The sequence below is a fragment of the Campylobacter sp. P0103 genome, assembly GCF_002139545.1.
GTDB classification, from domain to species: Bacteria; Campylobacterota; Campylobacteria; order Campylobacterales; family Campylobacteraceae; genus Campylobacter; species Campylobacter devanensis.
On record NZ_MJKG01000004.1, the window covers coordinates 1 to 57671 of the forward strand.

Below are 57671 nucleotides of genomic sequence, written 5' to 3' on the forward strand. Positions count from 1 at the left end.
AGTAATTAGTTTATTTGATTGTTTGAGTGAATCGGTATAAACTTTAAGATTACTAAGTAGCGAGCTAATATCATGAAGATTTTTATAAATTTCAAGATATCGCTTTAACTCTTTGTTTCTATCGCTTTGGGTAATTGTGTTGTGATAATTGGTAAGGCTATTTGATATCGCATTTTGTTCTATTGAAAATCTGCCTTGGATAACGCTATTACTAAGATTTTTAAATTTAGGTAAAAGATTGATATAGCTATTACTAAGCTTGATCTCATTAGTATGGCGAAATAGTATAAATGCTGCGACAAATGATAGGATAAATCCAATTAAAATATCGATAATTCTAATATATACTACGCTTATTGCATTACCTAAAATAAGAGAATATACCATAGTAAATGCACACATAAAAGCTGCCATAGCATAGGCTGGTGGAAAATTTTTAAAATAAAAGGCTAGAAAAATACAAACTACACAAAATAGAGCAAATAGATTCTCATTTACTACTATATGAATTAAAACAAATGCTAATGTAATGCCAATTAATGCACCTTTTATATTGGCAATTCCAGTAATTTTAGTCATATATGAGCTATCTTTGCTCATGCTTATTACACCAATTGCGATCCAAACTCCATTATGTACATCACCAAAACTAGCGATGATAATAGCAATGCTTACACCAATAGCTAGGCGTAAGGAATTTTGTACTATTGGATTATGTAAAGTTATATCTTTTATTGCCTTTTTTAGACTCTTTTTTTCTTTAAATTCAAGAGCAATTTTATCTTCACCGCCATCTTTTATTAGTTCAAATTTGGAGTATAAAACCTCTAAAGATGCCTTAAAAATCTCATAATCACTTTGCCTGGCTAATTTAAGAGCATCTATTTTTAATATGCTGTTTTTATCTATAAATATATTTTTTAATTGAATTAAATTGTTTGTAATTTCGCTATTTAGAGCATTTAATAAATTTGGATTTTTTATAGATTTAAAATACCTTTGCATAGCAACAAGTAGATGATAAATATCTTCTAATTTATATAGGTAAAAAATTGCCCGTGAGTGGTGAATGATTAGGCGAGCATCTTTTATAGTGGAGCTTTTATGGGTAAATACTTTTTTAATTTCGTTGATATGCTCATCGCATTGTTTAGCTAAATTTAAAAATTCCTTATCACTAATATTTTGGCTCATATTAATTAAATCATCAAGCACCATTGTGCAAGATTTTTTAGTAAATTTACCATATGTGCCAAAGCGTGTAAGCCTAAAAGCAATAGCAATTATACTCCCAGCTATAAAGCTTTCTAAAGAGTCTGCAAGATTCCAGCTAGATTGGTTTGAAGCAATGATAGTAAGAAGCCCAGTAGCATTTACAATTGTAAGTATTTTATTTAAATTTTGATTAAAAAGAGTGCTAAACCCTACAAACATCATCCAAATTAGCGTAAAAAAGCAAAATAGCCAGCTAAATTTAAAAATAGTACTTACAAATAAAATTGCAAAAATTCCAAGTATAATATATAATAAGAAGTAGTAAATTTTAATTTTTGTGCTACCATCAAGAGAAGCTAAAAAAAATATTATCATAGATGAATTTGCAGCATATACCATTCCTAAAAATCCACCAAAAAAATTCCCCGCAAAGCCGCAGATTAAGATTGATATAGTTGCCTTAATTGAGTAATTTAGCGCAAACCACGATGGGTCGTAGTGGTTTAGAAATTTAACCACTTTTTGCATTAGTCGCTCATATTATCTATAATTTGATTTTTATATCTTATAAATTCCAAATCTCTTTTTAGTAGTTTATGTTCTTCTTTTAGTACATTTAGCTTACTTTTTAGTTCGGCAATATCTTTGCTAGTATAGTAAATTTCATTACTAAAATATACTTTTGGTATAGTAATTATAAGAATAATAAATAAAATTATATATCCAATAATTAATCTCTTAAAGCTTAAATTCTCTTCATTTTTAACTCTACGAGTGTTGCTTTGGAGTAGGTTTTCTTTATCAGTCATCTTTGCCTCTTGATATCAAAGATTCTCATTTTTGAACATGCTGACCTTGAGTTTGCTTTTATCTCTTGAGCACTTGGCGTGATTGGCTTTTTGGTGATAATTTTGCCAATAGAATGGTTATTGCCACACTCGCAGCGCATAGCCTCAGATGGACATATACAACTTGATTGCCAAGATTTAAATTTATCTTTTATTATTCTATCTTCAAGTGAGTGAAAGCTTATTATTGCTACTCTTGCGTGATTTATGGCTGAGTTTTGGATCGAATTTAATAACTCTTTTAGCACATCTAGTTCTTTATTTACCTCTATTCTAATTGCTTGAAATGCTAAAGTAGATATACTTACAGATCGATTTTGTAAATTTGAATTGCCAATGATTTGGACTAGTTCTTTAGCTGAGCTTATTTCTTTATTTTGCCTAGCAATAATAATTTTATTAGCTATACTCTTAGCATTTGGTAGCTCGCCATATTCATAAAATATCTTTTCAAGTTGAGATTGACTATAATTATTTACTATAGTTTTTGCATCAAGCTGATTTGAGCTATCCATTCTCATATCAAGAATATCGCTTTTAAGGGCAAATCCACGTTCATTTAAATCTAATTGAAGTGAGCTAACGCCGATATCAGCTAGAATAGCTCTTATATTTTCTTGTGGAATTTTTTGTAAAATTTGGCTAAAGTTGCTTTTGTAGATTTGAATTCTATCTGTGTAATTTTTAAATTTATTCGTGCAATAAGAGATCGCCATATCATCTTGGTCACAGGCTATTATTTTGATATTTGGCAAGGTATCAAGCAAAGCTTTTGAGTGACCACCATAGCCTAGCGTGCAATCTAATATAACACCATCATTAATATCTCTAAAAGCTTCAACAACTTCGTTAAGTAAAACAGGAATATGGATAGAATTCAAAAGTTTGCCTTTAATAAATTTAGCAAAAATTTTATCATAAATTTAATGAATAGAGCCTTATAATTTGGTATAATGTTGTAATTTTTGTGCAAATTTTAGGAAGAGTTATGAATATAGAGTATTCAATCAGCGAGATTAAAAAAATCTCAGCATCGATGTTTAAAAAGAATTTTCTAGGTATTTTTCACGGCTCAATATCGGCAAGAATTGAGCATAATCAATTTGTTATTAATAAAAAAGATGCGATTTTTGATGGACTAAATGATAATGATTTGACACTTTTATATTCTAAAAAAGATTATAGATGGAATGATGCAAGCATAGATGCTGATATCCATCTAAATATCTACAAAAATATAGCTGAGGCAAAATACGTCTGCTATTCAATGCCACCATTTATTACTGCTTATAGCATAAATCATTCATTTTTGGAGCCAAAAGATTATTTTGGCTATATGAAATTTGGTAATATTTTTATTTATGATCCAAAAAGATTTGATGATTGGTATGAAAGAGCGCCATCAGAAATTTATCGCTATATGATAGAAAAGCGTACAAATATCGTAGTTATCAAAGGTTATGGAGTTTATCTTTATGAAAGAACTGCACATGATTTGGCTAAATCAATAGCGCTTTTAGAAAATAGCTGCAAACTATTAAATTTTTCAAATGGATTTGCAAGTTGATTTTTGGGTAAATTAACTTTAAGAAAAATTTGATTTTAATGTTGATTTTAAGGTAATTTAAAAGCAATTTTTGCTAAAATAAAGCCTTTAGAAAAAAGGTGATTTGATGATAACTTGGATGCAAAAACACAAGAAATATTTAGTTGTTACGATTTGGGTTAGCACTATAGCTTTTGTTGGTGCTGGATTTGTAGGTTGGGGTGCCTATGATATGAATACCAATCGTGCTAAATCGGTAGCTAAAGTTGGAAATAGAAATATTTCAATTGGTGAATTTCAACAAAAATATGGTACTATGTATGAGTATTATATCAATGCTTCTAATGGCAAATTTAGCAAAGAACAAGCCGAACAAATGGGGCTTGATAAGATTGTATTGCAACGATTAATCCAAGATAATATTATGTTAAGTTATGCTGATGAACTAGGGTTAAGCATCTCTGAGGAAGAGATAATTTTAGCTTTAATGAGTGATGCTAGTTTTTTGACTGATGGCAAATTTGATAAAACAAAATACGAAAATGCATTAAAACAGGCTAGAATTTCACCAAAAGATTATGAACAAAATTTAGCTAATAGTCTGTTACTGAAGAAGCTTTTTAGTGCTATTAGAGTTGATGTTAGCGATAAAGATTTAGATATGTTAGCAGCTAGCTACTTTATGCAAGATAAGGTATCTGCGCAGATTATTTCCCTAGATAGAAATAGTATAAAAGTAGATGAAAATGAGCTAAAATCAATCTGGGAAAAAAATAAAGATAAATATCTAACCCAGACAAAATACAATCTCAAAGGCAAATTCATCCCAAAAGTTGTAAGCGATGAGAATTTAACCTTATTACAAGAGTATTATGAAGAAAATAGAGCTCAGTATAGAGATGGATTTGATAAAATTTTAAGCTTTGAAGCGGCAAAAGAGCGTGTAAAAGATGATTACGATATGAGACAAACAAGAAAATTAGCCTTAAGCGAATATCTAAAAGCCAAAAAAGGTGAAGTGGAGCTTGAATTTGATCTAATTGCCTTAGATGATGATTATGAATTTGAAGCACAAGAGCTGAAAAATACTCAAATCGGCGAATATATAAAGCCAGTTAAATATAGAATGAACTATCAAGACGGATATCTGATATCAAGATTGGATTCTAAAGATTTGCCAAAGCCTATGAATTATGAAGAGGCTAGAGAGTTAATAATAGATGAGTATATAGATAATAAACTAAAAGATAGCCTAGAGATTAAGGCCAAGAGAGCTTTAGATAATTTTAGTGGTAAAGATATTGGATTTGTATCTAGGGATTCTATGCCGCAGATTGATGGATTAAATGAAAATGAAGTGAGTGAGTTTATAAATTCAATCTTTGCAAGAAATGTAAAAGATGGCTATATAATTGTAGGTAATAAAGCTATAATATATAAGATCACAGATCAAAAATTAGCAAATGCTAATGATATATCGCAATATGAAAATTTATTAAGCAATAGTGCTTATAATATTAAAAATGAACAGCTAATAGATGATTTACTCTCATCACTTCAGCATAGATATAAGATAGAACAATATTACAAAGGTCAGTAGTCGTGGGAACTAAAATTTTAGGTATTGATATCGGTTCTACGCAGATTTGCGCTGTGATGGTAGAACACGAGCCAAGGTCATTAGAAAATACTATAAAAGTTATCGGTATGGGAACTATCAAATCCCAAGGACTAAAAAAGGGCTCAATCACAAATATCGAATTAGCTTCAAATTCTATAAAATCAGTCGTAAGCAGCGTAGTACGGACAGCTGGAATTAAATTTGATAAAGTTATAGTCTCAATATCTGGTAAAGATGCAAAAAATATTAATTGTAAAGATGTGGTAAATATTCCTGAAAAAGAAGTAACAATCAAGCAGATTGAGCGCGCTATTAGTTCAGCTGAATATAAGGTAAAAATTCCACACGATTATGAAATTTTGCATACTTTACCATATAATTTTAAAGTAGATGAACAAGACAATATAGAAGATCCACTTGGTATGAATGGTACTAGGCTAGAGGTGCAAGCTCATATCATTGCTGTGCAAAAATCCGCTATTATGAATTTACGAAAAGCGATAGAAAAAGCTGGATTAAAAGCTGATAATATTGTATTATCCGGATATGCTTCGGCAATTTCTACATTAAATGAAGATGAAAAAGCTTTAGGTACAGTATTAATTGATCTAGGTGGTTCTAGCTGTAATATGGTGATTCACTCAGGAAATTCAATTAGATATAATGATTTTTTATCAGTTGGAAGTTTAAACATAACCACTGATATATCTACAGTACTTCACACTCCACCAGCAGTAGCTGAAGAAGTAAAAATAAAATATGGCACATTAAAGCCTAGAAGTAACGAGCTAATAGTATTGCCTGATTTAGGAGATGAGAACTCTAGTCACGAAGTAGATATTAGTGTAATAATAAATGTTATATATATGCGTGTTGAAGAGGCTTTAATGATACTTGCTAAGATGCTTAGCGAGAGTGGATATAAAGAGTATGCTTCAGCCGGTATTGTGCTAACTGGTGGTATGGCTAAGATAGAAGGGCTTAGAGAGTTAGCTACTGCAATATTTGATAATATGCCTGTTAGAATTGCTAGACCAAGAGAGTTTAGCGGTTCTATTGATGTCTTTCAAGACCCAGCAAATTCATGCGCAATTGGACTTTGTCTATATGGTGCTGGATATTTTACTCCATATGAAATAGACTCTGAGCGAAAGCTACGCCACAAAGATGAGATAGTATTAAGACCAAATCCATTTGTGGAAACTAAAGAATTTGATGAGCATATCCCGCAGACTATTCCAAGTAATAATTCAGCTAATTTTGATGATGTTATGCCTAAAGTTCAGCCTAAGCAAAAAATGGAACTAGATCTTAAAATTGATGATAATGGCGACAAAGATGTCCTAAAAGAGAATATTGCCCTAGAAAAGGTCAATTCTGTCTCTAAATTTATGAACTATTTAAAAAATTTATTTTAAAAAGGGGCTTGTGATGAGTGGTTTTACAGTAGAAGAGAAACAAAATGTTTATGGTGCAAAGATTAAGGTTGTAGGTGTCGGCGGCGGCGGCGGTAATATGATTAATCATATCATTAGAGAAGGTATACATAACGAAGATGGTATGAAAACTGTGGATTTAATTGTAGCCAACACAGATGCGCAAGCACTTGATAGTTCAGCAGCCCCAAATAAAATTCAACTAGGTGAGAAAAAAACTAGAGGCTTAGGTGCTGGTATGCAACCAACTGTAGGCAAAGAGGCTGCAATGGAGAGTTATGAAGATATTAAAACAACATTAGAAAATTCTGATATTGTATTTATCGCTTCTGGATTTGGCGGTGGTACCGGTACTGGCGCAGCTCCTATTGTAGCTCAAGCTGCTAAAGAGATTGGTGCGCTAACTATTGCTGTAGTAACTACCCCATTTAAATTTGAAGGTAGCAAGAGAATGCGCTTAGCAGTTGAGGGTATAAACGAGCTTAAAAAAGAGTGCGATAGCGTAGTAGTTGTACCAAATGAGAAATTAAGTAATATAGTAGATAGAAAAGCTGGAATTAAAGATAGCTTTAAAATTGTAGATAGTATTTTAGCGCGTGCAGTAAATGGTATGAGTTCAATCGTTCTTAGTCATGGTGAGAGTGATATTAATCTTGACTTTGCTGATGTAAAAACTGCTATGAGTCATAGAGGTCTATCACTTATGGGGGTAGGAGAAGCTCAAGGTGATGGCGCAGCTCAAGAAGCCTTAAAATCAGCTATGCAATCTCCATTATTAGATGATATGGATATAAAAGGTGCGATGGGTGCTATTGTACATTTTACCATTCATCCAGATTGTCCAATGAGCGATATGACTGAGGCGATGGAGATTATTGAAGCAGCTGCTGATCCTGATGCAGATATATTCTGGGGTACAAAATGTGATATAAATATGCCAGTTGATAAAGTTTTAGTAACTTTAGTAGCTACTGGTTTTTCAGATAGCAATGTAGCTAAACTTCAACCATCTACCGCTACTGCTAATGCAACTACAGTAGCAGCTACTAAAGAGAGTACTCCAGTAAAAGCTGAAGAGCCAAAAGAGAGTATATTTAGTTATCGTAGAGTTTCAGGTTTGGATTTAAATATTAGTAGCGATGATTTAGATATTCCAACAATTAGTCGTCACCAATTAGATTAATAAATTTAGCCCCTTTATTGGTGGTCAAGCTTAAATTTGGCCACCAACTCTTAAATCTATCTTTTATTTATAACTTAAATTTAACTACAAATTCCAAAATCTACCTTTTATTTAAGCTAAACTGAATATAATTATAAATCTAATTTAAATTTAAGGTGGTAACATGGAAATTACACTCAATTTTTACTCCACTAATTATATTTACCAAACTAGCATAGCTATAGTAACCACTCCATTTAAATTTAAAAATAGTGAACAAATTCAACTTGTTACTAAAAATATTAATGAGCTTAAAAAAATGTGCGATGGCGTTGTAGTTATCTCAAATGAGAAATTAAGTGATATCACAGATAGTAAAGCTGACCCAAAAGATAACATTGAATCATTTGATACTATTTTAGCGAGTGCAGTCAATGGTATAAGCTCTATATTTCTTAGTCATAGTGAGTACGATATCAATATTGATTTTGTTGATATTATAACCATTATGAGTAGTGTAGAATGTTTCTTGACGGGTATTGGTGAGGCTCAAGGCGAGAAGGCAGCTCAAGAAGCCTTAAAATCAGCTATGCAATCTCCGCTTTTAGGTGGTATAGATATAAAAGGCACAATGGGCGCTATAGTTAATTTTACTATACATCCTGATTGTCCGATGAGCGATATAGCCGAAGCTATGGAAATTATAGAAGCAGTTGCTGATCCTAATGCTGATATATTCTGGAGTACAAAATGCGATGTAACTATGCCGATTGATAAGGTTTTGGTAACCTTAATGGTTGCTGACTTTTTTGATAATGTATTTAAACTCCAATAAAAAGATCTCTAGCTAAGGCATGGGAATAGATATTAGTAGTGAGAATTTGGGTATTGGCTATTATCAAAAATTCTCATAAATGCTTTATTGTTTAAATAAATTAAATATAATAGGTATTAATATTAAATTTTAAGGATTTAAATGGAAATTACACTCAATTTTTACTCCACTCTTTGTGCGATGGTTTTTGTTTTGTTATTAGGTACTTTCATCATCAAACATGTTAAATTCCTAAGAGTTTATAATATTCCTGAGCCAGTTGTGGGTGGGATTATTGTGGCTATTTTGTTATTTATAGCTAATAAATATATTGGGATTAGCTTTAATTTTGATGGTTCGCTTAAAGATCCATTAATGCTTGCCTTTTATGCTACTATCGGTCTTAGTGCGGATTTCGCCTCTTTTAAAAAGGGTGGAAAGGTAATTATCGGATTTTTATTTATTGTAACTGGATTATTGATTTTACAAAATTTAGCCGGTATCGGTGTGGCTTTGGCAATGGGTGAAAATCCTATTATAGGGATGCTATCAGGATCTATCACAATGAGTGGTGGGCATGGTACGGGTGCAGCGTGGGCGGCTGAGTTTATCAAAGAGCCTTATAACTACGCTCCAGCTATGGAAGTAGCGATGGCGGCGGCTACATTTGGTTTGATAGCAGGCGGAATCATAGGTGGGCCTGTGGCTAGATATTTGGTTGTGAAAAACAGTCTAAGCGGACATCACTTAGAAGAAAAGGTCGATCCAACTCTTTTTGAAAAGCCTGAAAAACGAAGATTGATAACATCTTCTTCATTTGTGGAGTCTTTGGCGTTGATTGCTATATGTTTGCTAGTGGGGACTGAGCTTAAAAAAATTGTTACATTTGTAACTATGCCTACATTTGTTTGGTGTTTGCTTACTGGTGCTGTGCTTAGAAATATCCTATCAGCAACCAAAATTCACACAGTATTTGATCGTGAAGTCTCTGTGATTGGCAATGTGAGTTTATCTCTATTTTTGGCATTTGCTTTGATGACTATCAATATAGCTCAACTTATCTCACTAGCACTTCCAATGCTAACAATTCTTATAGTTCAAATTATCCTTATGATATTATATGTTATATTTATCACTTTTAGATTTTGTGGTAAGAATTATGATGCGGCTGTGCTATCGGCTGGGCATTGTGGATTTGGTCTTGGTGCTACGCCTACGGCACTCGTAAATATGCAAACGGTAACAAAACATTATGGCCCAAGCCATATGGCTTTTATCGTTATTCCATTGGTTGGGGCGTTTTTCATAGATATTATAAATGCCTTTATAATTTCAGCAATGATGGGATTGCCTATATTTAATTAATCCCTAAGGCGGCAAATTCGGGGCGATACTCAAAATGCATTGTATCAAAATGCTCCCATCTGCCGCCCCAGATAAATCCATTTTTTTCAAATATCTCTACTATTTTATATGGAATTTTGTTTTGATAGCCATCTTTACTCCATAGCCAGTAGTGGCTATTTGCTACATTTATATCTATAGCGATTCCCCAGCTATGCGGTGATAGTCTGTTGGTTTGGGCTATATTTCTATATTTAAATGTTCCACCAATATCTTGAAGATAGATAATCAAATTTGGCTCATTTTTTACCAATATATCAAGCTCATCGCTGACTTTTTGTAGTGCTTTGGCTGCGCCATTGATGGAGTTGAATTTGATCTTTTGGTTTAGGCTATTTTTTAGCCAGATTACTTCACTTAGATTAGCCTCTACTGCTTCTTTGCTATCGCCATAAATTGCGTTAAAAAACTGCTCGTTTCTTATCCGTCCAGCGTCTATTAATTGAGAGTTTAAAGGCTTTAAAAGCGGGTAGTTTAGAGCAAACATATCTTTTATACTTGGGTTATTTAAAATATCGCTACTACCTATCTCATATGGCATATATGAGTTGTTGGCAAATATTATATTATTGTTTTGAAATTTGATATTATAACTATTTTGTAGGGCTAGTTTTGGATTTGGGGTTAAGATATTCATAGACTCTACAAGGCTTAATAAAAGCGCTTTTATATCACTTCTATCCTTGCCAATCTCGATATCAGTTATAGCTGTGCGACCTATGATTGCTCTAGAGTTGTTTTTGGTTTTTAAACCCCATGAAGCGTGAGTAACGCTGATTTTGCCATCTACTACGCCGGTGTAGAGCATGATATGGCCACGCATATACAAAAGCGTAGCATAAGGCATGCCAAATTCAACTATTTTGGCCTTTTTGGCTTCATCTGATAACTCTTTTAAATCTATTATTTGAGCGATTTGGGATTGTTGTTTGGAGTTTCGTGGTAGCCAAATTCCAAAACTAGCAAAATAGTCTTTGGTAAAAGCAGAGCAATCTCTAAGCTCATCGAGTCCGCCCCAGCCGTAATTCATCCCTATCATCTCATTTAATATTAGTTTAGCGTTTTTGGAGTTTAGCTCTAAATTTATAGTGGCGATATCTTGGCTGATTTTATAGCCTTGTGGGGTGATGAAGTTGCCATTTTCAATCTTTGTATATGGGACTAGGCCGCCGATTCTTGAGTAAAATAGAAATTTATTAGATTGATCTTTTATAGCGACTCTATCTTTGATAAATATGCCAAATTTGGATTTTCTAAACTCATTAGCCTCTTTTTTGTTTAGAATCTTGATATCGTTACTGGCTACAAAGCCGGTAAATGAGTCGCTTTGGATAAATGCCCACGCACCATCAAGGCTAAAATGTGATACCAAAACTGGATGAAAGGCTTCTAAATTTGAATCTTGTAAGTAATCAAATGGATATCCCTCGCCTGGCCTACTATCCAAAAATAGTCTCTCTTTGGTAGGAAAACTCCTAACGGCGGTATCTCTAAGGATTATTGCAGGTTTTAAAACTCTTTTATAAGCTGCGAAATTCGCATTTTGTCTGTGTCTATCAAACCACTCTTGATCACGCAAGATATGGCTCTCTCCATAATATTTTTGCTTATCATAAGTGTAGGTATTAAACGCCCACATAGCCTCATTTATATCCACATCAAATCCGCTATCCCAAACGCTAAAATATCTATTGATTAATTCATTATTATTTGATTTGAAGTTTAGAGTGGTATCAGGTAGGATATTTGCACTTTGATTAAAATCCAAATCAAGCCTTAAATTTAACTCATTTAGCGTATAGCTCTGTTTAGCGCAGCCCAAAAATATAAAAATTATTAGAAATAGTAGTGAATTTTTCATCTTTATCCTTAATATTTTTTGGGTATAATTCTAACAAAAATAGGATAAATAGTTTGTTAAATTGTATTATAGAGCTTCTTAGGGATAATAATCTATTTTTAACTGGTGGTGGCGGAGTAGGCAAGAGCTATACCACCAAAGAGATTATGCGAATTTATAAAGATAATGGTAAGAATATTGTAGCACTTGGTAGCACTGGGATTAGTGCTGTTGGGATCGGTGGGGTGACTATACATAGCTTTTTTAAATTTGGGCTTTGTGCTAATCATATGGAGCTAAAAGCTCTTGATCTTAAGCAAAAATCAAAGTTAAAAGAGTTATTTGATATTATCAAAAATATCGATCTTTTGATAATTGATGAGATATCTATGGTAAGTGCTGAATTGATGGAGATGATATCTTTGCGTCTGATGCAGGGTGAATTTAAAGGGCGGCTTATGGTTGTAGGGGATTTTTATCAGCTCCCACCTATTAAACGCCAAAAAGATGATATGACATTAATAAAATTTAACTATGCATTTGACTCGACAGCTTGGTATAATTTTAAATTTAAAAATATTGAATTGGTAATATCTAAGCGTACATCAGATACTCAGTTTTATTCTATGCTTTCACGCATTAGACTAGGAAATATTGATGCTGAAATTTACAAAAAACTAAGCTCAAAAATTACAAATGAGATTGCCAAAGATAGCGTAATTTTATATGGTAGAAATGCTGAAGCTGATGCATTAAATGCTAAAAAATTAGCCCAGATTCCAAATCAGCTTGAAACTATAAGTGCAAGTGGTAGAGTTTATGATGAGACACTGCAAAACGATGCTTATACTAAATGGATAAATAATCTAAATGTCTTAAGTGAGCTTAAGATAAAAATTGGTGCTAGAGTTATGTTTTTATGTAATAAATGGGGCGAGTATTATAATGGCGAACAAGGCATTATCAAAAATATTAATAAAGATGATAATGGCGTGGTAGTTAGCATAAGTGTACTAAAAGATAGCGGAAATATAGCCGATGTAGAGCCATTTACATATTCACTTTTTGAGTATGAAAAAGATGATGAAGGCGGTATAAAAGAGAAATTGCGGGCTGAATTTACTCAGTTTCCACTAAAATTAGCCTACGCTATTACAATCCATAAATCACAAGGTATGAGTATAAGGCGTTTGGTATGTGATTTAAATAATATTTTTGCTAATGGACAGCTTTATGTAGCACTATCACGAGCAATTAGCTGGAATGATTTAAGTATAATTTATACACGCAAAAGAGATTTTTACTCATATCTAAAAAGTGTAGTAAATATAGATAAATGCGTAGCTAGGTTTTATGAAAAAGAGAATTTTATAAAGGAAGGAATATGAAAAAAATTTTTATGTTTTGGCTAATTTTATGTGGAATTAGCTTTGGTGATGTGGTGAGTGTAGAGGGGTTTGAGAGTGATTTATACTCCAAATATGATGTAAATAATCTTAAAAAAATATCAATGGATTTAGAGATTATAACTAGAGATGATAATGTGGCAAGAGCGCCTATTTATGATGCTTTAAATATTGTTGTAGGTAGCTTTTATGCTGAAGATATTATGACCTCAAAGGGCAAAGAGAGCTTTAAATCTACTCTAACAAAATATATAGATAAAAAGCACTCTATAACAATCGATGATATATATATCATTAGGCTCAAATTTGTCGATGAAACTAATGTTCAAAAGATTCTTGATGCTATAAGAGATATGCACAACAAGGGTGATTCAACTCAGCCTAATTTGCCAAATTTACCAAAGATTGAAAATCAACTCTTAGATGGTAGATTTTAATAAAAATTTTAATTGCTAATAATATCGTAATTGCTTGGAATTTGTGGCGTTAAAATATCCTTGCTTATTATTTTATCTTTGCTTATTTGGGTAAATTCAATTATAGCTTTATTGCCTAGTTTATCCTCATAAGCAATGAGTTTTGGTAGTGAGTTTTGCGTTATAATATCATAGACTACATCTTCATAAACTGCTTGAAAATTATCATCGCTAAGCTTTTTGGCATTTTTTAGTATTTTAGTGATATCTGGAGAACTTTTTAGGTTAGTAATTATGGCTTGTTCTAATTCTGGTTCTATGATAATAACTTGATTATTGCTAAAATATATTAGTTTTTGCATTGGTGTATTATATTGCCAAAATGCACCAAAATCACTATCAATAGCTAACGACCCAGTATATATTATCTTTTGGTCTTGACTGGTGATAGTTTGAGTAAATTCGCCAATTAAACTTTTAAATGTTAACTCATTAGCTCCAAAAAGATTTAAAGATAGGATAAAAACAAGTATAAATTTTCTCATATTTTGCCTTAAATTTGAGTATTTTAAATAGATGATTTTAGCTAAATTTAGCAAATAAAAGCTTAAATTTAAGGGATTTTTAGATAAAATAGCGACTTATTTTAACTACAGGATATAATATGCTTTCATTCATAGCTAGAAAAATATTTGGAACTAAAAATGATAAAGAGATTAAAAAATATTATAAAAGAGTAGCCAAAATTAATGCCTTAGAATCAAAATATGAAGCCTTAAGTGATGATGAATTAAGGGGCGAATTTATTACTTTGCAAATCTCTTTAATAGATGGTAAGGTTACTAAAGATAGCATATTAAATGATGTTTTTGCTATTGTTAGAGAGGTCTCTAAAAGAGTTTTAAATATGAGACACTTTGATGTGCAACTAATAGGCGGTATGGTTTTAAATGAAGGCAAGATTGCAGAGATGAAAACTGGTGAGGGCAAAACCTTAGTAGCGACTTTGCCGGTGGTGTTAAATGCTATGGATAAAAAAGGGGTTCATGTAGTTACAGTAAATGACTATTTAGCCAAAAGAGATGCTACTCAAATGAGTGCTATATATAATTTTTTAGGCCTTAGTGTTGGTATTATAGTAGGTGGCGAGTATGATGATACAAAGCGTAAAGCCTCATATGATGCTGATATTACATATGGTACAAATAATGAATTTGGCTTTGATTATCTGCGTGATAATATGAAATTTGAACTATCTAGCAAGGTGCAAAGAGAGCATAATTTTGTAATTGTAGATGAGGTTGATAGTATCTTAATAGATGAGGCTAGAACTCCATTGATTATCTCAGGGCCTACTAATCGCACATTAGATGGGTATATAAAAGCTGATGAAGTGGCTAGAGCGATGGTAAAAGGCGAGCCAGCTGCTACACCACAAGATAAGCCAACTGGGGATTTTATAGTAGATGAAAAGAGTAGAACTATAATAATAACTGAGGCTGGAATCGCTAAAGCTGAACAGCTATTTGGTGTAGAAAATTTATATAATTTAGAAAATGCAATCTTAAGCCACCATCTAGATCAAGCTCTTAAAGCTCATAATCTATTTGAAAAAGATGTACACTATGTAGTTCGTGATGAAGGCGTAGTAATTGTAGATGAATTTACAGGAAGACTTAGCGAAGGTAGGAGATTTAGTGAAGGCCTTCATCAAGCCTTAGAGGCCAAAGAGGGTGTAAAAATCCAAGAAGAGAGCCAAACTTTAGCTGATATCACTTTTCAAAATTACTTTAGGATGTATGGAACAATTGCTGGAATGACTGGTACAGCACAGACTGAAGCAGCTGAATTTGCTCAAATTTATAACTTAGATGTAATCTCTATCCCAACTAATCTACCAATTAAAAGAGTTGATAAAGATGATTTAATATATAAGAGTGAAAATGAGAAATTTAAAGCTGTAATAGAAGAGATAAAAATAGCAAATGCTAAAGGTCAGCCAGTGCTAGTAGGTACTGCAAGTATCGAAAAGAGTGAAGTATTTCACAAAATGCTAGTTAAAGAGCGTATAGCTCACTCAGTTTTAAATGCTAAAAACCATGAAAAAGAGGCGCAAATCATTGCCGAAGCTGGAGCCAAAGGTGCTGTAACTATTGCAACTAATATGGCTGGTCGTGGCGTGGATATCAGAATCGATGATGAGGTTAGAGCGCTTGGTGGGTTATATATCATAGGCACAGAAAGGCACGAGAGCCGCCGTATAGATAATCAATTAAGGGGCCGTGCTGGTCGTCAGGGCGATCCTGGTATTAGTAGATTCTATCTAAGCTTAGAAGATAATCTCCTTAGGATATTTGGTAGTGATAAGATAAAAGCTATTATGGAAAGATTAGGTATAGAAGAGGGTGAGAGCATAGAGAGTAGGCTAGTTACTCGTGCTGTAGAGAATGCTCAAAAGAAAGTAGAGAGCTTGCATTTTGAGAGTAGAAAGCATGTCTTAGAGTATGATGATGTAGCAAATGAACAAAGAAAAACTATATATAAATATAGAGATGAGCTACTAGACCCAAATAGCGATCTTAAAGAGAAAATAATCTCAAATAGAGAAGATTTAGTATTAATGATGTTAAGCGAGGCTGATGTTATAGAAGGTGGGTTAAGCGAAGATTTTGATACGAATAGATTAGCTCTTGTGGTAAAAGAAAATAGTCTAATTGATATTGATCCAAATGAGCTTAAAGGTCTTGATTTTAATGAGCTTAAAGGATTGATTATAGATAAATTAGCTGCTGATTATGAGCTAAAGATGTCGCAAATAGATATTGAACAAAGAAAAGGGATTGAAAAATTGCTATATCTTCAAATTTTAGATGCTGCTTGGAGAGAACATCTATATCAAATGGATATCTTAAAAACAGGAATCGGCCTTAGAGGCTATAACCAAAAAGATCCCCTAACAGAGTATAAAAAAGAGAGTTATAATCTATTTATGGAGCTTGTGAGCAAGCTTAAAACAGATAGTGCAAGAGCCTTACAGGTGGTTAAATTTAAAATAGAAGAGCCATCGCAAGAGCCAAAATCTAAAGATATAGAAACGCCAAAAGAGAGCCTAAAAACCGGTAAAAAACCATCTCGCAACTCGCCTTGCCCTTGTGGTAGTGGATTAAAATATAAAGAGTGTTGTGGTAAGAGTGGGCCAAAAATCGGAGTCTTTGCCTAGTGGTTAAGTATCTGCTATTTAAATATCTACGATTTGATAAGTCTCAGCCATTTATCACACTATCGGCGATTTTAGCTTTTTTGGGGGTTAGTGTTGGGCTTATGGTGCTTATAATTGCTATGGCTATAATGAATGGTTTTGATAAAGAATTTGAGCGTAAGCTATTTACTATGAACTATCCAATCACGATTATAAGCTATATGAAAGGCTCTATCGATGATAGCGATGTAGCTAAGCTTAAAGAGCAGTTTAAAGAGCTTAAATTTAGCCCATATATCTCTACTCAAGCTATTGTAAAACATGGCAATAAGCTTGAAGGCGGTCTATTGTTTGGAGTAAATTTTGATTATGAAAAACAGATAAACTCTGTGGTAAAAGAGGCACTTAGCAATACTACTCCAAGTGGTTTTGAAATTCTTCTTGGCAAGGGAATTGCTGATGATTTTGCCCTTTCGCTTAATGAGAAGGTTACTATGCTATTTATGCAGCTTAGTGCTGGCGGGTTAGTATCTATGCCAACGATGAAAAGATTTAATTATGTAGCTAATTTTAGCTCCGGATTAATCGCATATGATAAGGCTTATTCTTATACAGATGTTAATGCTTTGGCTAAAATTTTAGGCTATGAAAGTGGTAGATATGATGGAATTCATATCTACTCAGATAATCCAAAGAGTGATATTGTCAAATTAAATCAAAATCTATCCCCAGGTCAAAGAGCTATTGGATGGTGGGAACAAAATGGTAATTTTTTTAGTGCTTTAGAGCTAGAAAAAAGGGCGCTTTTTATTGTTTTAATGCTTATTATTTTGGTAGCTAGTTTAAATATCATTAGCTCACTTTTGATGACTGTGATGAATCGTCGTCAAGAGATTGCTCTTTTGCTTGCACTTGGTGCTAGTAAAAGCGAGATTAAAAAAAGTTTTTTTGTTCAAGGTGTTGTAATTGGAGGAAGCGGGATAATTTTTGGTCTTATTTTGGGGCTTTTTGGAGTATGGTTGCTAGGTAGCTTTGATATAGTAAATTTACCTGCTGATGTTTATGGAAGCTCAAAATTACCAATGGAGTTAGCTTTAAGTGATTTAGCAATGATTTTGATTGGTGCGATAGTAATTGTTTTGCTATCATCATATTATCCAGCCAAAAAAGCTAGTAATGTAGATATTTTAACTACCTTAAGAAATGAATAAATTTACTTAGAGTTTAGTAGTTTTTGGCACAATATTAGGTTTATGTAGAAGGAAATTTATGGATATTACTCTATTTTTACAGCAGATGGTAAATGGTTTTAGTCTTGGATCCATGTATGCTTTGATAGCTATTGGCTATACTATGGTTTATGGTGTTTTAAGGCTTATTAATTTTGCTCATGGCGATATTATGATGGTTGGGGCATATGTGGCTTTGTTTTGTATGACTAGTATGGCGCTTCCTTTTGGATTTGCTTTACTTTTTGCAGTTGTTGTATCGGCACTTCTTGGTGTTTGTACTGATAAGATTGCTTATAAACCACTTCGCTCAGCTCCTAGAATTTCACTATTAATTACAGCTATTGGTATTAGTTTTTTACTTGAAAATGTGTTTCAAGTAGTGTTTGGTGGCACACCTAGATCATTTAATGTACCTGAGTTTTTTGAACAAGTAGTAAGTATTGGTGCGATTACATTGCCAGTTAGTGCTATTTTTGTACCAGTAATTACAATATTTTTATTAATGATAGTGTTGTATGTGCTTTATAAAACAAAATATGGCATAGCAATTAGAGCGCTTGCTTTTGATATTAGTACAGTTAATTTAATGGGAATTGATGCAAATTTAATCATATCTATTGTTTTTGGACTTGGCTCATCTCTTGCTGCCATTGGCGGTGTATTTTGGGCTATTAATTATCCTAGTATCGATCCATTAATGGGCGTATTAATTGGGCTTAAGGCTTTTGCCGCTGCGGTGCTTGGCGGTATTGGTAGCGTTGGCGGAGCTGTGCTTGGCGGATTTATTATTGGATTTACAGAGGTTGTAGCTGTGGCACTATTTCCAGATCTTGCAGGGTTTAAAGATGCTTTTGCATTTATCTTTTTGATTTTGGTTTTACTATTTAAACCAACTGGAATTTTGGGATATAATTTTGAAAAGAGTAGGTTTTAGATGGCAAGTAGATTTAAATTTTGGTTAGCTATTATTTTAGCAATTGGGTTTTTATTTTTCTGTGATGCGTATCTAGGCGAGTATAGTTTAGGAATTGTAAATAATATTGCTATATTTATTACTCTTGCTATTAGCTATAATCTTATAAATGGAGTTACTGGACAATTTAGTCTTGAGCCAAATGGGTTTGTGGCTGTTGGGGCTTATGTGGCGGCTATTTTGCTTCTTAATGCTGATTCTAAGCTATATCAATTTGATGCAGCTGAGCCATCAAATATTATCTTAGCTATTTATACTAGTAATTTTATTTTAGCAATGTTTGTCAGTGGTGTTTGTGCTACACTTTTAGCTTTACTGCTTGCTATGCCTGTATTTAGAGTTAGGGGTGATTATTTGGCTATTGTTACTTTGGGGTTTGGTTTTATAATTCAACTTTTAGCTGTAAATTTCCCTGCCTTTACAAATGGTTCAATTGGCTTAAATGAGGTTATGAGAGTTGATAGTAATGGAGATTTAAGTCGCTTTACAAATATTTTTTATAGTGGTGGACTAGCTATTTTTGCTACTGTTGTAATTTTAAATTTAGTATATTCTAAATTTGGCCGTGCTATGAAAGCCGTAAGAGATGATGAAGACGCAGCTATGGCTATGGGGATTAATACCTTTGCTACTAAGACTACAGCGTTTTGTGTAAGTGCATTTTTTGAAGGTATGGGTGGAGCTTTACTAGTTGGATTATTAGGTAGTGTTAGTCCTGATCAATTTACATTTATGTTTACATTCTTACTGCTTATTATCATAGTGCTTGGTGGACTTGGTAGTACTACTGGAGCTATTATTGGTACAGTGTTAGTAATTGGTGGTAGTGAGTGGCTAAGATTTTTAGATGAGCCTATGAATATCTTTGGCTATCAAACTGAGGCTTACCCAGGGCTTAGAATGGTTGTATTCTCATTAGTATTAATCTTTGTAATGCTGTTTGCTAGAAAGGGTATTATGGGGCAGATGGAGCTAGGGGATCTATTTAGAGGTAGACGCAAATGATATTAGAACTAAGTAAAATTTGTAAAAATTTTGGTGGTGTAGAGGCTATCAAAGAGACTAGCTTTGGTGTAAAAAGTGGAGAGATTTTTGGGCTTATTGGGCCTAATGGGGCTGGAAAAACTACTATGTTTAATATAATTACTGGAGCCTATGAGCCAAGCAGTGGTGAGATCAAATTTGATGGCAAAAGATTAAATGGAATTAAGCCAAATAAAATTGTAAATTTAGGTATTGCTAGAACATTTCAAAATATTCGTCTTTTTGGTTCTCTTACTGTCTTAGAAAATGTATTAATCGGCTTAAATAGCTCAACAAGATATAGTTTTTTAGAAGCTTGTTTGCATCTTGGTAGATTTGCTAAATCTGAAAGAATAGCCAAAGAGCGCGCTATGGCAATTTTAGAGCGTTTAGGTATTGCTAGATATGCTAATGAATTTGCTAAAAACTTAAGTTACGGAACGCAGCGCAAAGTAGAGATAGCAAGAGCGTTAGCAACTAATCCAAAACTACTTTTACTAGATGAACCAGCAGCTGGTATGAATCCTAGCGAGACTGATGAGTTAGCAAATTTGATATTTGATCTTAGGGCTACTGATGGGTTATCTATTTTATTAATTGAGCATGATATGAAATTTGTAAATCATCTTTGCGATAGGGTTTTGGTGCTTGATTATGGTAGGGTGATTTTTACTGGCTCGCCAGCTGATGCGGTAAAACACGAAGATGTTATAAGTGCTTATTTAGGGGATTTTATACAATGATAGATGTTAGAAATTTGCATGTATATTATGGAATGATTGAGGCTGTAAAGGGGATTAGCTTTTCTGTGCAAACTGGTCAAATAGTAAGCTTAATCGGCTCAAATGGCGCAGGCAAAACTAGCACTCTAAATGCGCTTATAAATTCAGTCAAAAGAAGTGGTGAGATAAATTTTTTAGGCTATGATACTAGCAGACACAAGACTCACACAATCGTAAAGCAAGGTATAGCCTTAGTGCCAGAGGGCAGAAGAGTTTTTATAAATCTAAGCGTAGAAGAAAATCTTAAAATGGGTGCTTTTAATAATGATGAAAACTATGAGCATTTAAAAGAGACTATGTATGATCTATTTCCAAGGCTTAAGCAAAAGCGTGATCAACTTGCTGGAACTCTAAGCGGTGGAGAGGCTCAAATGTTAGCTATATCTAGAGCTTTAATGAGTGAGCCAAAGCTTTTAATGCTTGATGAGCCTAGCCTTGGCCTTGCTCCTAAGATTGTAGGCGAGGTTTTTGATATTATTGAGAGGCTTAAAGAAGAGGGTATTACTATATTATTGGTTGAGCAAAATGCATTTTTAGCCCTTAAAACTAGTGATTATACCTATGTATTAGAAAATGGCCATATCGTTATGGAAGGTGTATCAAAAGATATGATAGGCAATGATGAAATTCGCAAAAGATATCTTGGTGCATAATTGTAAATTTAGATAGATTTAGAGTAAATTTAAGTATAAATTAGGGCGAGTTTCTTCGCCCATTTTATTAAAATTTATAGTTATATCCTACATATACACCATAGTTAAGTATGTTATCATAATCTTCTATACCAGTTGTTTGGTAGTCGCCTTTTATACCAAATTCAATCTCATTATTTTCAACAACTTCATAGATACCACCAAGTTTTACTTGACTTTCAACCACTACAAATAGATCTTTAATCGCTGCAACACTGCTCATTAAATCTATATCAACCAAAACTTTTTGCCAAATTTAATTATGTTTGCTATATAAAAAATTTAAATTATTAAAATTTAATTATAAAATAAAAATTATAAAATAGTAATTAAAAGTTACTTATAGTAACATTTATGGAGTAATCATCTGGCTTGGGCTTCCATTTATACTATGATAGATTGTGGTTTTGTATTTATATGCTTTTAGTTTTAGTAGTTTGCTTTGTAAATTTGGCTGAGTAGATGGGCTAAACCACGCATTATTGCTAATAGCTATCATAAATTTAGGATTATCCTTAAATAGCTCATCTTTGGTAGCTTCATAGCAGATAGCATTTCGTATCTTGACTCCATCTATCTCATAATCACTTACGCTATTAGCATGACTATAATCTACGGCTGAATCAAAGAATATCTCATTTATTAAATTTTTAATCAAATTTGGAAGTGGTATCTCTTCACCAAATGGCACTAATATTAGCTTGTCAAGTCTTTTTATTTCCCCTTTATCAAAAAGATAGGTTGAATTGTATATCTTATTATTATTAGCTCCTAGAGCTCCAGCTACGATGGCGATTTGATATGATTTTTGTTTTAAAACGCTAAGTAAAATTTCACTATGATCTAAAAATAGTGGAAATGAACTCTCAGGTAAAACCACAATTCTAGAGCCATCGCTTATAGCTTGATCAATCATATCAAGATTGCTTTTTACAATTTTATCTTTTATAGAGCGTTCCCAGATTTTATCTTGACTAATATTTGTGCTAATAAGTGAGATATCAAAAGGAAGGCTTTTAGACTCAGTTTTATAGTTGTAATTAATCGCTAAAGAGCAAATAAGCAATGAGATACCAATATATATATTAAATTTAATAGCTATAATTATAGATATAAGCACCAAAGCAAGAGTATAAATAGTAGGCTTAAAAATCGTATCGACAAATATCAATTCAAAATTCAACCAATCAAAGCCAAAAGGTGCCACATAACTAGCAAATAGCAAGAAAATAGCCTTGATATAGATACTCTCTAGCCAACTAATAGCTAAAAATATAAAGCCATATATTAAACAAATTCCCAAAATTTCAATAGGTATAAGATAGTCAAAATTATAATAAATCAAACTAAAACTAATCCAATAAAACCAAAATAATCCGATAAAAAACCCACTCCAAAACCAAATTTTTCTATCGCTTTTTAAAAGGATATATAAGCCTATAATCGCACTTAAAAGGCCTAAATTTGCTATGTATTTTAAATTTAGTAGATCCAAAAATATAAAAAGGGATAGCAAAATAGAGATCATAAAGCCTTTTATTATAAATTTTAATGTAAAATAGGCAACTAATTTTTTCTTAAAGGATTTACATGGCAGAAAATTCAATGCTAACTTCATTATTACCTCTTGTTGTATTGTTTGCAATATTCTATTTTTTGGTTATTAGACCACAGCAAAAGCAGCAGCGTGAGCATAAAAATATGCTAGCAAATCTCCAAAAAGGTGATAAAATCATCACAAATGGAGGCTTAGTATGCGAAGTGATAAAACCAGAAGATGATTTTATCAAAGTTAAACTTAATGATGATGTAATTGTCCGCATTGATAGAAATTTTGTCGCCAAAAAATTAGACAAAATAGAGTCAAGTGATGAGAAGTAGGGTAACTTATAGGCTTATAGTTTTTATCCTTGCTTTAGTGTTTGGTATATTTTTTTCTATACCAAGCTTTACTGATAGTCAAAATGGTAAAAAGGTAAGCCTAGGGCTTGATTTACAAGGTGGTTTATATATGCTATTAAGCGTCCAAACAGACGCAGCCTTAATATCCAAAATCAAATCAATAGCTTCAGCTATCAAATACGATACTGATAAAAATGATATCTTAGTAGATAGATTAAAAGCCGATGAGAGCGGGATTAGTATAGCTCTTTTAGATAGTGATGATATCAAGAAATTAGATGGAATTTTATCTAAAATCAGTGGTATTGAAATTCAAAAAGATGAGCTAAATTACAGAATTTTACTCACCCCGCAAGAGAAGATCGACACAGCCAAATACGCAGTAGATCAAGCAGTAGAGACTATCAGAAATCGCTTAGATCAGTTTGGCTTGGCTGAGCCTACGGTGATTAAGCAAGGTGAGGATAAAATTTTAGTTGAACTTCCTGGTATTAAAAATGCAGCCGATGAGCAAAGAGCTATGGATTTGATAGCCAAATCAGCGCATTTACAGCTCATGGCAGTGGATGAAAAACGCCAAGATATGGCTCAAACTATGAACGAAGATGAGGCCTCAGCTTATGGAGATCTACTATTAAGCGATGCTAGAAATCCAAGATATAAGTATTTAGTTAATGAAATTCCTGTTTTAGATGGTAGTATGCTAGTAGATGCTAAGGTGGCATTTGATAATCAAACAAATATGCCAATTATAAATTTTACTCTAAATGCTCAAGGTGCTAAGATATTCGGGGATTTTACTGGGGCAAATGTAGGTAAAAGACTTGCTATAGTATTAGATAATAGAGTATATTCAGCTCCATCTATTAATGAGAGAATCGGTGGTGGAAGCGGTCAGATAAGTGGTGGATTTAGTGTAGAAGAGGCTAGAGATGTGGCTATAGCTTTAAGAAGCGGGGCATTGATAGCTCCTGTGAATTTAGAAGAGAAAAGAAGCATAGGCCCAAGTCTAGGTCAGCAAAGTATCGATCAAAGTATGGTGGCGCTATCTGTGGGTGCTATTTTGGTTTTGATATTTATGGTTATGGTGTATGGTCTAGCTGGAGTTTTGGCTAATATCGCTTTGGTTGTTAATATAGTGCTACTTATAGCGGTTATGGCTCTATTTGGTGCGACACTTACACTTCCTGGTATGGCTGGTATTTTGCTTACTATCGGTATGGCCGTGGATGCCAATGTGATTATAAATGAGCGTATTAGAGAGCTTTTAAAAGAGGGTCACAATATCCACACTTGTATCCAAAAGGGCTATCAAAACGCTATGAGTGCTATCGTGGATTCGAATTTAACCACGCTTATAACTTCAGCTGCTCTATATGCTTATGGCACTGGACCTGTAAAGGGCTTTGCTGTAACTATGAGTATAGGTATTGTAGCCTCTATGCTTACGGCAATTTTAGGTACTCATGGGATGTTTGAGTTTTTAAGTCGCAAGATAGAAAAGGGTAGTAGCGTGCTGTGGTTTGGTTATAGGATTAAAAGGGGCTAAAATGCAGATATTTGATAAGGGTAAAATATATAATTTTATGAGCATTAGATGGGTGATGTTTGCTCTTAGTGGTGTGCTGTTTTTTGGCTCTATTGCGCTTTTATTTACCAAGGGGTTAAATTATGGGATTGACTTTGCTGGTGGGACGCTAATTCAGGTTAAATATCATGATAAGGATGCGCCAATAGATTTGATTAGGCAGAAATTTGCCACTAATGAAATTTTGAAAAATGCTAGTATCACAGAGTTTGGTTCAGCTAGCGAAATCACCATTAGATATACCACAACTAGTGATAGTTTGGGCAATAATCCTGGGGATTTTGTGGCTGATATGCTTAAAGGTAGTGGGGAATTTGAGATTCGCCGAGTTGATGTAGTAGGGCCAAAAATCGGTAGTGAATTAAGGCAAAAAGGTATAATGGCTATTGCGGTTTCGCTTATTTTGATACTTGTTTATATCGGTATTAGGTTTGAGTGGAGATTTGCAATAGCAGCTATATTTAGTGAAATTCACGATGTAGTTATCGTACTTGGGGCTATTAGTTTGCTTAGTATTGATGTGAATTTAGATACCTTAGCGGCGGTTTTAACTGTTTTAGGATACTCGCTAAATGATACTATTATTATATTTGATAGGATTAGAGAGAGGATTAGAGAGAGTAAATTTATAGAGTTATTTGGGGTAATTAATGAGTCTGTATCGCTTACTCTTTCTAGGACTTTGATGACTTCTGTGACTACGCTTTTAGCGGTGATTACGCTATTTTTCTATGGTGGAGATATGATACATGGATTTTCTACTATTATGATAATTGGAATTTTAATCGGCACTCTAAGCTCGGTTTTTATAGCAGCACCTATGCTAAGTTGGTTTAGATTTAGTGTTGAGGGTTATAGAGCTTTGATTGCTGCTAAGGAGCTAAGAAAAAAAGAGAAAGAGAAAATTCGCGCTATGTATGAAAAAGGTAGATTATAAGGAGTTTATATGGATTGGGGTAAGGTTATATTTACATTTTTTGCGCTTATGAGCTTGACTACTACGGCTGGGTTTTTATTTGAAGATAGTGCTGTGGCTCTGTTTATCGCTGCTAGTATAAATTTAATCTCAACTCTATTGAAAGTAGGGGTAAGAAATTTGCTCGCAGCGGAGCTTTTTGCTAGTTCATTGGTGGCTGATTTACACCTAATTCCTGCTTTTGTATTACTAATAACTGGCTATAGCCAAAGTATGGTATATACGCTAGTTATAGGTGCGATTTTGGCAAATATATTTTCTATTATTTTGATATTGATAGAAGCGTATAAAACTAGAGATGAATTTTAAGGATAGATAATGCAATATGTAGCTAAAGATATAGAGTATAAATGGCAAACTACTTGGAGAGATAGTGGTTATAGCGAGCCAAAAGATGATTATAGCTTGCCTAAAAAATATATTTTATCTATGTTTCCATATCCTAGTGGCAGACTTCACATGGGGCATGTGCGAAACTACGCTATAGGTGATGCCCTATCTAGGTATTATAGAAATATGGGGTTTAATGTCCTTCAACCAATGGGTTTTGATAGCTTTGGTATGCCAGCAGAAAATGCTGCTATAAAGCATAAAATTCATCCTAAAAAATGGACATATGAAAATATAGAATATATGATAAAAGAGCTTGATACCTTGGGGTTAAGCTTTTCTAAAAATCGCTTATTAGCTACTAGCGATCCACTATACACAAGATGGGAGCAAGAGTTTTTCATAAAAATGTATGAAAAAGGCTTAGTATATCGCAAATCCGCTGTGGTAAATTGGTGTGAAAATGACCAAACAGTTTTGGCAAATGAGCAAGTAGAAGATGGCAAATGTTGGAGATGTGGGCATGAAGTAGTTCAAAAAGAGATGCCAGGATATTATCTGAAAATCACAGATTATGCTAATGAGCTTTTGGAGTGTTTAAAAGATTTAGATGGCAAATGGCCAAATCAAGTTATAACTATGCAAGAAAATTGGATAGGTAAAAGTAGTGGGCTTGAGTTTGAATTTAAGCTTGATGATCGTAGCAAGGAGATTGCTAGTGAAGATGGATTTATGGTCTTTACTACTAGGGCTGATACTATTTATGGAGTTAGTTATTGTGCTTTAGCGCCAGAGCATAGCCTTACAAAAAAGATTTTAAATAGTGATAATACCCCAAAAGAGATAAAAGATAAGATCAAATTTATGCTAAATCAAAGTCCAAAAGAGCGCCAAATAGCCGATAAAGATGGGGTCTATCTAGGCATTAATGCTATCCATCCGATAACTAAAGAGCTAGTGCCGATATGGTGTGCGAATTTCGTCTTGGCTGAGTATGGTCATGGGGCTTTGATGGCGGTGCCTGCTCATGATGAGAGGGATTATGAGTTTGCTATTAAATTTAATCTACCTATTAAAAAGATAATAGAGTGCGATGAGTTGCCATATACTCAAAAGAGTGGCAAGCATATAAATTCAGATATGATAAATAATATGGATTATGATGAGGCCAATAAAACTATCATAAATTACTTTGAAAATAGCAGTAGCGGTAAAGAGGTTACAAACTACAAATTAAGAGATTGGGGTATCTCTAGACAGAGATATTGGGGTGCGCCGATCCCTATAGTGCATTGTGATAAATGCGGAGTTGTGTGCGAGAGTATTGAGAATTTACCTGTTTTATTGCCTGAAGATGTGAGTATCACAGGTGAGGGAAATCCGCTAGACAAGCATCCAAATTTCAAAAAGTGTAAATGCCCTAAATGCGGTGGTGAAGCTAAAAGAGAAACCGATACTATGGATACATTTTTTGAAAGTAGCTGGTATTTTGCTAGATATGCAAGTGATGAGAAAACTTGGGAAAAAGTAGCCTTTGATAAAAAAAGTGTTGATTATTGGATGAGTGTAGATCAATATATCGGTGGGATAGAACATGCTATACTTCATCTTTTATACGCTAGATTTTTTCAAAAGGTTTTAAGAGATCTTGGCTATTTGCGTGATAGTGAGCCTTTTGCTAGTTTATTAACTCAAGGTATGGTCTTAAAAGATGGCGCTAAGATGAGCAAAAGCAAGGGAAATACGGTTGATCCAGATGAGATTATAAATAGATATGGTGCTGATACTGCAAGGCTATTTATACTTTTTGCAGCCCCACCGCAAAAGGAGCTTGAATGGAATGATAGCGCTGTTGAGGGTGCTTTTAAGTTTATAAATAGACTTTATGATAGAAGTGTAAATGCCTATAAAACAGAGCAAATCCCATCTATAAATCACTCAAATTTAAACAAAGATGAGAAATACGCAAGGCTAAAAGTCTATGAAGCGCTTAAAAAATCAAGCGAGGTTTTTGAGAGTAGCTTTACATTTAATACCTTAATTGCTGCTTGTATGGAGGCTCTAAATGCCTTAAATGCTCAACAAAACAAAGATATATGGACGGAGGGGTATTATATAATTTTAAGTTTGCTTGAGCCTATTATCCCGCATGTCTCTTGGGAGCTTAGTAGCGAGCTATTTGGGCTTAAAAATCTTAGAAAAATCGAGCTTAAAAGTGAAGTTTTTGAGAGTGATACTATAAATTTAGCTATCACTATAAATGGCAAAAGACGAGCCGAGATAGAGATAGATAAGAGTTTAAGCGATCAAGAGATCATAAATCAAGCCAAAATCGCTGTATCTAAGTGGATTGGCTCATCTGAGATTATAAAAGAAATTTATGTGCCAAATAAGCTTGTAAATATCGTCATAAAGGGATAGAGTGAGATTAATTGCCATTTTATTGCTAGCGTTTTTTATCGCAGGTTGTGGCTACAAACCATCTAGCGTGGCAGCTAGAGATGCTATAGGCAGCAGTGTTTGGGTTGATGTGATAATTAGTAAAACTGATCCTGAGAGTACTGTGGTTATCAAAGATGGTATAAAATCAGCAATGCTTAGGCGCTTAGGTGTAAATTTAGTAGATAAAAATGAGGCTGATAGCATAATAATAGCTTCTATTAAATCGCTTACATTTTCAGCTATATCATATGATCAATTTGGATATGCTACAGCATATAAAGCAAATTTAGTAATGGAATATAGATTAAAGCAAAAAGATGGCTCAATAAAGAGTATTTTAACTAGCGGAGATTATGATTTTAGAGTTACAAAGCGACTAAATGATAGAAGATTTACCGATAGTGTTATTAGCGATAATGAGAGATTTGATGCTATTACAAATGCATCTTTGCAGTGTTTTGACGAGTTTGTAAGTAAGCTAGCTATGCAAGGTCTTTTAAATGGCAAGCCTAATCTCTGAGGTTATCAAAGATGTATTTAAGGAGGCGAGTGATAAGAATATTATTCTAACTCCAGATAACTATCATGAGTTATTTTGTGCGGCTGCAGCTAGGCGAGGGCTGAGTGCAAATGAGTGCAAGAGACTTGAAGGCTATATTGCTCGCTTAGATAAGAGTTACCAAGATGAGATAAAAAAGATAAATGTAAAAAGCATTGATGAGCTTTTTGCTTTTATCTGTTTTAGGTTAAATCGTGCTAATCTAAATAATATAGCTAAAATCAGTCAAGCCCAAACAATGCTTTTAAAACGAGTGTTGCATGCTATAAATTTAATGCACAATAATAAGGCTAAAGAACTAGCTAATTCAAGCTATTCTATGCTAGATGGAACAATTAATGTTGAGAATTTAAATTTAATCAGAGACCGATGGTTTGAGTTTGTTAGCCATTTTGATACTAATTACATCAAGCGACTTGAAAAATATGGAATCAAACAAAGTGATGATATAGAAACCATAATTTCTAAAATTGAGAAATTTAAATATAAAACTAAAGAGAAAAATTTAGAATATCTATCTTACTGCGAGTTATTAATTGCTGCTCTTGTACCATCTATTGCGCCTGGTGCAGATGATGATATAGCTAGAGTAAGTGAGCATTTAAGATCTAATCCTGCTTTATTAACTAGTCAAGCTATGGAAGAAGATATTAAAAAATGTATTTTAAAGCGTGTAAGATTAGACCAAAATGAGATAAAACAAAAAATTAGCGCCTTAGATGAGATTTTAAACAATTTAAATAAACAAATTCAAGATTTTGCTAATACTCTTTTAGATAATGGCAGCAGTCTTGATGGTGCGATTTTTGAGATAAATAGCATAACTAGCTATGATGAATATAATGCTATTAGACAAAAACTACAAAATACATCAAATTCACTTCGTAGTGAAATTTCGGCTATGGGGTTAAAGCTTAGCGATGATAGCAAGATAATTAATGGATTAAAAGAGCGTATAAAAGAGCTTGAAGAGATGATTGAGCAAAGTAAGACCGATGAGCTAACAGGAGTTAATAATAAAAATAGCTTTGAGATAGAACTTGCTAATATCGAAGAGGCTAGAGTAAAGTATGGTGTTGATTATAGCATTGTAGCTATTGGGATAAATTTACTAGATGAAATCAAGGCAAAATATGGAGCAAATGCCAAAGATGCAATTTTATCTACAATGGCTAAAATCGTACAAAATCGTTGTGTAAATGGAGAGTTTATAGCTAGAACAAATACGGATGAGTTTGTGATTTTGGTAGGTAATTTAGATAAAAATGCTACTAATAGCTTAGCTGAAATTATGATAAATGATATTAGTGGGTGTAAATTTAGATATAAAGATGAGCACATAATAGTAAGTGCAAGTTGTGGAATTGCTACACGCTCAGAGTGCAATAGTCAAAATGAGATGCTACAAAGGGTAAATTTAGGGTTGCAAACAGCTAAAAATGAGGGGATAAATTGTATACGAGCACTTTGATGGATTATGAAGCATTTTTAAATAAAAAGCCATTATATTATGATGAGATTGATTATACTAGATTTCCTAGGATATTTAATTTAGTTAAATTACACTTAAATTTACCACCTATAATCCATATAGTAGGCACAAATGGCAAGGGAAGTACAGGTAGATTTTTAGCTCAAATTTTAGCTGGAACTGGTAAAAAAGTTGGACATTATACTAGTCCGCATATTTTTGATTTTAGTGAGAGATTTTATAGTAGTTTTGAAGAAATTGATAAATTTAGATTAAATTTAGCTCATAATAGACTTTTAGAGATTTTTAGTTTACTTAATAATACTAGTGAAATAGTAGAGAGTTTAAGCTACTTTGAGTGGGCAACATTGATGGCTGGGGTAATTTTTGAGGGGTATGATTTTTTAATTTTAGAGGCTGGAATGGGCGGAGAATATGATGCGACAAATGCCTTTGATAAGTCTCTTAGTATATTTACCCCTATTGGTCTAGATCACATTGATATGCTTGGTAGTACGATAGAAGAAATTGCTAAAACTAAACTTAATTCAATGCAAAATCAAGCATTAATTAGTAGTGAGTTTGCCTGTATGGAGTTAGCAAATCAAGTCGCTAAGCAAAAAAGTGTAAGATTAATAAAGCAAAGTGAAATTTATGCTAAAGAGATTCAAAATTATGCTATTAAATTTAATTTACCAGAATTTTTAAGAGCAAATTTAAGTTTAGCAGTAAATGCAGCCAATATTTTAAATATAGAGAATTTAGCCCAAATTATATCAAATTTAGGCGCCTTAACTTTGCGTGGCAGATGTGAAAAAATAAAGCCAAATCTTATAATTGATGTTGGACATAACGCTCACGCTGCTAAGGCTATAGCTCAAAATTTACAAAATATAGGTTGGAGAGAGGTAAATTTAATATATAATGCCTTTGATGATAAGGATATCTTTGGCGTTTTATTAAGCTTAAAGCCTTTTATTGGTAAAATCCATATTTATAATTATAAAAGCTATAGTAGAAAATTAGCTACACATAAGATAACTCAAATTGCCAAAGATCTTGGTATTACATGTTGTGAGTTTACAAATTTAGATGAAAATGAGAAATATTTAGTCTTTGGTTCATTTATGTTAGTAGAAAACTTCATTAAGGAAGAGATTGAAAGATAAGATTGTTGTTACTATAACTGATGTCAATGGCTCTAGAAATTATTTATTAAGCCAGGTTTTAAAGAGAATTTTTATATATGTTATTGCGGTTTTATTGCTTATTTTTGTTCTTGGTGGGCTATATATGGGATATTTGCAAGATGAGACAAATGTTCTAAGAGAGACTAAAGAGGAGCTAATAAGTAGTAGTAAAAATTTAAATATAGAGTATGAAAATATAAAACAAAAGCTTTCAACCAAAGAAGAGGAGTTGATGGCTATAGAAGATAAAATTTCATTTTTAGAAGAGCAAATCGGGTTAAATGATGACTCAAATAGTACTACAATTGATGATAGATTAGAGCAGATTAAGCTTACTGTTGAGCAACAAAATATAATATTTTCAATGATTCCAAATGGCAAGGTAATAGAAGATGGCGGTATTACGGCAGCATTTGGTTGGCGAACTCATCCAGTGTTAGGGCATAAGCATCTTCACCAAGGAATTGACCTTAGAGCACCAATTGGAACTCCAGTGTATGCTCCAGCAGATGGAGTAGTACAAGTGGCGGGATTTAATGTAGTTGGTGGATATGGATATTTAGTAGTTTTAGAGCATAATTTTGGCTTTAAGACTAGATTTGCCCATCTATCTAGAAAAGATGTGGTAAAAGAGGGACAGTTTGTTAAAAAGGGCGAGCTAATAGGCTATAGTGGAAATACTGGTATAAGTACAGGTCCGCATCTGCACTATGAGATAAGATTTGTGCAGCGGCCACTTGACCCGATAAATTTTATCAATTGGAGTCGAAAAAACTATGAAGAAATATTTGAAAAGGAGAAGCGAGTAACATGGCAGTCTTTGGTAAAGGCAGTAGCAAATTTAACTCTGAAACAACCATAATATCAGAAGGCGCATATATAAAAGGCGAGTTAGCCTGCGGTTCAGTTTTATATATTGAAGGTCATGTAGATGGTATGATAAAATCAAATAACACAGTAGTAATTGGTAAAAATGGTAAGGTTACAGGAATAATATCAGCTAATAAAATTGTAGTAAATGGTATTTTTGAAGGAAATGTAGATGCGGATTCAGTGGAGATTTTAAGTGGTGGATTTGTGTTAGGTGATATTTGTTCAGGTAGCTTTAGCATAGAAAATGGTGGTAAATTTGATGGTAAAAGCTCTCTTAAAAAGTCAAATTCAATGCAATCGCTAGAGAATTTTGAGATAATTGACACAGAGGAAAGTGGTGCAAGCAAAGATATATGAGTTTTTTAAAGCTCATAGGGATAAATTTAAAATATTAATAGTAAGCGACGATAAGAGCGCTTCTAAGGCTTACGCAGCAGCGACTTATGCTGGGCGTGAGTGTTTTGTTTTGCCTGATTTTAGAGCTAAAAGAGGCGATGATTTACGGGCGTTTAATAGTGAGCTTTTAGATATTAGTAAAGCTTTAAGCAGCTTTTGGCAAAGTTCTAATCCAAATAAACTTTTAATAACTCCATTTCGAACAATCCTACATAAATTACCAAGCGCTAATCAATTAAGAGTAAAAAATATAAATTTTGCCGATACAATTGATTTAAATAGTTTTAAAAACGAAATGCTAGCTTATGGATATACTTTTGTTGATATTGTCGAAAGTAGGGGAGAGATTAGGATTAGCGGAGATATTATTGATATTTATAGCGTAGCTGATGAGTGGCCGTGTAGAATTTTGCTTGATATTGATCTAGTTGAGAGTATTCGTAGGTTTGACCCAGCTACGCAAAAAAGTATAAAAGATGAACAAAGCATCACTATTACTCCATATGTGGCTGCGCTTGATCAGACTGAATATAAGAATGCATTAAATAGTGCTGAGCATATAGAGTCAAATTCTCTTACGCATGATCTAAATTCGTTTGGATTTTGGGTAATTGATGGATTTATAAATTATTTAGAACAGTTTGAGGCTGTGCGTGATGGAGATATAGATTTTGATGAGTGCGAGATGGATATAAGCGCTCTTGAGGCGGTAACAATCTTGCCTTTAGCAAAATCATATAGGCCATTTGAAGGCAAGATAAATAATGAACTAATTAATTTTCACAAAGATAAAAAAATAGATATTTTAAGCTCTAATGAGAGTGCTTTTAGAGCATTGGGGCTTGATATTAATTTAAATTTAAATTTTATTCAAAGCGACTTAATACTAAATCTAATAAGCAAAGATGAGCTTATAATTAGCCTAAATCAGCCTATTTCACGTCAAAAAAGACGCAAGGCTAGTATTGTTTTAGATGAGTTAAAGATTGGAGATTTTGTCGTTCATAGCGAGTATGGAATTGGTAAATTTGCTGGTCTGGAGTTAATAAGAGTGCTTGGTAGTAGCAAAGAATTTGTTGTTTTAACTTATCAAAATAATGATAGATTGCTTTTACCAACAGAGCATCTTGATATGATAGATAGATACATCGCTGGAAGTGGAGCAGTAGTTAACCTAGATAAGCTTGGCAAGGCTAGTTTTGCAAAGCTTAAGCAAAAAGTCAAAGAAAAACTCTTTATCATTGCTAACAAAATTATTGCTTTAGCAGCAAAGCGTGAGTTAATCGAAGGTGTTAAAATAGAAGCCAATACAGCTGAATTTGCTAAATTTCAAATGGAAGCAGGCTTTTGCTACACTAGTGACCAAGATAGAGCTATAAATAGCATTTTAAGTCATTTAAAAAGCGGTAAGGTTATGGATATGCTCTTAAGCGGCGATGTCGGTTTTGGTAAAACTGAAGTGGCGATGAATGCGATATTTGCCTGTGTTAAGAGTGGATTTCAAGCGCTATTTTTTGTGCCTACTACCTTACTTTGTGCTCAGCACTACAAAAGTTTACAAGAGAGACTAAGTAAATTTGATATTGATGTAAGACGACTAGATAGATTTAGTAGCACAAAAGATAAATCACGCTTGCAAGCTGATTTGCAAAATGGCAAACCACTTGTAGCAATTGGAACGCATGCTTTGCTTAGTGTACAAAGTACAAATTTAGGACTGATAATAATCGATGAAGAGCATAAATTTGGCGTAAAGCAAAAAGAGAAACTAAAGGAATTTAGTGAGCATTCTCACATATTATCTATGTCAGCAACCCCAATTCCACGAAGTCTAAATATGGCGCTAAGTAGCATAAAAAGCTATTCTACATTAACAACGCCACCACTTGATAGGCTAGATGTTAGAACCTTTGTTAAAGAGTGGGATAAAGGATTAATTAAAGAGGCTATAATGCGTGAAATTCGCCGTGCTGGGCAAATTTTTTATCTTCATAATAAAATTGCTGATATGCCTAGTATTGAGCGTGAGCTAAAGCAGATTGTGCCGACTTTAAAAATTTTAACTCTTCATAGTAAAATTGATGCTAAAACTAGCGAAGATGAGATGATTAAATTTGCTAATGGTGAGTATGACTTGCTTCTTTGTACTAGTATTGTAGAAAGTGGAATTCATATACCAAATGCAAATACTATAATAATAGATGAAGCTAATAAATTTGGTATTGCGGATTTGCATCAGTTGCGAGGTAGAGTTGGTAGGGGTGCTAAGCAGGGATTTTGCTACTTTTTGGTTGAAGATAGGCAGAGTTTAAGCGATGAAGCGATTAAACGACTTGTAGCACTAGAATCAAATTCATTCTTAGGTAGTGGCGCCTTATTAGCTTATCATGATTTAGAAATTAGAGGTGGAGGAAATCTAATTGGTGAGGCACAAAGCGGTCATATAGAAGCTATTGGCTACTCTTTATATCTTAAAATGCTTGAAGATGAGATAAATTTACTTTTAAATAAAGATAATAAAAACGATACTCAAGTCGATATAAAACTAAGCGTAAATGCATTTTTAAATAGTGAATTAATTGCTGAAGATAGGCTACGACTTGAACTTTATAGACGACTTAGTAAATGTACTGAGGTAAGCGAAGTTTATGAGATTGGTGGTGAGATTGAGGATAGATTTGGTAAGCTTGATGTTTATACTAAGCAATTTTTAGATATTATTGCTATTAAAATTATGGCCGCTAAACAAGAATTTAAACATATTAGTAACTATGAACAAAATATAACATTAACCAAAATTGCTGGAACAAAAGTTGCTTTGAAATCGCCAAGCAAAGATGATGACGATGTCTTGGCTGAAATTTTGAGCTATTTAAGGAAAAATAGATGATGGTTTCAAGTGTTTCATACTACCAGCCAAATTATATGGTAGATAATCAACAAGCTGATGCAAAAACAGGTGATCAAGAGAGCCATAAGCACAACAATCAAACTCAAGCAGAGTTAAAAAAAAGATATAAACATGAGCTAAGTCAAGAGCAAAAACTTCAAGTAATAGAACTTCAAAAGCGAGATATAGAGGTTCGCAATCATGAAGCTGCTCACATGTCAGCAGGAGCTGGACTAACTACTGGGGCTAGTTATAGCTACCAAAGAGGCCCAGATAATAAGATGTATGCTATAGGTGGCGAGGTTGGTATAGATACATCACCAGGCAAAACTCCAGAAGAGACATTAAAAAAGGCCGCCCAAATCAAAAGAGCAGCCCTAGCACCAGCCCAGCCAAGCTCAGCTGATCTTCAAGTAGCAGCCACAGCTACAAATATGGAGATTGATGCTAAGATTGAAATTCAAAATGAATTACTAAAAGAGCAAAAGCAAGATAAGCAAAATGATGATAAAACTCAAAGTAATAAGCATCAATCTGAGCAAAACGAGTCAAATTTAATTCAACATATTTATCAAAATAAAAATAATCCATATGCGCAATATGATTATAGCTCTAGAGTAATAGGATTATTTTAATGAAAATAAAATGGAGAAATACCTATGCAGCACTCGTGCGAGATGGCAAGTTAAGACCGGTTAGAGATATTGCTAAAATTGAACTTGATAGTTTTGTAAATTTGCAAAGTCAAATAGAACAGCTTGAGCTTAATACAATTAAATTTATTGAGCACGGAGTGATAAATCATGCGCTTTTGTGGGGCGAGAGAGGCTGTGGAAAGTCTAGTTTAGTGCGTGGAATATTTTGTAAATTTATGGATAAAAACCTGCGTTTAATCGAGATAAGTGCTAGAGAGTTAAAAAGTTTGCATAAAATTCTTGATAAAATAAGAGATAAGAAAAAGTATAAATTTATAATTTTTTGTGATGATTTTGGATTTGAAAATGGGGATAAGGCTCTAATTGAGCTTAAAAGCCTCTTAGAAGGCTCGATTGAATCTCCGCCAAGTAATGCAATATTTTATGCTACAAGCAATTTAAAGCACTTAGTAAGAAGCCGCCCAAATAGCGACAATTATATTGTCGAAAAAGAAAATAGTAGAGAAAATTTAAGCCTAGCTGATAGATTTGGATTGCACATTAGCTTTTATGAGCTTAGCGTAGATGAGTATATGGATATTGTTTATAATCTTTTTAAAGAGTGTGATATAGATAAAAATCGCCTAAAAACTCAAGCGCTTGCTTTTGCAGCTAGTAAGGGCGTAAGAAGCGCAAGAAATGCTAAGCAATTTTGGCAAAGTATAAAGGACGATATTGAGAAGTGTTGAGCTATTTTTGGCACTTGATGGGGTTTGCGAGTTTGACTTTGAGCTAAATAGACATTGGTGGCCAAATTATGGGAGCTTTTGGGTTATAGTTGGTGCTATTTTAACGCAAAATGCTAAGTGGTCAAGCGTGGAAAAATCTTTAGCCAATTTAAGAGATTATGGGGTTAAAGAGCTATCAGATATCGCAAATTTGGATATCGAAGTTTTAAGCGACCTTATCAAGCCAAGCGGATTTTATAATACCAAAGCCAAAAGGCTTAGTATGCTTTGTAATAAAATTATAGATAAATTTGGTAATTTTGATGAGTTTGCTAGTAGCGTTAGCTTTGAGTGGCTCATAGCACAAAAGGGCTTGGGACTTGAGAGCGTTTATTCTATTTTGTGCTTTGGTTGCGGGCGTGATGTGATGGTCGTAGATAGCTATACTAATAGGATTTTAAGTGCTTTAGGGTATGAATTTGAGAGCTATGAAGAGGCTAGGGAGTGGCTAGAGGGTATCGATAGAGATGAGGTTTATAAAGCAATTGGTAATATAGGCGACAATGAGCTTTTTTGTCGTTATCATGGGGTTATTGTGGAATTTTGTAAAAGCCATTTAAAAGGGGCTAAATTTGATGATTTTGCTTTGAGTTTATTTAGTGAGATTTCTATCTAAATAGCGTTTAAATTAATTTCTATCTTTATAATTAAAATTCACAATAGCTTAACAAATATCATATATAATTACGCTGTATTAATTATTAAAAGGAATTAAGATGAAAAAACTCAGTTTAATAGCTATTTTAGCTTTAACAATTAGCGCAAACGCAGCAGGCTTTACAGGCGGTGCTAGCCAATCAAATACTTCAGGCTTTACAGGTGGTCAAGCACCAATGAATCAAGGTGGATTTTTAGGCCCTAGATATGGGGTAAATAGCGTCAAAGCGGCCCTTAGTGCGTGGGATGATACCTGGGTTGAGATAAAAGGCAAAATCATCTCTCAAGTAGGCCACGAAAAATATAAATTTAGCGATGGTAAAGATACTATTATCATAGAGATTGATGATGATGATTGGGGTGGAGTTAGTGTTGGGCCTGATGAGCTTATCACGATATATGGCGAAGTTGATGGCAACGCTCTTAAAGCAAATGAGATTGATGTAAAAAGAATAGTAAAATAGCTTCAATTCAACTTAAAAACTTACTCCCAAAAGTTGATTATAATAACTTTTGGGAGATTTTAAATTTAAACTTAGTAAAATTTCGTTACAATCCAAATCCAAATTCCAAGAAAAAGAAAAATAATGCAAGATATCTTAAAATCTATGAAAAATATAGCCGTTGTAGGCTTTAGCCCTAATGATACTAAAGCTAGTAATCAAGTAGGTTGCTATCTTATAGATATGGGTTTTAATGTCTTTCCTATTTATCCAAAAAGTGGTGAGATAAAAGGTCGAAAAATATATCAAAGTATAGATGAAATTTCAGAAAAAATAGATACTATTGTGATGTTTAGAAAGGCCGAATTTGCCACTGAATTGGCTAAAAAAGCTATAAATTTAGGTGTAAAAAATCTATGGCTTCAGCTAGGAATTGTAAATGATGAGGCTAAGCAAATAGCACAAGATGCAGGATTAAATTTCATACAAGATGCCTGCATAATGATAGAGCATAAAAGGTTTAAAAATGATAAGTCTAAATAAAATTATTCAAGCTAAACGAAATATTGATGGATTTGTGGCTAAAACTCCATTTGGCTTTGCTCCAAAACTAAGCAAGATAGCTGGTGCTGATATATACCTAAAAAAAGAGAATCTTCAAATCACAGGAGCATATAAAGTAAGGGGTGCTTTTAACAAGATTGCAAATTTAGATGAAAATGCCAAAAAGTGCGGTGTAGTTGCTGCAAGTGCTGGTAATCACGCTCAAGGCGTAGCAATTAGCGCTAAGCATTTTGGAGTAAAAGCTATAATTATTATGCCAGAGGCTGCTCCGCTTTCAAAAGTATCAGGAACTAAAGCTTTGGGTGCTGAGGTGATATTAAAGGGTAATAATTTTGATGAAGCTTATGCATATGCCTTAGAATATGCTAAAGAGAATAATATGAGTTTTATCCACCCTTTTGATGATGAGTTAGTCCAAGCAGGTCAAGGGACAATAGCTTTAGAGATGTTAGATGAGGTTAGCGATCTTGATTATATGGTTGTGCCTGTAGGTGGTGGCGGTTTGATTAGCGGTGTGGCAAGTTGTGCTAAGCAGATTAATCCTGATATTAAGATTATTGGTGTTAGTGCAAAAGGGGCGCCGGCCATGTTTGAGAGTTTTAAAGATAAGTGCCAGCATAACTCAAAAAGCGTTCGAACTATAGCTGATGGAATTGCTGTAAGGGATGCAAGTCAGATTACTCTATCTCATATTTTAGAGTGCGTTGATGATATGGTACAAGTAGATGATGAAGAGATAGCAAATGCGATTTTATATCTTTTAGAACAGCAAAAAATTATGGTTGAAGGCGCTGGGGCGGTATCGGTAGCGGCGATTTTGGAGAGTAAATTTGAGTTTAAAAAGGGCTCTAAAATCGGCGCTATATTAAGTGGTGGCAATATAGATGTCCAAACTCTAAGTGTAATTATCGAAAAAGGGCTTTTAAAAAGCTATAGAAAGATGATAATTAATGTCACATTGATAGATAAACCGGGTGCTTTAATGGCGCTTGGAGATGTTTTAAGAATCGCTGGAGCAAATATAGTTAAGATTGATTATGATAGATTTTCAACCAAGCTAAGTTATGGCGATGCTAAGATTACAATAACTTTAGAGACTAAAGGCAAAGAGCATCAAGATACTATAGAAAAAGCATTAAAAGATGCTGGATATGAGTTTACTCAGGAGTTTTAATTAATTTTTTGAGCTAAATTTAGATTTTAAATTTAGCTCTTATTAGTTATTTTTTGAGCTACGCTTTTGTTTGTTACTTTTTTAATCTCATCAAAACTTGCATTTTTAATATTTTCAAAGCTTCCAAAATAGTTAATTAATTTAATTATAGAACCTTTTGAAATACCTAAATTGGCTAATTGACTACTTTGTATATCGTTTTTTTGCCTAATTTTTTGATGAAAGCTAATGGCAAATCTATGCGCCTCATCACGCAAACGCTGAATAAATTGAAGTTTAATATCGTTTGAGTTTAGACTAAATTTGCCTATATTTGTGCAAATTTTATCATTTGCCTTGCCTTTAGCACGATGGGCTTTAGCATCAATTTTTTCTTTAGAAATTGCGATTATATCTACATTTGCACCGCTACTTTTAATAATATCATTAGCTAAATTTAGTAGCGCATCGCCTCCATCTATTACCCATAAATCTGGAGCTGATGATTTATCAAAGCTTTTGGCTCTATGAGTTAGCATCTGTTGCATCTGGTCATAATCATTTATATTTTGTAGATGCATATGGCGGTATTTTGCCTTATTAAACTCTCCATTTTCCCATACAACCATCGCACCCACAGGGGCTGCGCCAAATAGATGAGAGTTATCAAAAATCTCAATTTTTAATGGTAGATTATTTAGCTCAAATGTCTCTTGAATCTCTCGTGCTAGGGTGTAGTCATTTGTTTTTATATGTTTTTTGATTAATTCAATAGCATTTTGATAAGCTATATTTACTAGTTCTTTTTTTTCACCTATTTTTGGCTGGATGATTTGAAATTTCTTATTGTGGCGAGAGTTTAAGATATTTTCTAAAATCTTAGCATCTTCAAGCTTCATATATGTATAAATTTTAGTTCCACCAACTGGTTGCTCTATGTTAAAAGTATCTAAAATCATTGTAGAATATAGAGCCTCTAGATCTGATTCTACCATATCTTTAGCCGGTTTTATAGTATGAGTAGATGCGCACACTCTACCATCGCGCACGCTAAACCTGACCCCACAAACAAAGCTACTACTAATAGTTACACTAATTACTTCAAAATCTTCTAATTTAGCTAAATCGATTTGAATTTTAATAGCTGTATCGTTGATTGCTTTTATCTGATCTCTAATCTTAGCAGCCTCTTCAAAATTTTCATTTTGAGCTAAGTTTAGCATTGTTTTTTCTAAATTTGGTATTAAAAGCTCTGGATTTTTAATCTTTTTTATAGCTTCATCTACGATTTTAGCATACTCTTCTTTATTTATTAATCCAAGGCAAGGTGCGTGACAGCGTCCAATTTGATAAAATAAACAGCCCTTTTTTTCTCTTAAACAAGATCTTTTTTGTACTAGTTTAAACTCCAAATACAAAGCTTCTAAAATTTCATTAGCACCCCTAAAAAATGGGCCAAAATATTTGATATTAGAGCCTTTTAAAACCTTTCTAGTGATTTCAAATCTAGGAAAATCTACACTTAAATCTACACAAATATATGGATATGTTTTGTCATCTCTAAGTAAAATATTATATTTTGGATGAAGTTGCTTGATAAATGAATTTTCTAATATCAATGCGTCTTGTTCGCTTGAAGTTGTAATCCACTCTATATGTATAGCTTCACTTATCATTTTGGCTATTCTAGGGCTTAGTCTTGGGCTAGGTGAGGCATCAGCGTTGAAATAACTCTTTACTCGATTTTTTAAATTCTTAGCCTTGCCTACATATAAGAGCTTTGAGTTTTTATCAAAATATTGATAAACTCCAGGGGAATTAGGTAGGGATTTTAATTCATCGATTAGCATTTATAGACTCTCTAAGCTTTTCAAAAAGTGTATAAATTTGCTCATCTTTTGCACTGTTTTTAAATAATCCATCACTTCTTTCTATAAATATAGGCTTTTGTTGCGGTGATACTGCTTGAAAATTTTTTAGTTTTGTAATAAAGATTACTACACTATTTATTGGCTGTAATGCACTATTTGGATTGTTGCTAATATAGGTGTTTAATAGGTTTTTTATTTGAAATTTGATACTATCATGATTTAGCTCAAATTTGGCGAGTGGATGTGTAACGGCTATGAATAAAATTCCATCTTTTTGATAGCTAAATTTAATAAGCTTACTCTTAGCTACACCTAATAAATTTAGTAAATTTCTTGCCTCTTTAGCAGCTTTTAAATTTTTATATTTAGGATCGTTGATAATATGATTAATAATCTCAAAACTTCGCATTTGGCTATTATAGCTGCTTTTTGCTTAATTTTTTTAGTAGGGTGTGGATATAAAGCAGATCCATTTTATACAGATTCGCAGCAAGTAAATGTGGCTAATTGATTTATCAGCCAAATTTAGATAGACTTGCACAAATTTAATTTTAGGATGAGTTATGAAAAATGCAGATATTTTGGTACTAGATTTTGGCTCGCAATATACTCAGCTAATTGCTAGAAGACTTAGAGAACAAGGAGTTTATACTGAGCTTGTACCTTTTAATGCTAGCATAGATACTATAAAAGCCAAAAATCCAAAAGGTATAATTCTAAGCGGTGGCCCAGCTAGTGTTTATGATGAAAATGCCTATTTTTGTGATGATGGGATTTTTGCTCTTGGACTTCCTATTCTTGGGATATGCTATGGTATGCAATTAATCGCTTACAAAAATGGCGCAAATGTCGCACCAGCTAGTCACAAAGAGTATGGCAAGGCTAATATCGAGATTATAAAAGAGTGTGAATTTATGAGTGGCGTGGTAGATAATAGCATTGTTTGGATGAGCCACTCTGATAAGGTAAATGAGCTACCAAAAGGCTTTGAAGTGATAGCTAAGAGCCAAAATAGCGAATTTTGTGTTTTTGGAGATTTTGAGCGTAAAATTTATGCTATGCAGTTTCATCCAGAGGTCGCTCATAGCGAGTTTGGGAGTGTGATGCTTAAGAATTTTGCCAAGATTTGCGGGTGCGATAGTACTTGGAATATGGGAAGTTTTGCTAAGACTCAAATTCAAGCCATTAGAGAAAAAGTAGGCAATGATAAGGTGCTTTGTGCTGTAAGTGGTGGTGTGGATAGCTCTGTTGTAGCAGCGCTTTTGGCTACTGCGGTGCCAGAGAATTTGATAGTTGTATTTGTAGATAATGGACTTCTTCGCACTGATGAAGCTAAGCAAGTTGAGGAGATGTTTAAGCTAAAACTTGGAGTGAATTTGATTAGCATTGATGCGAGTGAGCTGTTTTTAAGTCGTTTAAAAGGTGTAAGAGACCCAGAGAAAAAACGCAAAATTATCGGCGAGACATTTATAGAAGTTTTTGATGCTGAAGCTAAAAAGCACACTAATGTGAAGTATCTAGCACAAGGGACATTATACACTGATATTATAGAAAGTAGCGTTGTAGGGGCTTCTAAAACTATCAAAAGTCATCACAATGTAGGCGGACTTCCTGATTGGATGAAATTTGAGCTTATTGAGCCTTTAAGAGAGATTTTCAAAGATGAGGTTAGAGCGCTTGGCTTGGAGCTTGGGCTTAGTCGTGATGTGGTTTTCCGCCATCCATTTCCTGGACCAGGTCTAGCGATACGCATAATGGGTGAGGTAGATGAGCCTAGTCTTGAGCTACTTAGAAAAGCTGATGTGATACTTCAGCAAGAGCTTAAAAGTAGTGGTTGGTATGATAAGACTTGGCAAGCATTTTGTGTGCTTTTAAATGTAAGCTCAGTTGGTGTGATGGGTGATAATAGGACTTATGAAAATGCTGTTTGTATCAGGGTAGTGGATGCTAGCGATGGTATGACGGCGAGTTTTTCTAGATTGTCTTATGATCTATTAGAAAATTGTAGCCGTAGAATCATAAACGAAGTTAGCGGGATTAATCGTGTAGTTTATGATATCAGCTCTAAGCCACCAGCGACAATCGAGTGGGAGTAGAGCGGATTTTGTTAGATTAAAATATGATATATTTAATCTCAAATACACCTTTTGATGATGAGAGCGTGGAGCAAATTTCGCTTTGCGATATTAAATTTAATAAATTTAATATCGATTTGAGTGAATTTGACGCTCTTATAGTTACTAGTAAAAATGGTATTAATTCGCTTAAATTTAACTCTATAATCTTAGCTGATATTTTGGTTTTTGCTATTGGCAAGGCTACGGCACTATCTTGCAAGGAATTTGGCTTTACTCAAATTTACGAAGCGCAAAATTCGCACGGAAGTGAGTTTGGGGCTGAAATTTTAGAGAAATTATATGGTAAAAAAGTTTTGTTTATTAAGGCCAAAGAGACAATTTCAAATTTAGATATATATTTTAATCAAAATGGTATTGATATAACCGTGATTGATGGTTATGAGAATTTAATCTTAAAAAAAGATATATCTAGCAAGCCAAAATCTAACTCAATTTTGATATTCACAAGCCCGATTAATGTGAGGGCCTTTATCCAAAATTTGGGTTGGGATGATAGCTACAAAGCAGTTGCTATCGGCAAAGCCACAGCACAAGCATTAAAGCCATATACAGATCCTATAATCTCTAAATCTCAAACTATTAAAGATTGCGTAAAGTTAGCCAAATCTTTAAAGTGATAGCGACAAAAAGGCTAATCCTAAAATTATACGATAAATCCCAAAACTAATATAACTAAAATGCGCAACAAAACGCAAAAATAGCTTAATAACTATTAAAGCTACGATAAACGCCACAGCAGCGCCGGTTAAAAATATCCAAATTTGGTCTAAATTTGTAGCGAAAATCTCTCTATTTTTATAGCTATCATATATTGTAGCTGCTAGCATAGTGGGGATAGCGAGCAAAAAGCTAAATCTAGCAGCCACTTCACGACTAAGCCCACAAAGCAAACCGGTGATAATAGTAGAGCCACTTCTAGAAGTCCCTGGTATCATAGCTAGGCATTGGCTAAGACCAATTATAAAGGCTTGATTATAGCTGACATTGTGTAGGTGAATTGTGCTAGGAGTGTAGCTAGGGCGTTTATGAAATAGCTCAACAATGATGAAAATAATACCGCCGATTATCAGCATATAGGCTACTGTATTTGGATTAAATAGCTCTTTAATATATTTGTAAGCCAAAAATCCAATAATCGCAGTCGGTATAAATCCGATAATTAGCTTAATCCATAGTGAAATATCACTTGTCAAACGCTCTTTAAAGGCCCACACAACAGCCAAAATACTACCTAATTGAATAACTACTTCAAAACATTTTAAAATTTGAGTCTGCTCAAGACCCAAAAAGTGCGAAGTAAGTATCATATGGCCAGTTGAGCTAATCGGCAAAAACTCACTAAGACCTTCAATGATACCTAAGATTATAGCTGAGATTATATCCATTTTACCCCTTTAATATCGTGTTTAATTTGGCTAGATTTTGCGTGATTGACCCAGATGTATATAGTGCTGAAACAATGGCTATATAATCAATTTTAAGCTCTTTAACGATATTTAAATTTGAGCTATTTATCCCGCCTATTACTGCGATTTTACTAGTTAGGTTATTTTTTGCTTCTTTTATTATATCAAGTGAGCAAATAGACGCATTTGGCTTAGTAGGACTAGCAAACAAAGCTCCAAAAGCTACATAATCAGCCCCATTTTTTACTGCATCTTTAGCACGCTCTAAGTCATTATAACAACTTACTCCTATATATGCATTATAGCCTAAAATATCTCTAGCTTTTTGTAAGCTATCATCATCTTTGCCTATATGAACTCCACTAGCATCTACCATTTTAGCTAGTCGTACATCATCGTTAATTATAAATTTAGCACCGCTATTTTTGCAAATTTGGCTTATATCTTTTAGTAAAGCGATATCGTGATTTTGGCTTTTGTTTCTATATTGGATTATTTTGACCCCACCGGCTAAAAGCTCATTTATTTGAGCTTTTAGAGTGTTTAGTGGGGTGAAGTGTTGATCGGTTAGTGCGTAAATTTGATTCATTTAAGGTCATATTTGATTAAGAGTTTATCATAAGTACCGTTTTCTTTAACCTCTTTTAATCCTGCATTAAATTTAGCCAAGAATTCGCTATCTTTACCTTTATCAAATGCAAATGCAAACCCATCGCTACCATCTGATTCTTCTAAAAAGCTTATGATATCGCTATTTTTCTTAAGATATCCAAATCCTACTGAACTATCAACTATAACTACATCTACCTTGCCAGCTTTTAAATTCATAATTGAACCAGCAATACCTTCAGTTGGTATAACTTTAGCTCCTTTTATAGCGTGAGCTACACCTTCTTGAACAGTACCAAGCATTACGCCAATTTTTAATTTACTAAGTTGTTCTTGATTGGTTATATCTTTATTTGTAGCTAGTTTTAGATATAAATTTTTAGTAAAAAAGTATGGATCGCTAAAATCTACTGATTTTTTTCGTTCTGGTGTAGCACTCATACTAGCTGCGATAGCGTCTATTTTTCCAGCTTTTAAAGCAGGGATTAGAGCATCAAAGCCAATCTTTGTAAATTTATACTCAAATCCAGCAATTTTTGAAATTTCATCTATTAAATCGATATCAAATCCAGCAATTTTACCATTTTCGTTTATATAATCAAACGGAGGATATTCAGCATCAGAGCCTACTATAATTGTTTTAGCATTTAAGCTAACTGCAGTCAGTGCAATTACAAGAATAAATTTGAATATATTTTTCATTATTTAACCTTATTTTAGATTATATTTAACTAAAAGCTTATCATATGTACCATCGTTTTTTAATTCATCAATAGCTGAGTTGATTTTTGCTTGAAGTTCTTTGTGTTTGCCTTTATCAAATGCAAAGCTAAAGCCTTCGCTACCATCTGGAAGATGTAAAAATTCAACTAAATCTGGATTTTGTTTTAAATATCCATAGCCTATTGAGCTATCTACGATAAGAGCATCGGCTTTTGCGTTTTTGACTGCCATAACCGCACCAAATATCTCATCAATAGCCATAACCTTAGCTGATTTAATATCTTTAGCGGCTAGCTCTTGGACTGTGCCTAATTGGACGGATATCTTTTTGCCTTCAAGTTGCTCAAATTTAGTTAGCTCTTTATTATCAGCTCTTTTGATAAATAAATTCATAGTATGATAATATGGTTTGCTAAAATCAACGGCTTTTAATCTCTCAGGCGTAGCACTCATTGCAGCTGCTATAATATCTATTTTACCAGCTTTTAGTGCAGGGATTAAAGAGTCAAATGAGATATTTACAATCTCAATTTTAAAGCCAACTTTTTTTGCAATTTCAGCCATTAAATCCATATCAAATCCAGTAATTTGATTTTGTTCATTGACAAATTCAAATGGCGGATAAGCGGCATTTGTGCCTACTTTGATTGTTTGAGCATTTGCTGCGACTATTAGCATAGCGATGCTAATTAAAAGTTTAAATAGTAACTTCATTTTGTTCCTTTATTAGTGATTTAGTACTTTGTTTAAAAATTCATTTAATCTTGAGTGGGTAGTATCTTCAAATATTGCTTTAGGGCAGCCATCTACTGCAATTATGCCTTTATCCATAAAAAATATTCTACTAGCTACATTTCTAGCAAATCCCATCTCATGAGTTACTACAACCATAGTTAGCCCTTCATTTGCAACCTCTTTCATAATAGATAAAACCTCGCCAATCATCTCAGGGTCTAAGGCGCTTGTAGGCTCATCAAATAGTATAACTTCAGGTTTTAAAGCTAAACTTCTAGCGATTGCAATTCTTTGTTTTTGGCCACCACTTAGTTTGTGCGGATATACATCGGCTTTGGATTCTAAGCCAACTTTTTTTAAAAGTTCAATAGCTCTATCTTTTGCTTCAGATTCACTACATAATTTGGCTTGAATTGGAGCTAATGTTAAATTTTGCATTACAGTTTTATTGGCAAATAGATTAAAATGCTGAAATACCATACTTACTTTTTGTCTAATTTTATTAATATTAACTTTTTTATCTAAGATATTTTGGCCATCTATTATTATCTCTCCATCTGTAGGCTCTTCTAATCTATTTAAACAGCGTAAAAATGTACTTTTACCGCCGCCACTTGGGCCAATTACAGCTACTACCTCGCCTCTATTTATCTGCGTATTTATACCATTTAAAACGCATAAATCACCATAGTTTTTTGTTAAATTTATTGTCTTAATCATGTCTATTTAGCCTATTTTCTAATAATTTTGCCATAACGGAGAATAGTTTAACATTAGCATAATATACCACACCAGCAAATAAAATTGGCTCAGGAGTAAATAGTGTAGATTGCAAGCTTTTGCTCTGCATTGTTAAATCAAATATTCCTATTAATCCTACTACAGATGTCTCTTTAAATAAGCTTATAAATTCATTAGCAAGAGCTGGTAGAATATTTTTAATTGCTTGTGGGAATATTATTAGACGCATTGAAACACTGTAGCTTAATCCCATAGCACGAGCTGCTTCCATCTGACCACGATCGACACTATTGATACCACTGCGAACTATCTCAGCGACATACGCAGAACTATTAAGTCCTAGGGCAATCACAGCTGCATAGAAGTTATCGCTAAGTGTAGCAAGTATAACAAAAGCAAATATCATTAATTGTAAAAGTACAGGCGTACCACGAATAATATCTATATATTCATCTATAAAAAATGATAAAATTTTAATATTTAAGAATTTTAAAAAAGCTAATATAAAGCCCAAAACAATACCGATGCTAATCCCGCCAAAAGTAAGCATAATAGTAGTAAAATATGCATTTGTGTAGGCTGATTTTTGTGCTGATGTAAGCTCATTAGGAAATGTAAGCCACACGCCAATAACAATTATACTAACAGAAAAGATGAATTTAAAAAATTTTTCATTGAGTAATTTAGTCAAATTTATAAACCTTATTTTGATTTTCAAAGTAACTTGCAATTATACATTAAAATTAATTTTTTATAGCTTAAGATTTTTATATGATTATCTTTTTTATTGTTGATTTATGATATTTTTAATATTATAAAACATTAAGATATAATTTAATAGATATTATCAATAAGAGCAAATAATGAGTATAGAGTATTGCCAAATAGTGGCGAAGTAATAAAGCAGAGTAAAAACTCATCTATAATAGAGTTAGCTCAGCTTAGTAAAGATACAAATGATAGAATAAATAGAGCATTGCATAGCAGTATGCCTAAGGCTAAAATAAGTATTCTAAGTAAATATGATAATAGAATGCGATATGTGCGTGGGGGAGTAGCAATCTGTAATTATAACATATAGAAATTAAGGGGGTTCTTATAGTTTAAATTCAAAATTGGAACACAACTTGCTTGGGGACTAGCAAATTAACGCAGGAGCGATTATGCAAAATGGATATTATCAAGCAACTGGCGCAATGGTGACTCAGTTTAACCGCTTAGATATCATTACTAATAACTTAGCTAATGTAAATACTAGCGGATATAAAAAAGATGATGTGGTGATAGCTGATTTTGAAAGAATATTTAAAGAGACAAAGGATGCTTTGCCGCTAGAAAATCACACTAAAGATTCAGCTAAATTTCTAAACCGCACATTAAATAGAGTGCCACATATCAATGAGGTTTATACTGATTTTGGCACTGGTGGGCTAAAGCATACTAATAATCCGCTAGATATATCACTTGGCAAAAATGATCTATTTTTACTAGTAGATAGTCCATCAGGTATAAGGCTGACTAAAAATGGCTCACTAAATTTAGATAGCGAAGGGTATTTAGTTACAAAAGAGGGTTATAGAGTACTGCCTAGCAACTATGCTGCTCAACAAGGATCAAATAGAGGTATTCAAATCCCGCAAGATACTCAAATGACAGTCGACAAAGATGGTAATATTTACGCAGGAGATGAGCCTGTGGGGAGATTTTATATCGCTCAGCCTAGAGAGCTTAGAGATTTACAAAAAGAGGGCGATAATCTCTATAAACTAGATAATATCGATGGCCTAACTGACAATATTGAAAGTGGATCAATCGCTCAAGGCTATGCACAAATTTCAAATGTAAATCCAGTTAAAGAGATGGTAAGTCTAATTGAAACACAAAGAATGGTAGATATGTACCAAAAAGTTATGACAACACATATGAGCGACCTTAACCAAGATGCAATAAATAAACTAGCTTCTATGAGAGCTAATTAAAGGATAAGATAATGATAAGATCACTATATACAGCAGCTACAGGTATGATAGCACAACAAACACAAATCGATACAACTTCGCATAACATCTCAAATGTCAATACTATAGGTTTTAAGAAAAATAGAGCCGAATTTGCTGATTTAATGTATCAAACAATGCAATACGCAGGCACACCGACAAGCGCTACTACAATGAGCCCTACAGGTATGGAAGTAGGTCTTGGCGTGCGTCCGACTGCTATTACAAAGATGTTTGGGCAAGGATATTTCAAAGAGACAAGAAATGCACTTGATATGACAATTGCCGGTAATGGATTTTTCCAAGTCCAGCTCCCAGATGGTACTACAGCATATACAAGAAATGGGGCATTTAAGCTAGATGGCGATGGAAATATAGTAAATAGCGATGGTTATAGACTACTTCCTGAGATGACTATCCCAGCTGATGCTACTGAAATTTCAATAGGAACTGATGGAACTATATCAGTACTTCAACCAGGCAATGAAGAGATGACACAGATCGGTCAAATAGAGTTAGCTAACTTTATAAACCCAGCCGGACTTCACGCTATGGGGGATAATCTATTTTTAGAGACCGCAGCGAGCGGAGCACCAAATATCGGTAATGGCGGTACTGATGGCTTCGGTCAGATCAAGCAACGCTTTGTAGAGATGAGTAATGTCCAATTAGTAGAAGAGATGACTGATCTTATCACAGGCCAAAGAGCTTATGAAGCCAACTCAAAAGCTATCACAACAAGTGATGAAATGCTCCAAACCGTAAATCAGCTAAAACGATAATTTAAATAACTAAATTTGATATAGCCCTATTTATGGGCTATATTTACTGCTTTATCTGCTCTATCTCTACATTTTCTAAAGCTTTGATAAATGGCTCTATATCATAGGATTTGATCTTTTGCTCCATTGTTTTTAGATATTTATCTATGTTTTGTGGAGTTAGGATATTTGTTTGATTTTTTATAGCGTCGAGCTGGATTGAATTTAAATCTATGTTATAGTGGCTTAAATCGTTGTAATTAGCTATATCATCAGCATAATCTAAATCATCAAATCCATATACTTTGACATTTTCTAGTTTGCTAGTTTCTTTAATAAACCATTTTAAAATTTCGCTCCATGTGTAAAAAAATATTGAGTTATCGTCTGTAAAATTATTTTCTATTACATAAAATAATCTAAGATATGGTGGGATAATGATTGAAAATTTAGTATTTGTGTATTTTTTAATGAAATTAATTAAATATCGATTTATATATTCTTGTTGTTTGGTGATATTAATCATATTTGGTTTTTTGAGATTATGAAATTTAGAATTTTTGATTGCTAAAAGTGTTGGTTTTACTCTCTCATCATTTTTATGTTTTATCCAATTATCAAATCCACCAAATCTATGTTTATTTTTATTATACCATGAAGTAATATTGTGGATTTTATACTCACCTATACACTCTTCTTTATCTAAAAATAATACTATGCATTTTAACATTTCTTTATTTAGATAAATTTTAATATCATCAAACGGATTTTTATTGTATAAATAATCAAAATGTGATACATCTTTTTTTGAGATTTTCACATTATAAAATGGATCTAATGAGTATATAATGTGTTTAGGTGGCGGTATTTGCCTTAAAAGATAGTCTGTGATTACAGCACTTTCATTAAGATAACTATCCAATAAAGATATATTGACAAAATTTCCACCTATTTTTTGATTTGCTTGAGTGGCTGAAGTTGTCTCTAGCATTGAGGTGCCTATTATATATGAGTCAAATTTATAATGTTTTATAATCCCTAAAGCTTGTCTTCTCATATTTGTAAAAAATGTAGTCTCTCTAAAATATGGCTTATGAAATATCTGAAATGGGTCATAAATATATGTTAACCCAAGAATTATAACTACAAAAGGCAGTGGATATAATAAAGAAATAAATATAAATTTTTTCGCATTTTTATCTGACATGTTAAAACCTTAAAAATTAAAATATATAAACTCTACATATGGAGTTATGCTAAGTGTGATGAGTGCTATATATAGTAACAATCCAGCGAAAATTGCGTTTTTTAAATTTGGCTTAAATGAATTTAGCATCTCAATGCTATTTTTGCGCATTAGAGTTATGATTAGTGCGATGATAAGATATATGATAGTATCATTTCTACCGCCAATTTGCTCTAAAATAAAAGGAAATCTAAGCTTTTGTGGTAGTTCTATCCAGACAACCCCAAACATTCCTTTAAGTAAATTTAAAGCCCCATCTAAGTTTTGACTTCTGAAAAATATCCAAGTGATATTTAAAAAATTAAATGTTATAAACCAGCAAAAAATTTTATAGATTTTTGAATTTGCGTATCTTAATGAGATATCAAAATATAGATAAATTCTATGAATCACCATAGCAACGCCATGAAGCGCACCCCAAATCACAAATCCCCATCCAGCACCATGCCAAACACCGCTTAAAAATGCTACGATAAATAGGTTTCTTAGGGTTAAAAGTTTGCCGAATCTATTACCACCAAGTGGTATATATAAATAATCTTTTAAAAATCTTCCTAAAGTGATATGCCATCTTCGCCAAAAATCAGTGATATTTAATGATTTATATGGTGAGTTGAAGTTTATAGGCAAGATGATACCAAACATCAGCCCAAGCCCGATAGCCATATCACAATACCCACTAAAATCAAAATAGAGCTGAAAAGTATATGAAAGCGATGTTACCCATGACTCTATGATATTCATTACCCCGCCATTTTCTACATAGCTAAATCCAGCATTAGCCCACTTCGCAAAGCTATCTGCGATAAATACCTTTTTAAATAGTCCAATACTAAAGATAAATAGCCCTTTGGCTATGGATTGATATTGAGTAGGGATAGTCTCATTAGCTTTAAATTGTGGCATCATCTCTTTGTGATGGACTATTGGTCCGGCGATTAATTGCGGAAAGAAGCTGATAAACAAGCAATAATCTATAAAATCTATCTTTTTACCATGCTCCCTTAGGTCATTGATATCTACATTTTTATAGCAATCAGTTAAAAATGCGATCTGCTGAAAAGTGAAAAATGATATAGCTAAAGGCAAAACTATATGTGGCAAGGGGATATTGAAATTTAAATTTAAAATTTGATTAAAGAGATTGAAATTTTCTAATAAAAAATCTGTATATTTGAAAAACCCAAGTAAGCCAAGATTAAGGATAATTCCAATGATTAAAAGGCTCTTACCTCCCCCCAATTTGGCTAATTTGATAGATAAAATTCTACTAGCGATAAGGTAATTTATCAAAATCGACCCAACCAAAATAGGCAGATACAAAACATTCCAAAAAGCATAGAAAAATAGACTTCCTAGGACTAAAAATATATTAGAAGCCCTATGATAATTAAGGTATTTTAATAGATAAAATCCAACTATCATAACAGGCAAAAAGCCAAATATAAAAGCATAAGAGCTAAAAACCATAAATCTCCTTTTGTAAAAATAGCCCAAGATAATAGCAAAAAATTGCTAAATTTAATCTATAGTTTATTGGATTTTAAAATTTATTTTGTTATTCTTTTGGGATTTAATTAAAGGTATTTTGATGGCAAATTTAGTTAAGATTAGAGCCTTTGGCGAGTGGGAAGACCAAGAGCTTTTGATGCTTAGCATTCCGCATATTAATAGCGATTGGGCTGAGTATTTAGATGAAATTTTAGATAGCTATGAAGAGTTAGTAAGGGTGGTTAGTAATTACCAAAAAGTGCTATTGATCGCCCCAAATTCAAGTGATTTTGATAGGTTTAAAAAGTATAAAAATTGCGAATTTTTACAAATCGATACCGATGATACTTGGATTAGAGATTATGGTGCTATCGATGTGAATTTAGATGATGAGATTATCAGCTATGATTTTAAATTCAACGCTTGGGGCGGAAAGTTTAAAAGTAGCAAAGATAATGCACTAAATAAGAAGTTATTTGAGTATTTTGGAACTAAATTAGAAGAGATTAATTTGATTTTAGAAGGTGGAAGTATAGATTTTAATGGTGATGGAGTAATGCTTACAACCACTGAGTGCTTATTAAATGATAATAGAAATAGACTTAGTAAAGATGAGCTTGAGATAAGGCTAAAAGATCTGTTTGGGTTAAAAAAGATAATTTGGTTAAATCATGGATTTATAAAAGGCGATGATACCGATAGTCATGTAGATACTCTAGCTAGATTTATTGATAAAAATACAGTAGCTTATGCTGCTTGCTATGATAAGAGTGATGAGCATTATGAAGAATTAAATTTAATGAAGCAAGAGCTTGAAGCAGCTGGGTTTAATCTTGTAGCTCTACCATTGCCAAAACCTGTAATTTATGAAGGCAAAAGACTTGGCGCTACATATTGCAATTTTATATTTATAAATAATGCTGTAATTGTACCAACTTATGCAGATAAGGTGGCTGATGAATATGCTATAAATGCTCTTAAAAATGCTTTGCCTAATAAAGATATAATAGGTGTAGATAGTAGAGTCTTTATCAGGCAAAATGGTAGCTTACACTGCTCAAGCCAAAATAGATTTAAAAGGATAAAATAGTGAAAGTAGCATTAATCGCACATAGATATTATGGGGACAAAGATAGCACAATTAAGTATACTACACAGATGATTCAAAAAGCCGCCAAAGATGGAGCGCAGCTAGTCGTGCTTCAAGAGCTTCATCAAGGGGCGTATTTTTGTCAAGATGAGAGCGTGGGTAAATTTGATCTAGCAGATGATTATGAAAAAGATAAAATTTATTGGTCTAATGTAGCTAAGGATAATAAAATAGTGCTAGTAACTTCGTTATTTGAGAAGAGAGCTGAGGGCTTATATCACAATACTTCAGTTGTCTTTGATAGCGATGGAAAAGAGGCTGGCAAATATAGAAAGATGCATATCCCTGATGATCCAAATTTTTATGAGAAATTCTATTTTACGCCAGGTGATTTAGGTTTTAGGCCTATTGATACGAGTTTAGGTAGGCTTGGGGTTTTAGTTTGCTGGGATCAGTGGTATCCAGAAGCGGCTAGATTGATGGCTTTAAGCGGGGCTAAAATCTTGATATATCCAACGGCAATTGGATGGTTTGACGGAGACGATGAAGCGACTAAATCGGCTCAATTAGAAGCTTGGGTAGCAGTCCAAAGGGGGCATGCTGTAGCCAATAATCTACCTGTTATCGCTGTTAATCGTGTAGGATTTGAGAGCGATGAGTGCGGTGGTGGGATTAGATTTTGGGGGAATAGTTTTGTTTTTGATGCTCAAGGCGTGGAGCTATTTAGAGCCAATTCCACAGATGAGATCGTCCAAATAGTAGATATAGATATGAAAAAATGCGAAGAAGTTAGGCGATGGTGGCCGTTTTTAAGAGATAGAAGAGTTGAATCTTACGGCGATATCACAAAAAGATTTATAGATTGAGCCTATCTTTGAAATCAGGCATTAAAGAGTAGATAAAATCATAAAACTCCTTTTGGTGGTGCGCATAGATGAGGTGAGCTAATTCATGAAGCACCACATACTCTATAAATCTCTTATCTTTTTGGATTAGCTGGGTGCTGAAATTTAAATACCCTTTTTTACTATTGCAGCTCCCCCACCTTGTGTTCATCTTTTTGATTCTTATGGCATTTATAGGTCTATTTATTTTAGGATTATATATATTTATATACTGGTTTATTAGATCTTTTAATATGCTATTTGCGTAGTTTGTAAAAGTTTGAATATCTGGTGTAAATATTTGATTATCAATAATTTTAAAATCTGGTGAAATTTGAATTTGATAGCTTTTACCTAGAAATTTTATAGAGTTTGGGTCTGTTTTTGGGATTTTTGATAGGGTTCTTTCTATCCATTTAGTATGAGATGAGATAAAGCTTTCTATCTGAAATTTGCTTGCATTGAGTGGAGCTACTAGCTTAATATCGCCAGTTTTAGTAATCTTTAAGCGTAGATATTTTACCCGTTTTTTGCTATATTCTATTTTAAAACCCTCATACTCTATCAAGCTAATTCCTTAAGATTAAATTTCAAGATTTTATTTCAAGATTTTATTTAAATTATTGCTATATTTATTAAAAAATATTCAAAATTTAAGTTTTAAATTTAAATATTTTTTAAATAAATAGTATTTGATTTAATATTTGATTTTATTATTAAACTCTATTTTAGTAATGCTTTTGTATAATACTAGATTTAATTTTTTAAATAAGGAACAAGATGGCTAGATCATTTAGTAGATCAGACATTAGAATTTTGGGGCTTTCATCTCTTGGTGGAATGCTTGAGTTTTATGATTTTATTATCTTTGTATTTTTTGCTTCTTATATATCATTGCTATTTTTTCCGGCTGATTTAGATCCATTTTGGGCTATTTTTAATACATATGGCACCTTTGCTGCTGGATATTTAGCTAGGCCGATTGGTGGGGTGATTATGGCACATTTTGGGGATAAAAATGGCCGTAAAAATATGTTTATGCTCTCTATTTTGCTTATGGTTATTCCTACATTTTTATTAGGTATTATGCCAACATTTGAAAGTATTGGATATTTAGCACCAATTATTTTAGTTATTATTAGAATTTTACAAGGTATTGCAATTGGCGGAGAGCTTCCTGGAGCGTGGGTATTTGTTAGTGAGCACGCACCTCGTGGAAAGCTATATACTAGCATAAGCATTCTAACAGCAGCAGTTGTAGCTGGTATCTTGCTTGGTAGTTTTGTTACTATGATTGTTAAAGATATTTGGAATGATAATGAGATTAGAGATGGGATGTGGAGATTACCATTTATTTTAGGTGGTGTCTTTGGGATTATATCTATATATCTTAGAAGATATTTAAGTGAAACTCCAGTATTTAAAGAGATGCAAGAGAGAAATGAGCTTGATAAAATTCCTTTAAAATCTGTATTTAAATTTCATAAAATTGATAGTATCGCATCTATGCTTA

General features: G+C 33.2%; 57 protein-coding genes (1 of these 57 running past the window's edge). 39 read left to right on the plus strand and 18 right to left on the minus strand.

Annotated features, from left to right (window positions below):
- The 3 genes from CIGNP103_RS05190 to rsmH form a co-directional block, all read right to left on the minus strand.
- The coding region (locus CIGNP103_RS05190; RefSeq protein WP_086268704.1) for an FUSC family protein at positions 1-1743 on the minus strand (1743 nt) is incomplete at its 3' end.
- Complete coding sequence (locus CIGNP103_RS05195) at positions 1743-2024, minus strand: hypothetical protein (RefSeq protein ID WP_086268705.1); 282 nt, start codon at positions 2022-2024, stop codon at positions 1743-1745. The genes CIGNP103_RS05190 and CIGNP103_RS05195, both read right to left, overlap by 1 nt.
- Positions 2021-2944, minus strand: coding sequence for a 16S rRNA (cytosine(1402)-N(4))-methyltransferase RsmH (gene rsmH, locus CIGNP103_RS05200; protein ID WP_086268706.1), 924 nt, complete (start codon positions 2942-2944; stop codon positions 2021-2023). The genes CIGNP103_RS05195 and rsmH overlap by 4 nt, the downstream gene beginning before the upstream one ends.
- 107 nt (positions 2945-3051) lie before the next feature.
- Here rsmH and CIGNP103_RS05205 point away from each other — a divergent pair, with 107 nt between their 5' ends.
- The 6 genes from CIGNP103_RS05205 to gltS all read left to right on the plus strand — a co-directional run bounded on the left by CIGNP103_RS05205 (position 3052) and on the right by gltS (position 10007).
- Complete coding sequence (locus CIGNP103_RS05205; protein ID WP_086226298.1) at positions 3052-3630, plus strand: class II aldolase and adducin N-terminal domain-containing protein; 579 nt, start codon at positions 3052-3054, stop codon at positions 3628-3630.
- A 106-nt stretch (positions 3631-3736) separates the two neighbouring features.
- Positions 3737-5209: a peptidylprolyl isomerase gene (locus tag CIGNP103_RS05210; protein ID WP_086241022.1), complete on the plus strand. Its 1473-nt coding sequence runs from the start codon at positions 3737-3739 to the stop codon at positions 5207-5209.
- 2 nt (positions 5210-5211) lie between these two features.
- Positions 5212-6648, plus strand: a complete 1437-nt coding sequence (ftsA, locus tag CIGNP103_RS05215) for a cell division protein FtsA (RefSeq protein WP_086235898.1) — start codon at positions 5212-5214, stop codon at positions 6646-6648.
- A gap of 13 nt (positions 6649-6661) precedes the next feature.
- A complete protein-coding gene (ftsZ, locus tag CIGNP103_RS05220; RefSeq protein WP_086224826.1) occupies positions 6662-7849 on the plus strand; it encodes a cell division protein FtsZ in 1188 nt (395 codons plus the stop codon).
- A gap of 163 nt (positions 7850-8012) precedes the next feature.
- Entirely contained in the window at positions 8013-8663 is a 651-nt protein-coding gene (locus CIGNP103_RS05225) for a hypothetical protein (protein ID WP_086241023.1), read from the plus strand.
- A gap of 141 nt (positions 8664-8804) precedes the next feature.
- Positions 8805-10007, plus strand: a complete 1203-nt coding sequence (gene gltS, locus CIGNP103_RS05230; RefSeq protein ID WP_086241024.1) for a sodium/glutamate symporter — start codon at positions 8805-8807, stop codon at positions 10005-10007.
- On the opposite strand, the gene CIGNP103_RS05235 is transcribed toward gltS, so the two are convergent.
- Positions 10000-11907, minus strand: a complete 1908-nt coding sequence (locus CIGNP103_RS05235) for a bifunctional C40 family peptidase/M15 family metallopeptidase (protein ID WP_086268707.1) — start codon at positions 11905-11907, stop codon at positions 10000-10002. The two genes, gltS and CIGNP103_RS05235, sit on opposite strands and share 8 nt — an antisense overlap.
- Before the next feature lie 53 nt (positions 11908-11960).
- Here CIGNP103_RS05235 and CIGNP103_RS05240 point away from each other — a divergent pair, with 53 nt between their 5' ends.
- Both CIGNP103_RS05240 and CIGNP103_RS05245 read left to right on the plus strand, forming a co-directional pair.
- Positions 11961-13274: an ATP-dependent DNA helicase gene (locus CIGNP103_RS05240; protein WP_086268708.1), complete on the plus strand. Its 1314-nt coding sequence runs from the start codon at positions 11961-11963 to the stop codon at positions 13272-13274.
- On the plus strand, positions 13271-13729 hold the full coding sequence (locus CIGNP103_RS05245) for a hypothetical protein (protein WP_086235903.1): 459 nt from the start codon (positions 13271-13273) through the stop codon (positions 13727-13729). The genes CIGNP103_RS05240 and CIGNP103_RS05245 overlap by 4 nt, the downstream gene beginning before the upstream one ends.
- Positions 13730-13737: 8 nt before the next feature.
- Here the strand turns inward: CIGNP103_RS05245 and lolA are convergent, their stop codons facing one another.
- Entirely contained in the window at positions 13738-14253 is a 516-nt protein-coding gene (gene lolA / locus CIGNP103_RS05250) for a LolA-like outer membrane lipoprotein chaperone (protein ID WP_086228147.1), read from the minus strand.
- Positions 14254-14372: 119 nt separating this feature from the next.
- Here lolA and secA point away from each other — a divergent pair, with 119 nt between their 5' ends.
- From secA to CIGNP103_RS05280, 6 genes are read left to right on the plus strand one after another with little or no spacing between them, the layout of a single operon-like run.
- Complete coding sequence (gene secA, locus CIGNP103_RS05255) at positions 14373-16928, plus strand: preprotein translocase subunit SecA (protein ID WP_086252344.1); 2556 nt, start codon at positions 14373-14375, stop codon at positions 16926-16928.
- Positions 16928-18118 (plus strand): ABC transporter permease, encoded by a 1191-nt coding sequence (locus tag CIGNP103_RS05260; protein ID WP_086224818.1) that lies wholly within the window; start codon positions 16928-16930, stop codon positions 18116-18118. Before secA ends, CIGNP103_RS05260 begins: the two co-directional genes overlap by 1 nt.
- 58 nt (positions 18119-18176) lie before the next feature.
- Positions 18177-19073: a branched-chain amino acid ABC transporter permease gene (locus CIGNP103_RS05265; protein WP_086224817.1), complete on the plus strand. Its 897-nt coding sequence runs from the start codon at positions 18177-18179 to the stop codon at positions 19071-19073.
- Positions 19074-20117: a branched-chain amino acid ABC transporter permease gene (locus CIGNP103_RS05270; protein WP_086252345.1), complete on the plus strand. Its 1044-nt coding sequence runs from the start codon at positions 19074-19076 to the stop codon at positions 20115-20117.
- On the plus strand, positions 20114-20878 hold the full coding sequence (locus CIGNP103_RS05275) for an ABC transporter ATP-binding protein (protein ID WP_086252346.1): 765 nt from the start codon (positions 20114-20116) through the stop codon (positions 20876-20878). Before CIGNP103_RS05270 ends, CIGNP103_RS05275 begins: the two co-directional genes overlap by 4 nt.
- Positions 20875-21570, plus strand: coding sequence for an ABC transporter ATP-binding protein (locus CIGNP103_RS05280; protein ID WP_086224814.1), 696 nt, complete (start codon positions 20875-20877; stop codon positions 21568-21570). The genes CIGNP103_RS05275 and CIGNP103_RS05280 overlap by 4 nt, the downstream gene beginning before the upstream one ends.
- Positions 21571-21637: 67 nt before the next feature.
- Here CIGNP103_RS05280 and CIGNP103_RS05285 read toward each other — a convergent pair whose 3' ends face one another.
- Positions 21638-21850, minus strand: a complete 213-nt coding sequence (locus tag CIGNP103_RS05285; protein ID WP_086252347.1) for a hypothetical protein — start codon at positions 21848-21850, stop codon at positions 21638-21640.
- Positions 21851-21961: 111 nt separating this feature from the next.
- Positions 21962-23227, minus strand: coding sequence for an apolipoprotein N-acyltransferase (locus CIGNP103_RS05290; RefSeq protein WP_086252348.1), 1266 nt, complete (start codon positions 23225-23227; stop codon positions 21962-21964).
- Between CIGNP103_RS05290 and yajC the strand changes: the two genes are divergently transcribed.
- The 17 genes from yajC (at position 23200) to ilvA (ending at position 40487) form a co-directional block, all read left to right on the plus strand.
- Complete coding sequence (yajC, locus tag CIGNP103_RS05295; RefSeq protein WP_086226277.1) at positions 23200-23490, plus strand: preprotein translocase subunit YajC; 291 nt, start codon at positions 23200-23202, stop codon at positions 23488-23490. The genes CIGNP103_RS05290 and yajC overlap by 28 nt on opposite strands.
- On the plus strand, positions 23477-25060 hold the full coding sequence (gene secD / locus CIGNP103_RS05300; protein WP_086242720.1) for a protein translocase subunit SecD: 1584 nt from the start codon (positions 23477-23479) through the stop codon (positions 25058-25060). The genes yajC and secD overlap by 14 nt, the downstream gene beginning before the upstream one ends.
- 1 nt (position 25061) lies before the next feature.
- Positions 25062-26036 (plus strand): protein translocase subunit SecF, encoded by a 975-nt coding sequence (secF, locus tag CIGNP103_RS05305; RefSeq protein ID WP_086252349.1) that lies wholly within the window; start codon positions 25062-25064, stop codon positions 26034-26036.
- Between the two features lie 9 nt (positions 26037-26045).
- The gene (locus CIGNP103_RS05310; protein ID WP_086226273.1) at positions 26046-26384 is read left to right on the plus strand and encodes a DUF6394 family protein; all 339 of its coding nucleotides are present in this window, start codon (positions 26046-26048) and stop codon (positions 26382-26384) included.
- A 9-nt stretch (positions 26385-26393) separates the two neighbouring features.
- Complete coding sequence (gene leuS / locus CIGNP103_RS05315; RefSeq protein ID WP_086252350.1) at positions 26394-28826, plus strand: leucine--tRNA ligase; 2433 nt, start codon at positions 26394-26396, stop codon at positions 28824-28826.
- Between the two features lies 1 nt (position 28827).
- Positions 28828-29367 carry an LPS assembly lipoprotein LptE gene (gene lptE / locus CIGNP103_RS05320; RefSeq protein ID WP_086244194.1) on the plus strand — a complete coding sequence of 180 codons (540 nt, stop codon included), beginning with the start codon at positions 28828-28830 and terminating at the stop codon, positions 29365-29367.
- Positions 29348-30877 (plus strand): diguanylate cyclase domain-containing protein, encoded by a 1530-nt coding sequence (locus tag CIGNP103_RS05325; protein WP_086268709.1) that lies wholly within the window; start codon positions 29348-29350, stop codon positions 30875-30877. The genes lptE and CIGNP103_RS05325 overlap by 20 nt, the downstream gene beginning before the upstream one ends.
- Positions 30877-32046, plus strand: a complete 1170-nt coding sequence (locus CIGNP103_RS05330) for a Mur ligase family protein (protein ID WP_086268710.1) — start codon at positions 30877-30879, stop codon at positions 32044-32046. Before CIGNP103_RS05325 ends, CIGNP103_RS05330 begins: the two co-directional genes overlap by 1 nt.
- Entirely contained in the window at positions 32036-32929 is an 894-nt protein-coding gene (locus CIGNP103_RS05335; protein WP_086268711.1) for a M23 family metallopeptidase, read from the plus strand. Before CIGNP103_RS05330 ends, CIGNP103_RS05335 begins: the two co-directional genes overlap by 11 nt.
- On the plus strand, positions 32878-33297 hold the full coding sequence (locus tag CIGNP103_RS05340) for a bactofilin family protein (protein WP_086224802.1): 420 nt from the start codon (positions 32878-32880) through the stop codon (positions 33295-33297). The genes CIGNP103_RS05335 and CIGNP103_RS05340 overlap by 52 nt, the downstream gene beginning before the upstream one ends.
- Positions 33278-36226, plus strand: a complete 2949-nt coding sequence (mfd, locus tag CIGNP103_RS05345) for a transcription-repair coupling factor (protein WP_086268712.1) — start codon at positions 33278-33280, stop codon at positions 36224-36226. The genes CIGNP103_RS05340 and mfd overlap by 20 nt, the downstream gene beginning before the upstream one ends.
- The gene (locus CIGNP103_RS05350) at positions 36223-36861 is read left to right on the plus strand and encodes a putative metalloprotease CJM1_0395 family protein (protein WP_086232738.1); all 639 of its coding nucleotides are present in this window, start codon (positions 36223-36225) and stop codon (positions 36859-36861) included. The genes mfd and CIGNP103_RS05350 overlap by 4 nt, the downstream gene beginning before the upstream one ends.
- Positions 36861-37610, plus strand: a complete 750-nt coding sequence (locus tag CIGNP103_RS05355; RefSeq protein WP_086234667.1) for a DUF815 domain-containing protein — start codon at positions 36861-36863, stop codon at positions 37608-37610. Before CIGNP103_RS05350 ends, CIGNP103_RS05355 begins: the two co-directional genes overlap by 1 nt.
- Positions 37597-38265: a 3-methyladenine DNA glycosylase gene (locus CIGNP103_RS05360; RefSeq protein ID WP_086268713.1), complete on the plus strand. Its 669-nt coding sequence runs from the start codon at positions 37597-37599 to the stop codon at positions 38263-38265. Before CIGNP103_RS05355 ends, CIGNP103_RS05360 begins: the two co-directional genes overlap by 14 nt.
- A 100-nt stretch (positions 38266-38365) precedes the next feature.
- Positions 38366-38770 carry a YgiW/YdeI family stress tolerance OB fold protein gene (locus tag CIGNP103_RS05365; protein ID WP_086268714.1) on the plus strand — a complete coding sequence of 135 codons (405 nt, stop codon included), beginning with the start codon at positions 38366-38368 and terminating at the stop codon, positions 38768-38770.
- Between the two features lie 123 nt (positions 38771-38893).
- Complete coding sequence (locus CIGNP103_RS05370; protein ID WP_086224796.1) at positions 38894-39292, plus strand: CoA-binding protein; 399 nt, start codon at positions 38894-38896, stop codon at positions 39290-39292.
- Positions 39276-40487 (plus strand): threonine ammonia-lyase, encoded by a 1212-nt coding sequence (gene ilvA, locus CIGNP103_RS05375; RefSeq protein WP_086268715.1) that lies wholly within the window; start codon positions 39276-39278, stop codon positions 40485-40487. Before CIGNP103_RS05370 ends, ilvA begins: the two co-directional genes overlap by 17 nt.
- A gap of 32 nt (positions 40488-40519) precedes the next feature.
- Here ilvA and uvrC read toward each other — a convergent pair whose 3' ends face one another.
- Together uvrC and CIGNP103_RS05385 are read right to left on the minus strand one after the other, a co-directional pair.
- The gene (uvrC, locus tag CIGNP103_RS05380; RefSeq protein ID WP_086268716.1) at positions 40520-42316 is read right to left on the minus strand and encodes an excinuclease ABC subunit UvrC; all 1797 of its coding nucleotides are present in this window, start codon (positions 42314-42316) and stop codon (positions 40520-40522) included.
- A complete protein-coding gene (locus tag CIGNP103_RS05385; protein ID WP_086253457.1) occupies positions 42303-42746 on the minus strand; it encodes a hypothetical protein in 444 nt (147 codons plus the stop codon). Before CIGNP103_RS05385 ends, uvrC begins: the two co-directional genes overlap by 14 nt.
- Positions 42747-42900: 154 nt before the next feature.
- On the opposite strand from CIGNP103_RS05385, the gene guaA reads away from it, so the two are divergent.
- Positions 42901-44433 (plus strand): glutamine-hydrolyzing GMP synthase, encoded by a 1533-nt coding sequence (gene guaA, locus CIGNP103_RS05390; protein WP_086268717.1) that lies wholly within the window; start codon positions 42901-42903, stop codon positions 44431-44433.
- A gap of 23 nt (positions 44434-44456) precedes the next feature.
- Positions 44457-45092, plus strand: coding sequence for a uroporphyrinogen-III synthase (locus tag CIGNP103_RS05395; protein ID WP_086268718.1), 636 nt, complete (start codon positions 44457-44459; stop codon positions 45090-45092).
- Here CIGNP103_RS05395 and CIGNP103_RS05400 read toward each other — a convergent pair.
- The 6 genes from CIGNP103_RS05400 to CIGNP103_RS05425 are packed head-to-tail and all read right to left on the minus strand — an operon-like array spanning position 45084 to position 49380.
- Positions 45084-45860 carry an undecaprenyl-diphosphate phosphatase gene (locus CIGNP103_RS05400; protein ID WP_086268719.1) on the minus strand — a complete coding sequence of 259 codons (777 nt, stop codon included), beginning with the start codon at positions 45858-45860 and terminating at the stop codon, positions 45084-45086. The genes CIGNP103_RS05395 and CIGNP103_RS05400 overlap by 9 nt on opposite strands.
- 1 nt (position 45861) lies before the next feature.
- The gene (thiE, locus tag CIGNP103_RS05405) at positions 45862-46470 is read right to left on the minus strand and encodes a thiamine phosphate synthase (protein ID WP_086268720.1); all 609 of its coding nucleotides are present in this window, start codon (positions 46468-46470) and stop codon (positions 45862-45864) included.
- On the minus strand, positions 46467-47192 hold the full coding sequence (locus tag CIGNP103_RS05410; RefSeq protein WP_086268721.1) for a transporter substrate-binding domain-containing protein: 726 nt from the start codon (positions 47190-47192) through the stop codon (positions 46467-46469). Before CIGNP103_RS05410 ends, thiE begins: the two co-directional genes overlap by 4 nt.
- A gap of 9 nt (positions 47193-47201) precedes the next feature.
- Complete coding sequence (locus tag CIGNP103_RS05415; RefSeq protein ID WP_086224786.1) at positions 47202-47927, minus strand: basic amino acid ABC transporter substrate-binding protein; 726 nt, start codon at positions 47925-47927, stop codon at positions 47202-47204.
- A gap of 12 nt (positions 47928-47939) precedes the next feature.
- The gene (locus tag CIGNP103_RS05420) at positions 47940-48668 is read right to left on the minus strand and encodes an amino acid ABC transporter ATP-binding protein (protein ID WP_086242736.1); all 729 of its coding nucleotides are present in this window, start codon (positions 48666-48668) and stop codon (positions 47940-47942) included.
- Entirely contained in the window at positions 48661-49380 is a 720-nt protein-coding gene (locus CIGNP103_RS05425; RefSeq protein ID WP_086268722.1) for an amino acid ABC transporter permease, read from the minus strand. The genes CIGNP103_RS05420 and CIGNP103_RS05425 overlap by 8 nt, the downstream gene beginning before the upstream one ends.
- A gap of 186 nt (positions 49381-49566) precedes the next feature.
- Between CIGNP103_RS05425 and CIGNP103_RS05430 the strand changes: the two genes are divergently transcribed.
- The 3 genes from CIGNP103_RS05430 (at position 49567) to flgG (ending at position 51468) form a co-directional block, all read left to right on the plus strand.
- A complete protein-coding gene (locus tag CIGNP103_RS05430; protein ID WP_086238695.1) occupies positions 49567-49770 on the plus strand; it encodes a hypothetical protein in 204 nt (67 codons plus the stop codon).
- Between the two features lie 82 nt (positions 49771-49852).
- Positions 49853-50668 carry a flagellar hook-basal body protein gene (locus tag CIGNP103_RS05435; RefSeq protein WP_086267918.1) on the plus strand — a complete coding sequence of 272 codons (816 nt, stop codon included), beginning with the start codon at positions 49853-49855 and terminating at the stop codon, positions 50666-50668.
- Positions 50669-50679: 11 nt separating this feature from the next.
- Positions 50680-51468, plus strand: coding sequence for a flagellar basal-body rod protein FlgG (gene flgG, locus CIGNP103_RS05440; protein WP_086268723.1), 789 nt, complete (start codon positions 50680-50682; stop codon positions 51466-51468).
- A gap of 43 nt (positions 51469-51511) precedes the next feature.
- Here flgG and CIGNP103_RS05445 read toward each other — a convergent pair whose 3' ends face one another.
- Both CIGNP103_RS05445 and CIGNP103_RS05450 read right to left on the minus strand, forming a co-directional pair.
- Entirely contained in the window at positions 51512-52654 is a 1143-nt protein-coding gene (locus CIGNP103_RS05445) for a hypothetical protein (protein ID WP_086268724.1), read from the minus strand.
- A gap of 9 nt (positions 52655-52663) precedes the next feature.
- A complete protein-coding gene (locus CIGNP103_RS05450; RefSeq protein ID WP_086268725.1) occupies positions 52664-54163 on the minus strand; it encodes an MBOAT family O-acyltransferase in 1500 nt (499 codons plus the stop codon).
- A gap of 139 nt (positions 54164-54302) precedes the next feature.
- On the opposite strand from CIGNP103_RS05450, the gene CIGNP103_RS05455 reads away from it, so the two are divergent.
- Both CIGNP103_RS05455 and CIGNP103_RS05460 read left to right on the plus strand, forming a co-directional pair.
- A complete protein-coding gene (locus CIGNP103_RS05455; protein ID WP_086268763.1) occupies positions 54303-55274 on the plus strand; it encodes an agmatine deiminase family protein in 972 nt (323 codons plus the stop codon).
- Entirely contained in the window at positions 55274-56140 is an 867-nt protein-coding gene (locus CIGNP103_RS05460) for a carbon-nitrogen hydrolase (RefSeq protein WP_086268726.1), read from the plus strand. The genes CIGNP103_RS05455 and CIGNP103_RS05460 overlap by 1 nt, the downstream gene beginning before the upstream one ends.
- Here the strand turns inward: CIGNP103_RS05460 and CIGNP103_RS05465 are convergent.
- The gene (locus CIGNP103_RS05465) at positions 56130-56726 is read right to left on the minus strand and encodes a M48 family metallopeptidase (RefSeq protein WP_179187290.1); all 597 of its coding nucleotides are present in this window, start codon (positions 56724-56726) and stop codon (positions 56130-56132) included. The genes CIGNP103_RS05460 and CIGNP103_RS05465 overlap by 11 nt on opposite strands.
- 212 nt (positions 56727-56938) lie before the next feature.
- On the opposite strand from CIGNP103_RS05465, the gene CIGNP103_RS05470 reads away from it, so the two are divergent.
- Positions 56939-57671: the 5' portion of an MFS transporter gene (locus CIGNP103_RS05470; RefSeq protein WP_086241052.1), read on the plus strand. 563 nt of this gene lie beyond the right edge of the window; only the first 733 of its 1296 coding nucleotides appear in the window; its start codon is at positions 56939-56941; its stop codon lies off the right edge, out of view.

Excerpts from the sequence above, each read along its gene's own strand:
- CIGNP103_RS05275 (WP_086252346.1), top strand. The coding sequence starts at position 20,114 with ATGATATTAGAACTAAGTAAAATTTGTAAAAATTTTGGTGGTGTAGAG.
- CIGNP103_RS05340 (WP_086224802.1), top strand. The coding sequence starts at position 32,878 with ATGGCAGTCTTTGGTAAAGGCAGTAGCAAATTTAACTCTGAAACAACC.
- CIGNP103_RS05400 (WP_086268719.1), bottom strand. The coding sequence starts at position 45,860 with ATGGATATAATCTCAGCTATAATCTTAGGTATCATTGAAGGTCTTAGT.
- CIGNP103_RS05435 (WP_086267918.1), top strand. The coding sequence starts at position 49,853 with ATGCAAAATGGATATTATCAAGCAACTGGCGCAATGGTGACTCAGTTT.
- CIGNP103_RS05355 (WP_086234667.1), top strand. The coding sequence starts at position 36,861 with ATGAAAATAAAATGGAGAAATACCTATGCAGCACTCGTGCGAGATGGC.
- CIGNP103_RS05365 (WP_086268714.1), top strand. The coding sequence starts at position 38,366 with ATGAAAAAACTCAGTTTAATAGCTATTTTAGCTTTAACAATTAGCGCA.
- flgG (WP_086268723.1), top strand. The coding sequence starts at position 50,680 with ATGATAAGATCACTATATACAGCAGCTACAGGTATGATAGCACAACAA.
- CIGNP103_RS05445 (WP_086268724.1), bottom strand. The coding sequence starts at position 52,654 with ATGTCAGATAAAAATGCGAAAAAATTTATATTTATTTCTTTATTATAT.
- CIGNP103_RS05245 (WP_086235903.1), top strand. The coding sequence starts at position 13,271 with ATGAAAAAAATTTTTATGTTTTGGCTAATTTTATGTGGAATTAGCTTT.
- CIGNP103_RS05410 (WP_086268721.1), bottom strand. The coding sequence starts at position 47,192 with ATGAAAAATATATTCAAATTTATTCTTGTAATTGCACTGACTGCAGTT.
- secF (WP_086252349.1), top strand. The coding sequence starts at position 25,062 with ATGCAGATATTTGATAAGGGTAAAATATATAATTTTATGAGCATTAGA.
- CIGNP103_RS05290 (WP_086252348.1), bottom strand. The coding sequence starts at position 23,227 with ATGAAGTTAGCATTGAATTTTCTGCCATGTAAATCCTTTAAGAAAAAA.
- gltS (WP_086241024.1), top strand. The coding sequence starts at position 8,805 with ATGGAAATTACACTCAATTTTTACTCCACTCTTTGTGCGATGGTTTTT.
- CIGNP103_RS05350 (WP_086232738.1), top strand. The coding sequence starts at position 36,223 with ATGATGGTTTCAAGTGTTTCATACTACCAGCCAAATTATATGGTAGAT.
- CIGNP103_RS05225 (WP_086241023.1), top strand. The coding sequence starts at position 8,013 with ATGGAAATTACACTCAATTTTTACTCCACTAATTATATTTACCAAACT.
- CIGNP103_RS05205 (WP_086226298.1), top strand. The coding sequence starts at position 3,052 with ATGAATATAGAGTATTCAATCAGCGAGATTAAAAAAATCTCAGCATCG.
- CIGNP103_RS05325 (WP_086268709.1), top strand. The coding sequence starts at position 29,348 with ATGGCAAGCCTAATCTCTGAGGTTATCAAAGATGTATTTAAGGAGGCG.
- CIGNP103_RS05450 (WP_086268725.1), bottom strand. The coding sequence starts at position 54,163 with ATGGTTTTTAGCTCTTATGCTTTTATATTTGGCTTTTTGCCTGTTATG.
- CIGNP103_RS05420 (WP_086242736.1), bottom strand. The coding sequence starts at position 48,668 with ATGATTAAGACAATAAATTTAACAAAAAACTATGGTGATTTATGCGTT.
- thiE (WP_086268720.1), bottom strand. The coding sequence starts at position 46,470 with ATGAATCAAATTTACGCACTAACCGATCAACACTTCACCCCACTAAAC.
- ftsZ (WP_086224826.1), top strand. The coding sequence starts at position 6,662 with ATGAGTGGTTTTACAGTAGAAGAGAAACAAAATGTTTATGGTGCAAAG.
- CIGNP103_RS05235 (WP_086268707.1), bottom strand. The coding sequence starts at position 11,907 with ATGAAAAATTCACTACTATTTCTAATAATTTTTATATTTTTGGGCTGC.
- CIGNP103_RS05270 (WP_086252345.1), top strand. The coding sequence starts at position 19,074 with ATGGCAAGTAGATTTAAATTTTGGTTAGCTATTATTTTAGCAATTGGG.
- lolA (WP_086228147.1), bottom strand. The coding sequence starts at position 14,253 with ATGAGAAAATTTATACTTGTTTTTATCCTATCTTTAAATCTTTTTGGA.
- CIGNP103_RS05370 (WP_086224796.1), top strand. The coding sequence starts at position 38,894 with ATGCAAGATATCTTAAAATCTATGAAAAATATAGCCGTTGTAGGCTTT.
- CIGNP103_RS05330 (WP_086268710.1), top strand. The coding sequence starts at position 30,877 with ATGGATTATGAAGCATTTTTAAATAAAAAGCCATTATATTATGATGAG.
- yajC (WP_086226277.1), top strand. The coding sequence starts at position 23,200 with ATGGCAGAAAATTCAATGCTAACTTCATTATTACCTCTTGTTGTATTG.
- secA (WP_086252344.1), top strand. The coding sequence starts at position 14,373 with ATGCTTTCATTCATAGCTAGAAAAATATTTGGAACTAAAAATGATAAA.
- guaA (WP_086268717.1), top strand. The coding sequence starts at position 42,901 with ATGAAAAATGCAGATATTTTGGTACTAGATTTTGGCTCGCAATATACT.
- CIGNP103_RS05210 (WP_086241022.1), top strand. The coding sequence starts at position 3,737 with ATGATAACTTGGATGCAAAAACACAAGAAATATTTAGTTGTTACGATT.
- CIGNP103_RS05395 (WP_086268718.1), top strand. The coding sequence starts at position 44,457 with ATGATATATTTAATCTCAAATACACCTTTTGATGATGAGAGCGTGGAG.
- leuS (WP_086252350.1), top strand. The coding sequence starts at position 26,394 with ATGCAATATGTAGCTAAAGATATAGAGTATAAATGGCAAACTACTTGG.
- CIGNP103_RS05415 (WP_086224786.1), bottom strand. The coding sequence starts at position 47,927 with ATGAAGTTACTATTTAAACTTTTAATTAGCATCGCTATGCTAATAGTC.
- CIGNP103_RS05265 (WP_086224817.1), top strand. The coding sequence starts at position 18,177 with ATGGATATTACTCTATTTTTACAGCAGATGGTAAATGGTTTTAGTCTT.
- CIGNP103_RS05385 (WP_086253457.1), bottom strand. The coding sequence starts at position 42,746 with ATGCGAAGTTTTGAGATTATTAATCATATTATCAACGATCCTAAATAT.
- CIGNP103_RS05195 (WP_086268705.1), bottom strand. The coding sequence starts at position 2,024 with ATGACTGATAAAGAAAACCTACTCCAAAGCAACACTCGTAGAGTTAAA.
- uvrC (WP_086268716.1), bottom strand. The coding sequence starts at position 42,316 with ATGCTAATCGATGAATTAAAATCCCTACCTAATTCCCCTGGAGTTTAT.
- CIGNP103_RS05310 (WP_086226273.1), top strand. The coding sequence starts at position 26,046 with ATGGATTGGGGTAAGGTTATATTTACATTTTTTGCGCTTATGAGCTTG.
- CIGNP103_RS05280 (WP_086224814.1), top strand. The coding sequence starts at position 20,875 with ATGATAGATGTTAGAAATTTGCATGTATATTATGGAATGATTGAGGCT.
- ilvA (WP_086268715.1), top strand. The coding sequence starts at position 39,276 with ATGATAAGTCTAAATAAAATTATTCAAGCTAAACGAAATATTGATGGA.